We start from the raw sequence: 57,671 nt of genomic DNA on the forward strand, positions 1-57,671 counted from the left end.
GTCACCAGTTCGGCGTCGCTCAGGATGGGCTGGATACCGATCTGGGGGCGTTCGGGGGCGAGGTCCGGGAAAGCGATCAGTTGATCGTCGATCTTCACGTACAGTGCGGTGGCGAGGGTGTTCAGTTCTGTCGTCACACACGGATCTTGGACACCCTCGCTGCATGTTCGCAGCCAGACTCGGAATCCTCAGCCCTTGGAATCAATCATCTAGTAGGCGGCCAGGACGTCGACGACGAACACCAGCGTGTCGGCGCCGGTGATGCCGAACTGGGGATGCCCCGTCGCGCCGTAGCCCGAGGACGGCGGGACGATCATCAGCACCCTGCTGCCGGTCGGCACCCCCACCAGCGCCCGGTCCCACCCCTTGATGACCCGGCCCTCGCCGATCGTGAACGCCTTCGGCTGGCCCGACTTCCAGGTGGAGTCGAAGACCTTGCCACCGGCCCACACCGCGCCCTCGTGCTGCGTCACCAGCAGCTGGCCGGCCCGCGTCTTCGGCCCGTCACCGCGCTCGAGCACCCTGGCCGCGAACGCGCGCGGCGGCGCGACACCGGACGGGATCGACAGCCGCGGCCGCTCACCCCCGCTCACCCTGACCCCGGCCAGCGTGCCCGCGCCCGAGGCGTGGGCGTTCCTGGCGTGCGCGCCGAGAATGTCGACCACGTAGAACAGGTCGTCGTCGGGGCCGATGCCCTGCGGCGGGTTGGCGCCGAACCCCTCGGCCGGCGGGATGGAGGCGATCACCCTGCTGCCGACGGCACGCCCCTGCAGCGCCTTGTCCAGGCCGGGCAGCAGCCGGCCCACCGGGAAGGCGGCGGGCGTGCCGCGGTTGAAGCTGGAGTCGACCAGGCGGTTCTCCCTGCCGTCCCAGACGTGCGCCGTGTACTGCACGATCGCCACGTCGTCCTTGGCCAGCTTCGCGCCCTTGCCCGCGCTCAGCTCGTCGATCTGCAACTCGGCCGACGGCTTGCCCGCGGGGAAGACGATCGTCGGCTTGCGGCCGAACTCGCCGCCCACCTTGAGATCCAGATCGTCACCGGAGGACACGCCCGTGCAGGCGGTCAGCAGCGCCAGCGGGACCAGCAGCAGGAGCAGGCGCACGGACGTCCTCCCTGATGAACCAGCGGCCTTCGGGGGCAGGCCACTGGTTTATCAGATTTCGCGTCAGTAAGCGCCCAGAACGTCGACGACGAACACCAGCGTGCTGCCCGCCGGGATCTCACCGGAGGGCGTGTCGCCGTAGCCCAGGTTCGGCGGGATCACCAGCAGCAGGCGGCTGCCGACCTTGGCGCCCTCCAGCGACTGGTCCCAGCCCTTGATGACCTGGCCGCTGCCGACCCCCTGCACGGTGAACGGCTCCCGGCTCCAACTGGAGTCGAACTGCTTGTCGGTGCCCCACAGCTTGCCGGTGTAGTGGACCACGACCGACTGGCCCTTCTTCACCGCGGGCCCGGTGCCCTCGATCACCGTCTCCTTGACCAGCTTGGCCGGCGGCTTGGCCGCGGTCTTGGTCGTCAGCGTGGGAGCCTTGTCACCGCCGGGGCTCTCCACCGTCACACCCTTGACGCCCGGGTCGGTGGCCGTGCCGTTGGCCGCCTTCGGCAGCGTGGAGATCAGGTCGAAGACGAACACCCGCGGCTTGGAGGTGTCCATGCCGTTCTGCTTGGCCTGCGCCAGCTCCTGCTGGGTGTAACTGTCGTTGGCCACGACCGTCATGAACCGGCCGCCCAGCTTCGTCTTGCCGAAGCCGTCGATCATCACCTTCGGCATCTGGGCGTTGACGGTGATCGGCTCGGTCTTCTTGGTGTCGTAGGTCGAGCCCTCGAGCGTGTTCTGCTTGCCGTCCCAGCTCCAGACCGACAGGTTCACGAACACCGTGTCGCCCATCGCCACGCCGGCGCCGGAGCCCGGGCTGAGCACCTCCAGCGACGACTTGCTGGCCGGATTCCCCTCAGGGAAGGTCACCGTGGGTTTGGCGCCCACGGTCCCGGTGACCTTCGGCCCCGCGGCGGCTTCACCGCCGGTCTGCTGCGAGCCGCACGCGGCGGCGAAGATCAAAGGCACTGCTGCTAGTACGGCCAGGCGGCGGCGCATCGAGTTCCCCAGGAGAGTCGGACAGGTCCGCGCCACCTTATCCGAAGAGCGCGTACGACCCCGATAAGGAAACGGCAAAAGCAGCGCTACATTCCGGCGATCAGCTTGTCCACCCTCTCGTCGACGCTGCGGAACGGATCCTTGCACAGCACCGTGCGCTGCGCCTGGTCGTTCAGCTTGAGATGCACCCAGTCGACGGTGAAGTCGCGCCGCTTCTCCTGCGCCTTGCGGATGAACTCACCCCGCAGGCGCGCCCTGGTCGTCTGCGGCGGCACCGACTTGGCCTCGAAGATCTTCAGATCGGAGGCCACCCGCTCGACCGCGCCGCGCTTCTGCAGCAGGTAGTACAGCCCGCGCCGCCGGTGCACGTCGTGGTAGGCCAGGTCGAGCTGGGCCACCCGCGGGCTGGACAGCGGCAGGTCGTACTTCTTCCGATAGCGCTCGATGAGCTGGTACTTCGTCACCCAGTCGATCTCCCGCGAGACCAGGTCGAGATTGCCCGTCTCGACCGCCTGCAGCGTGCGCTCCCACAGCTCCAGCACCCTGCGCGCGATGGGATCACCGCCGCGCCGGTCGACGAAGTCCTTCGCCTTGGTCAGATACTCCTGCTGGATCTCCAGGCTGGAGGCCTCCCTGCCGTTGGCCAGGCGGACCCTGCGCCGGCCCGTCATGTCGTGGGAGACCTCCCTGATCGCCCTGATCGGGTTCTCCAGCGACAGGTCGCGCATGACCGTGCCCGCCTCGATCATCCGCAGCACCAGATCGGTGGCGCCGACCTTCAGCAGCATCGTCGCCTCGCTCATGTTCGAGTCGCCGACGATGACGTGCAGCCTGCGGAAACGCTCGGCGTCGGCGTGCGGCTCGTCACGCGTGTTGATGATCGGCCTGGACCGGGTCGTGGCGCTGGAGACGCCCTCCCAGATGTGCTCGGCCCGCTGCGAGACGCAGTAGACCGCGCCGCGCGGCGTCTGCAGCACCTTGCCGGCGCCGCAGATGATCTGCCGGGTGACCAGGAACGGGATCAGCACGTCGGCCAGGCGGCCGAACTCGCCGTGCCGGCCGACCAGATAGTTCTCGTGGCAACCGTAGGAGTTGCCCGCCGAATCGGTGTTGTTCTTGAACAGGTAGATGTCACCGGCGATGCCCTCTTCACGCAGCCGCTTCTCGGCGTCGACCAGCAGCCCCTCGAGGATCCGCTCGCCCGCCTTGTCGTGGGTGACGAGCTCGATGACGTTGTCACACTCTGGTGTTGCGTATTCGGGGTGGCTGCCCACGTCGAGATACAGACGCGCGCCGTTGCGGAGGAAGACATTGCTCGATCGGCCCCAGGAGACGACCCGGCGGAACAGATAGCGGGCGACCTCGTCCGGCGACAGCCTGCGCTGCCCCCTGAACGTGCAGGTCACGCCGTACTCGTTCTCCAGCCCGAAGATGCGACGATCCATCACCTCACACTAGTTCCCCGAAATCGCCAGCGGGAGAGATCTTCGCGTGTTTCGATTTTCTTTCAACCGCGCGCCCGCCCCTCGAGCCCGCGCCGCGGCCCCGAATCCCCGGGTACGGCACGCGACCTCCCCGCACCCTGGGAACAGCGTGCGGGACCGCCCGGACAACCGGACGGCCCCGCGAACGAACACCAGAGCGCGGTGCGGGACCGCCGCCCCCGCGGACGGTCCCACCTCGCTCACGGCGTGTAGATCTCCTGCACCTTCACGATCTGCCCCTTGTAGACCGTGATCAGCGAGGGGGTCTGCTGCTTGGCCGACCGCTTCATGAGCACGGAACGCGAGCAGCTCTTGCTGCCCAGCCCCGTCCTGCGGTCGACCGTCATGGCCGACTGGCGCGAACTGCACCCGAAGGCGCTGAGGTAGACCACCTTCTTGGCGATCGGCGAGGCATAGGCCGTCACATCGCCCTCCGGCGGGCCGACGAAGTACCCCTCGGTGTACTTGTCCCTCTTCCACTTGATCGGCGCGTACTCGGCGGTGCCGTCCTTGCGCACGTGGGTGATCCAGCCCCGGAGGATCCCGTCACGCCTGGGGTGGAGGCCCTTGGTGAAGTCGTGGCCCGGATCGGCCTGGAAGCTCGTACCGAAGGTCTCCGGCTGCTCGAACTTCGGGACGGCGCCGGTCGCCGCCTGCGCCGCCCCCGACGTCAGGGCCAGCGAACAGGCGGCCGCGACCACACCGGCCGCGAGGAATGTCATCTTCACATCGGCTTTGATCCAGAACGCGGGGTCACGGTTCTCGAAAGATCGTGTGATCCCCATCACATCGACGCCCGGCAGGTTTACCGGATGGACGGGCGACGTCACCGCGCCCGGCCGAAGTCCCGCCACAGTGGCGTGAAAAGACCGACGGCCACCGGTGACCCCGGTGGCCGTGGTGCGGCTTGCCGTACAGAACTGTCACGAACGGGCGCCACGCGCCCGCCGGCGGCTACTCGGTGCCGTCGTCGGCACCGGCCTCCGGCGCCGTCGGCGGAGCCTCGGCCGGCGGCGCGGCCGCGGGCGCCTCCTGCAGCAACCGCTCCAGCCGCCGCCCCGTCAGCCGCAGGAACTTGCGGTGCTCCCGGTTACGGTCGAGCACCGCCACCTCCAGCTGACCCGCCGGCGGCCGCTCACCGCCCGGCTCCGTCAGCGCCGCCAGCGCCACCTCCAGCGCCTCGGCCAGCGGCATGCCCTCCTTGTAACGCTCCTTCAGCCGGGTCGCCACCGCCTCCGCCTGACCGCCCATCGCGGCGAAACCGTGCTCGTCGAACACCGAACCGTCGAAGGTCAACCGGTAGATCGCATCACCGTCGGGCGTGTCGCCCACCTCGGCCACCACCACCTCCACCTCGAGCGACTTGATCGACTCGGTGAAGATCCGGCCCAGGTTGGAGGCGTACAGGTTGGCCAGCCCACGACCCGTCACATCGGAACGGTCATAGGTGTAGCCGTTGATGTCGGCATAACGGATGCCGCCCAGCCGCAACTCCTCGAACTCGTTGTAGCGGCCGACCGCGGCGAACCCGATCCGGTCATAGATCTCGCTCACCTTGTGCAGCGCACGCGAAGGATTCGGCGCCACGAACAGGATGCCGTCGACATACTGCAGCACCACCACGCTGCGGCCACGCGCGATGCCCTTACGCGCGTAGTCCGCCTTGTCGCGCATGATCTGCTCGGGCGACGCATATCCAAAAGGCATGGACATGTCGGGAGGTCCTTTCTAGGACAGCGGGGCGATGGGACCGTCAGGGGAGATCATCCGCTCCGCGAGCATCCGCTCGACCACGGCGGCGACCTCGTCGTCACTCAGGCGACGGAAACCGTCGGCGTCGACGACCGCGACCACGGGCCAGATCTTCCTGGTCACATCCGGCCCACCGGTGGCCGAGTCGTCGTCCGCGGCGTCGTACAACGCCTGGATCGTCGCCATCACGATGTCGTCGGCCGACGCGTTGTCCCGGTACAGCTTCTTCAACGCACCACGCGCGAAGATCGAACCCGAGCCGATCGCGTCGAACCTGTCCCGCTCGTACGGGCCGCCCGCCACGTCGTAGCCGAAGATCCGCCCCGCGTCCCGCTGCTCGTCGTAGGCGGCGAACAGCGGCACCACCACCAGGCCCTGCATCGCCATCGCCAGGTTGCCGCGGATCATCGTCGCCAGCCTGTTGGCCTTACCGGCCACCGACAGCGTGCGACCCTCCATCTTCTCGTAGTGCTCCAGCTCCACCCGGTACAGCCTGGCCATCTCGATGCCCGTGCTGGCCGTACCCGCGATCCCCATGCAGGAATAGTCGTCGGTCCTGAACACCTTCTGGATGTCGCGCTGCGAGATCACGTTTCCCGACGTGGCCCGGCGGTCACCGGCCATCACCACCCCGCCGGCGCAGGTCGCGGCGACGATCGTGGTCGCGTGCGGAACCTGGTCACCGATCGGCGTGGCCAGCGTCTGTGCGCGCGTCGGCAGCAGGTCAGGAGCATGCCTGCCGACGAACTCGGAGAACGAGGAACTTCCGTTGTTCACGAAGAGCTGGCTCATCAAGCCGGCGGGCAGATCCCTGTGCGGTGCCACGCGACTCCCTCCAAAAACCTCAGTGTCCTTAGGCCAGACCCTACTCATGTTGTGCTGTTGCATGCACTTCCCACGATCAGCTCAGCGCGAACCATCTGCCGCCCGCCACAACGACGACACCCCCGCCGGCACCGGCCCTCCCCACGACACCCGAGGCCCGCCCCACCGCCCCCGGTCATACTGGACCCCATGCGGGACTGGGTGCTCCACGTCGACCTCGACGCCTTCATGGCCGCCGTCGAGATCCTGCGCAACCCAGAACTCCACGGCCGCCCGGTCGTCATCGGCGGCAACGGCGACCCCACCACCCCCCGCACCGTCGTCGCCACCGCCTCCTACGAGGCCCGCCAGTACGGCGTGCACTCCGGCATCCCCATGCGCACCGCCCACAGACGCTGCCCCGACGCCGTCTACCTGCCCACCGACCCACCCGCCTACGAAGCCGCCAGCGCCGCCGTCATGGCCGTCCTGCGCACCTTCCCCGTCACCGTCGAAGTCTGGGGCCTCGACGAGGCCTTCCTCGGCGCCACCACCGACGACCCCGAAACGCTCGCCCGGGACATCCAGCACGCCGTCACCGACGCCACCGGACTCACCTGCTCCATCGGCATCGGCGACAACAAGCACCAGGCCAAACTCGCCGCCCAGGCCCACAAGCCGGCAGGCGTCTCACGGCTCACCACCGACACCTGGCACACCACCATGGGCGAGCGCCCCACCACCGCCCTCTGGGGAATCGGCCCCAAAACCGGCCGGAAACTCGCCGACCTCGGCCTCCACACCGTCGCCCAGCTCGCCGCCGCCGACCCCGCCCACCTGGCCGCCCACTTCGGGCCCACCAACGGCCCCTGGCTGCGCTACCTCGCCCTCGGCAAGGGCGAGACCACCGTCACCAGCACCCCCTGGGTCCCGCGCGGCCACAGCCACGAGACCACCTTCACCCGCGACCTCACCGACCCGGCCGCCATGCGCGACCACATCACCACCCTCGCCCGCCGCCTGGCCGGCGAGACCGACGGCCGCCCCATCATCCGCGTCACGGTGAAGGTCCGCTTCTCCCCCTTCACCACCCACACCAAGCAGGCCAAACTCCCCGAGCCCACCCTCGACGCGGACACCATCGAACAGACCGCCCACACGATCTTCGGCCGCTTCCCGCACGACCGCCCCGTCCGCCTCCTCGGCGTCTCCGTCGAATACGCCTAGAACCGAACCGAACCGGCCCGCGACCCCGCCGCTAGACCGGCACCGCCCGCGACAGGAACTCCGACCACCGCGCGTCCTCCAGGCGAGCCAACTCCTCCAGTTCCTCCTCGTCGAGCTCCCACTCCACGAAGGTCGCCTCCAGATACGCGACCGCCCGCCACACGACCGTCGCGTCATCCCTGAACTGGCCGATCCCCGTATTGCACGGCAGGCACAACGCGAACCGCACCGCACCCGAGCGATGACAGTGATCCACATGCTCCGGCGGGCGATCCCAGCAGACCGCGCACAACCCGTGCTGGTCGCCGATCATCCGCTCCACGTCCTCATGGCGCATCCCGTAGCGCCGCGACAGGTGATAGGTCCGCGTCGGCGCCACCGGCCCGCTCCCGCGCTCGGGCGGGATCACGAAATCCGGCCAGAGCACCACCCCGTCGAGATAGTGCGCCGCCACCTCCATGAGCACGACGTCGTCCTGGAAGTGACCCAGCGCGTTGTTGCAGTTGAAGCACAGCACGCCGCGCACCAGGCCGCTCGCGTGGCAGTGGTCGACGTGCGTGCCCGGCACCACCTGACAGATGGCGCAGAGCCCGCCCTGCCGGGCGAGCATCCGCTCGTAGTCGTCCTCGGTGATGCCGTAGCGGCGCTTGAGGTGATAGTTCCTCTCGCTGCCGTAGTTCTTGATCTTGATCTCACGCATGGTCTGCGTGTGACACGGCTTGCAGTAGGCGGTCAGTCCCGACTTCTCCGATCGGTTCCGTCCGAACTCAGCCACTTCTTTGATCTGCTCACACCGCGGGCACCGTTTGTGCCCTTCGGGGACCTCGACCCGCTCGCGCACAGCCTTGCCCTGCGCAGCCTTGCGCTTGCGATAACTCTTGGCATATTTCGCCCGAAAGCAGGCTTTGCAGTACCGCGCGAGGCCGTCGGCCATGCGCTTGTTGAGCCCGAACTCGGAGACCGCCTTGGTCTCACCACAATCCGGGCACCGCTTACCCCCGTCGGGCACTTCCACCCCTCTCGGTGTCCGCTTTGCCCTACTCCCCGCCCTTTTGGACGTAGCTGCGCACGAATTCCTCTGCGTTCTCTTCGAGAACTTCGTCGATTTCGTCCAGAATCGCGTCGACGTCGTCGGTCAGCTTCTCCTGGCGCTCCTGCACATCGCCGGCCGCCGAGGCCTCGGTCTCCTCGACCTCGGTCTCGCGACGACCAGTCTGCTTCTGACCGCCGGTGTCCCTGTTCGCCATGATCTTCCTCCGCTTGGGGGACTGCCTCTACTGGCTATCTTCCCCGAACCGGGCGACATTTCGCGCGCCGAGTCCGGCGATCTTCGTGAACTGTTGACTGGGATGAATCTGGGCATCTCGCTACTGGAGCCGCAGGGGCGCCGTCCGCGGCCGATCCGGCCCGTACGGCTCCGCACGGGAGGGCGCCGACCGCCGTCGTGCGCCGCCGTGGTCCTCCGTGCGCTTCTCGGGGCGCGTGGTGGCGCGCCGCGACGGCGCCCGTTCGGCGATCACCGTGGACAGGGGCAACGCGCCTCCCCTCCCCACCTGCGCCGCCCACCCCGCGACGATCCGCCCGGGAACCGCCGGGCCTGGCCACACGCGACCGACGCGGCTTCGCCCGTGGCAACACCTCGACCCCCTGCTCTGGTTCGGCCCCTCGGCGCCTCTGGGACGCGGTGGGCGCGCACGTCCGGCCATCCACGCTGGCCGGCCTGACCGGCGTGGGTGGGACCTCCCTGGAGACCCCTCCAGGGACCACCAGGGCCGCCGGGGATGGGTGGAGATACAGCAAGCCTCCCGGGTGAGCCCCACCCTTCCAGGGACCACCAGGGGCCGCCGGAATGGGCGGAGATACGGCAGGCCTCCCAGGTGAACCTCCACCCTGCCGGGGACGGCCGGGGGCGGCGCTGGATCATTCGCTCCCGGTGAGGGCGGCGACGAGGTCGGCGGCGGTGCGGCAGCGGTCGAAGAGCTCGCCGACGTGGCTCTTGGTGCCGCGCAGCGGCTCGAGGGTGGGCACGCGCTGAAGGGATTCGCGGCCCGGGATGTCGAAGATGACGGAGTCCCAGGAGGCGGCGGCGACGGATTCGCTGTACTGGCGCAGGCAGCGGCCGCGGAAGTAGGCGCGGGTGTCGGTGGGCGGGTTCTCGACGGCGCGCTGGACCTGTTCCTCGGTGACGAGGCGCTGCATGCGTCCGCGGGCGACGAGGCGGTTGTAGAGGCCGCGGTCGGGCCTGATGTCGGAGTACTGGAGGTCGACGAGCTGGAGTCTGGGGTGGGACCAGGCGAGGCCGTCGCGGGTGCGGTAGCCCTCGAGGAGTTCGAGCTTGGCGACCCAGTCGAGTTCGCGGGCGAGCTGCATGGGGTCTTCGGCCAGGCGGGTGAGGACGGATTCCCAGCGGTCGAGGATGTCCTTGTTCATCTCCTCGGTGGCGGTGCCGCGTTCCTCGACGTACTTGCGGGCCTGTTCGAGGTATTCCATCTGCAGCTGGATGGCGGTGAGCTTGCGCCCGTCGCGCATGGGGATCTCGTAGCGGCAGGTGGGGTCGTGGGAGACGGCGCGCAGGGCCTGGACGGGGTTTTCGACGGCGAGGTCGCGGGTGAGGAAGTTGTCCTCGATCATGGCGAGGACGAGGGCCGTGGTCCCGAGCTTCAGATATGTCGAAATTTCCGACATGTTGGCGTCGCCGATGATGACGTGGAGCCTGCGGTACTTCTCCGGGTCGGCGTGCGGCTCGTCGCGGGTGTTGATGATGGGCCGCTTGAGCGTGGTCTCCAGCCCGACCTCGACCTCGAAGAAGTCGGCGCGCTGGCTGATCTGGAAGCCTTCGCCGCGGGAGTCCTGCCCGATGCCGACCTTGCCGGCGCCGACGACGACCTGCCGGGAGACGAAGAAGGGGGTCAGGTGGCGGACGATGTCGGCGAAGGGGGTGGCGCGCCGCATGAGGTAGTTCTCGTGGCAGCCGTAGGAGGCGCCCTTGGCGTCGGTGTTGTTCTTGTAGAGCTGGATGGGGGCGTTGGTGGGGATGGACGAGGCGCGCATGGTGGCGTCGTACATGACCCTTTCGCCCGCCTTGTCCCAGATGACGGCGGCACGCGGGTTGGTGACCTCGGGCGTGGAGTACTCGGGGTGGGCGTGGTCGACGTAGAGGCGGGCGCCGTTGGTGAGGATGACGTTGGCCAGGCCGAGGTCCTCGTCGGTCAGCTGGCTGGGGTCGGCGACCTCGCGGGCGAGGTCGAAGCCACGGGCGTCGCGGAGCGGGTTCTCCTCCTCGAAGTCCCAGCGCGCCCTGCGCGCCCTGGCGGCCGAGGCGGCCAGGTAGGCGTTCACGACCTGGGAGGAGGTCACCATCGCGTTGGCGCCCGGCTGGCCGGGTACGGAGATCCCGTACTCGGTCTCGATGCCCATCACCCGACGCACCGTCATGCGCACCTCTCGTGGTCCGGCCTACAGAGTCCGGTCTGTCTATCCGCCGTTTATATGCCCGAGCCTATGCCCTTCACAGTCCCTCAGGGCCACAGAGTTATGGCACCGACGCCTTTTCCACCCGTACGGCGGGCATTGGCGGGCTTTGCGGGGTGCGGCGTGGCCGCAGAAGCCGCTGAATAGGACGTTCGGCACAGGAATAGACAAGATACGACAAGAGGAGGGTGATGAAGGTGGCGAGCGCGCCCAGCGCCCATGCGGGCATGGTGCCGACGAGGGGCGGGATGAGGGCGACGGCCACGACGCTGTGGAAGAGGTAGAGCGGGTAGGTGGTGCCGCCGAGCGCGGTCAGGACGGGCGAGGACGGCATGCGGAAGTAGCCGAGCGCGACCATGGCCATGACGGCGAAGATCAGCGTGATGGTGAAGACCACGCCCGTCTCGGTGACGGGCATGGCCGCGAAGCCCGCCGCCTCGATGCGCCTGGCGACGCGGCCGATGGCCGAGTCGATGGCCAGGACCCATGACAGGCCGAACAGCAGCCAGGGCAGCCAGGCCGAGCCGTGCCGGTGGATGAGGTAGAGGGCCATGCCGGCGACGAAGTATCCGGCGTAGGCGGGCATGACGGTCTCGGCGAGGATCTCGTTGTCGAGCAGGGCCGTCTCGAGGCCGAACCAGCGGGGGACGACGAGCGCCAGGGCGGCGGCGAGCCAGACGCTCATGAAGACCAGGATCCGCCGGTAGGTGACGCCGACGATCACCACGACCGAGATGAGCAGGTAGAAGCGCAGCTCGGCCCACAGTGACCAGTAGACCCCCATGGCGTCGGTCACGTCGAACAGGCGCTGGAGCATGGTGGCGTTGACCAGGTAGCCGGAGACCGACAGCTTCGGGTCGAGGGGCTTGGCGGCGAGCACGCCGTACACCAGCGCGACGGCGGCCAGGCTGACCCAGTAGGCCGGGTACAGCCGGACGAACCTGGACCAGGCGAACGCGCCGAGCCCGCGCCCCCACACGGTCATGAGGATGACGAAGCCGCTGATGACGAAGAACAGTTCGACGCCGAGGATGCCGAGGCCGGCCACGGGAGCGATCCAGGGGAAGAGCGTCGAGGGCCGCTGTCCCCAGACGGAGGCGAAGGCGACGAAGAAGTGGAAGGCGAGGACGGCCATGGCGGCGATGAAGCGGAGGAGGTCGAGTTCCGCGAGCCTGCCGCCCGGATGAGCGGGCCTCGCGGCCATTGGTCGTCTGCGCACGCCCCTTTGACGCGATCTTGTGACGGTTGGGTTCCATGTGTCCCCTGAGACTTTGCTGCCAACAGGGTTTTACTTTGCGTGTTCAGTAGATAACTTTACGTGGCCACATCTCCGAGCGAACAGGTGAGGGAATGACCGACGACCAGCTCAGCCTCAGTACAGCGGCGGCACGCAACCTGGCGACGACGACCAAGTCGGTGCCGCAGATGCAGGAGATCACCTCGCGGCACCTGCTGCGGGCGCTGCCGTGGGTGCAGGCGATCGGCGGCGTCTACCGGGTCAACAGGCGGCTGACGTACGCGGTGGGAGACGGGCGGGTGACCTTCACCTCGACGGGGGCGAGCATCCGCGTCATCCCCGGCGAGCTGACCGAGCTGCCCGCGCTGCGCGGCTTCGACGACCACGACGCGCTGGCGGCGCTGGCGGGCCGCTTCACCCAGCGGGAGGTGGAGCCGGGCGAGACGATCGTGGAGGCGGGCCGTCCGCGCGACGCGGTCGTGCTGATCGCCCACGGCAAGGTCCGCAAGGTCGCGCCGGGCGCCTACGACCACGAGACGGTGCTGGGGGTGCTGGCCGACGGCGACTACCTGGGCGAGGAGGTCCTGGTCTCCCAGGAGGGCCAGTGGGACTACACGGCGACGGCGGTGACGGCGTGCACGGTGCTGACGCTGTCGGCCCAGGCGCTGGCCGAGGTCAGGGCGCTGTGGGAGCCGTTGCGCGAGCGGCTGGAGAGCGTGGCGAGCAGCGACGGGCACGAGCAGAACGCCCACGGTGAGGCGGCCATCGCGCTGGCGGCCGGCCATGTGGGCGAGCCGCGGCTGCCGGGCACGTTCGTCGACTACGAGCTGGCGCCCAGGCAGTACGAGCTGAGCGTGGCGCAGACGATCCTGCGGGTGCACACGCGGGTGGCCGATCTGTACAACGAGCCGATGAACCAGACCGAGCAGCAGCTGCGGCTGACCATCGAGGCGTTGCGGGAGCGGCAGGAGGACGAGCTGGTCAACAACAGGGAGTTCGGCCTGCTGCACAACGCCGACCTGAAGCAGCGCGTCCACACGCGCAGCGGCCCGCCGACGCCGGACGACATGGACGAGCTGCTGGCCAAGGTGTGGAAGGACCCGGCGGTCTTCCTGGCCCATCCGCGGGCGATCGCGGCCTTCGCCCGCGAGTGCAACGCCCGTGGCCTGTACCCGGCCAACACCGAGTACGGGGGGCAGAGCGTGCCGGCCTGGCGGGGCATTCCGGTGCTGCCCTGTAACAAGATCCCGGTGAGCGACAGGGGCGTCACCTCGATCATGGCGATGCGGCTGGGCGAGGCGAACCAGGGCGTGATCGGCCTGCACCGGACGGGTCTGCCGGACGAGTACCAGCCGGGCCTGTCGGTGCGGTTCATGGGCATCAACGACCAGGCGGTCATCTCCTACCTGGTGACGACGTACTACTCGGCGGCGGTGCTGGTGCCCGACGCGCTGGGCATCCTGGAAAGCGTCGAAGTCGGCTGATGGGGCCCTTCGAGCTGCCCGACTTCTACTGCCCGTATCCGGCCAGGCTGAATCCGCATGTCGAGTCGGCCCGCGTCCACACCAAGGAGTGGGCGCGGGAGATGGGCATGCTGGACGATCCGGAGATCTGGGAGGAGCGCAGGTTCGACGGCATGGACTACGGCCTGCTGTGCGCCTACACCCATCCGGAGTGCGACGCCGAAGAGCTGGACCTGGTCACCGACTGGTACGTGTGGGTGTTCTTCTTCGACGACCACTTCCTGGAGATCTTCAAGCGGACGAGGGACGTGGCGGGCGCCCAGGCGTATCTGGATCGGCTCGATCTGTTCATGACCGACGATCCGCCGGAGCCGTCCAACCCGGCGGAGAAGGGGTTGCGGGATCTGTGGGCGCGTACCGTGCCCGGCATGTCGGACCGGTGGCGGGAGCGCTTCACCAGGGCCAACCACGAGCTGATGCAGGAGTCGATGTGGGAGCTGTTCCACATCGAGGACGGCCAGGTCTCCAACCCGATCGAGTACATCGAGGAGCGCCGCAAGGTGGGCGGCGCTCCGTGGTCGGCGTGCCTGGTCGAGCACGCGGTGGGCGCGGAGGTGCCGGAGCGGGTGGCGGGCAGCCGTCCGGTCAGGGTGCTGACGGAGACGTTCGCCGACGCGGTGCACCTGCGCAACGACCTGTTCTCCTACCAGCGCGAGGTGGAGGAGGAGGGCGAGCTGTCCAACTGCGTGCTGGTGGTGGAGCGCTTCCTCGGCTGTGACACGCAGAAGGCGGCGGAGATCACCAATGATCTGCTGACCTCTCGCCTGCACGTGTTCGAGCACACGACGTTCACCGAGCTGCCGGTGCTGTTCGCCGAGCAGGCGCTGCTGCCGCACGAGCAGGAGGCGGTGCTGCGTTACGCGCGGGGGCTGCAGGACTGGCAGTCGGGCGGCCACGAGTGGCACATGCGCTCCAACCGGTACATGAACGGCGGTGGCCGGACGGGGTTGCGCGTCTCGCCGCGCCATGTCATGGGGCCGGGCGGGCTGCGCAACCACGTGCACGTGCCGTACCAGCGGGTGGGTCCGCTGCCGCTGCCGGAGATCCCCATGCCGTTCGCGGTGCGGGACAACCCGCACCTGGAGGCGGCGCGCCGGGCGACGCTCGACTTCGCCGAGGCGATGGGCTTCTACACGCTGGTGTGGGACCGGGCCGGTCACGACGGCTACGACCTGGCGTTGTGCGCGGCGGGCATCGATCCGGACGCGGGCCTGGAGGCGCTGGTGCTGGCGACCGACTGGCTGAGCTGGGGCACCTACGGCGACGACTACCTGCCGGCGGTGTTCGGCCGGTCGAAGGACTTCGTGGGGGCCAAGGCGTTCAACCGGCGCCTGTCGGCGTTCATGCCGCTGGATCTGGTGGTGACGGCGGTGGCGGCCAATCCGGTGGAGCGTGGCCTGGCCGATCTGTGGCTCCGTACGGCCGAGCCGATGGCGCCGGACCAGCGGGCGGAGTTCAGGTCGGCGGTCGAGCGGATGACCGACAGCTGGGTGTGGGAGCTGGCCAACCACATCCAGAACCGGGTGCCCGATCCGGTCGACTACCTGGAGATGCGGCGCAGGACGTTCGGTTCGGACATGACGATGGCGCTGGCGCGGCTGGAGCCTGGGCGCTCGATCCCCGCGCGGGTGTGGGGGTCGCGGCCGATGACGGCGCTGGTCGACGCGGCGCAGGACTACGCCTGCCTGCTCAACGACCTGTTCTCCTACCAGAAGGAGATCGAGTTCGAGGGCGAGCTGCACAACATGGTGCTGGTGATGCAGACGTTCTTCGACTGCGACGCGCCCAGGGCTGCCGAACTGGTGGGCTCGCTGATGGCGGCCAGGATGCGGCAGTTCCAGAAGGCGGCCGAGGTGGATCTGCCGGCGCTGCTCGTCGGCGTCGACGCCGATGCGGACGTGCGGGCGTCGGTGGCCGCGTACGTGGTCGAGCTGCAGGACTGGATGGCGGCCATCCTGCGCTGGCACCGGGAGTGCAGGCGCTATGACGAGCCGACGTTGAGGGGCACCCGGTGGGTGGCCGGCCCGACCGGGCTGGGCACGGCCGGCACCAGGATCGGGACGCTGCTGGGGAGGGTCGCCTCGTGACCACGTTGAGCCTGAGCACGGCGGCGGCCAGGAATCTGGCGACGACCACCAAGTCCGTGCCGTTCATGCAGGAGATCACCCCGCGGCATCTGCTGCGGGTGCTGCCGTGGATCGAGGTGACGGGTGGCGCCTTCCGGGTCAACCGTCGCCTGTCCTACCGGGTCGGTGACGGCCGGGTGAGTTTCGTCTCGACCGGCGCCGACGTGCGGGTGGTGCCCGGCGAGCTGTGCGAGCTGCCCGCGTTGCGGGGGTTCGCCGACGCCGAGGTGCTGGCGGAGCTGGCGGCGTTGTTCGAGCAGCGGGAGTACGAGCCAGGGCAGGTGATCGCCGAGGAGGGCGCGCCGGTCGAGGAGCTGCTGCTGGTGGCGCACGGCAAGCTGGCCACGTCGGTGCAGGGCGCCTACGACGGCCGGGCCGAGCTGGGCCGGCTGGCCGACGGCGACCATCTGGGCGACGCGCTGCTGGCGGGCGGCTCGCCCGGCTGGCCGTACACGGTGCGGACGGTCACGGCGGCCACGGTGCTGGCGCTGCCCGGCCCGGCGTGGCGGGCGCTGCTGGACCGCTCCCCCAGCCTGGCCGCGCATCTGGCGCCTTCGGGTACGGCCAGGCCGCAGAACAGGCACGGCGAGGCGGAGGTGGCGCTGTCGGCCGGGCACGTGGGCGAGGCGCTGCTGCCGGGCACGTTCGTCGACTACGACCTGGCGCCCCGGGTGTACGAGCTGAGTGTGGCGCAGACGGTCCTGCGGATCCACACCAGGGTGGCCGACCTGTACAGCGATCCGATGGATCAGGTGGAGCAGCAGGTGCGGTTGACGGTGGCGGCGCTGCGGGAGCGGCAGGAGCACGAACTGGTCAACAACCGGGAGTTCGGGCTGTTGCACAACGCCGATCTGCGGCAGCGGCTGCACACCAGGTCCGGTCCTCCGACGCCGGACGATCTGGACGATCTGCTGGCCCGGCGCCGCAAGACGCACTGTTTCCTGGCGCATCCGCGGGCGATCGCGGCCTTCGGCAGGCAGTGCAACGCGCGCGGGGTGTACCCGTCGACGGCGGAGGTGCCGGGCGGGACGGTGATCGCCTGGCGGGGTGTGCCGGTGCTGCCGTGCGACAAGATCCCGATCTCGGATCGGGGGCTGACCTCGATCATGGCGATGCGCCTGGGTCAGGACGACCAGGGCGTGGTGGGGCTGCGCCGTACGGGCCTGCCGGACGAGTGGGAGCCAGGGGTGTCGGTGCGGCTGGCCGGCATCAGCGACCGGGCGGTGATGTCGTACCTGGTGTCGGCCTACCACTCGGCCGCGGTGCTGGTGCCGGACGCGCTCGGCGTGCTGGAGAGCGTCGAGGTCGGCTGACGGGGTAGGACGCGGGTGGCGGGTCGCCGTGACGGCGGCCCGCCACACGTGTTCCCGCGGCCCTGTCATCCGGCCCCGGGAAACGCGGAGGGCCGCTCCCGGTGCGGGAGCGGCCCTTCGGCGGTGGGACCGTTTACAGGTACTGGCCGGTGTTGGCGACCGTGTCGATCGACCGGCCGGCCTCGGTGCCCTGCTTGCCGGAGACCAGCGTGCGGATGTAGACGATCCGCTCGCCCTTCTTGCCGGAGATGCGGGCCCAGTCGTCGGGGTTGGTGGTGTTGGGCAGGTCCTCGTTCTCGGAGAACTCGTCCACGCAGGCCGCCAGCAGGTGCTGCACCCGCAGGCCCTTCTGCCCGGACTCGAGGAACTGCTTGATGGCCATCTTCTTGCCCCGGTCGACGATGTTCTGGATCATCGCGCCGGAGTTGAAGTCCTTGAAGTAGAGGACTTCCTTGTCGCCGTTGGCGTAGGTCACCTCGAGGAAGCGGTTCTCTTCGCTCTCGGAGTACATGCGCTCCACGACGCTCTGGATCATTCCCGCGATCGTCGACTCGCGGGAGTCGGAGTGCTCTGCCAGGTCGTCCGGGTGCAGCGGGAGGTCGGCGATGAGGTACTTGGAGAAGATGTCCTTGGCCGCCTCGGCGTCCGGCCGCTCGATCTTGATCTTGACGTCCAGGCGGCCTGGCCGCAGGATCGCCGGGTCGATCATGTCTTCGCGGTTGGAGGCGCCGATGACGATGACGTTCTCCAGTCCCTCGACGCCGTCGATCTCCGACAGCAGCTGCGGGACGATGGTGTTCTCGACGTCGGAGGAGACGCCCGAGCCTCGGGTGCGGAAGATCGAGTCCATCTCGTCGAAGAACACGATCACCGGGGTGCCCTCGGAGGCCTTCTCCCGTGCGCGCTGGAAGACCAGGCGGATGTGCCGCTCGGTCTCGCCGACGTACTTGTTGAGGAGCTCCGGGCCCTTGATGTTGAGGAAGAAGCTCTTGCCGGACTGGCCGGTCTTCTCCGCGACCTGCTTGGCCAGGGAGTTGGCGACGGCCTTGGCGATGAGCGTCTTGCCGCATCCGGGCGGGCCGTACAGCAGCACGCCCTTGGGCGGGCGGAGCTTGTGCTCGCGGAACAGGTCGGCGTGCAGGTAGGGCAGCTCGATGGCGTCCCTGATCTGCTCGATCTGCCGCATGAGGCCGCCGATCTCCTCGTAGGAGATGTCGGGGACCTCTTCGAGGACCAGCTCTTCCACTTCGGACTTGGGTATGCGCTCGTAGACGTAGCCGGAGCGGGGCTCCAGCAGCAGGGAGTCGCCGGCGCGCACCGGCTGGCCGAGCAGCGATTCGGCCAGGCGTACGACGCGCTCCTCGTCGGCGTGGGAGATGACCAGGGCGCGCTCGCCGTCTTCGAGCAGCTCCTTGAGCATCACGATCTCGCCGACCTCTTCGTAGCCGAGCGCCTCGACCACGTTGAGCGCCTCGTTGAGCATGACCTCCTGGCCACGCCTGAGCATGTCGACATCGACCGCGGGACTGACGTTGACCCGCAGCTTGCGGCCGCCGGTGAAGACCTCCACCGTGCCGTCTTCTCTGGCCTCGAGGAAGACGCCGAAGCCGGATGGCGGCTGGGCCAGCCGGTCGACCTCCTCCTTCAGAGCCACGATCTGGTCCCTGGCCTCCTTGAGTGTGGCGACCAGCCGTTCGTTCTGGCTGGTCACCGCGGCAAGGTTGGCCTGCGCCTCGTGGAGACGCTCCTCGAGGACCCTGGCCTGACGGGGTGACTCGGCCAGCTTCCTCCGCAGCGCGGTGATCTCCTCCTGCAGGAAGGAGACCTGTGTTGAAAGATCAGCGACCTCCCGTTCGCGCTGCGCGGCTCGAGCCTCTGCATCATCGCGAGCTGCCACGCCCCGTCACCTCCTTCCCAGTCGAGAGCGACTACTAAGGACCTTACCCATCTCCCGGCTTTCCGCTACCTTGCCGGAAAGTGTTCGTAGAGTGACATTCGGTATTCGGTGAATAAATCCCGCGGGCGTGTTTAGTAGTTCCAGCATATGAACACGGTCATCTGTTCCCGTGTCACGCACCAAGGCACCGCCGTGGCCAAATCGTCATAGTTCTTCGGTGGTCCCCTTCGGTCGTCTGCGCCTTGGCGGGGGCGTGACGCCGTCCGCCATGCGGCGGGCGGTGACGAGGAAGCCGGTGTGCCCGATCATGCGGTGATCTGGGCGGACGGCGAGTCCCTCGACATGCCAGTCGCGAACCAGGGTCTCCCACGCGTGGGGCTCGGTGAAACTCCCGTGCTCCCGCAGGGTTTCCACCGTCTTCGACATCTGGGTGGTCGTGGCGACGTAGACGCAGATCACGCCACCGGGGGTGAGGGCCTTGGCGACCGCGTCGACGCACTCCCACGGGGCGAGCATGTCGAGGATGACCCGGTCGACGTCGCTCTCGTCGATGGAGTCGTTGAGGTCGCCGACGACCAGGCGCCAGCTGTCCATCTCGCCGCCGAAGAACTTCTCGACGTTCTTGCGGGCGACGTCGGCGAACTCCTGGCGCCGCTCGTAGGAGGTGACCTTGCCCTCGGCGCCGACGGCGCGCAGCAGGAAGCAGGTCAGCGCGCCCGAGCCGACACCGGCCTCGATGACGCGCGCCCCGGGGAAGATGTCGGCCATGCCGACGATCTGGGCGGCGTCCTTGGGGTAGATGACGGCTGCGCCGCGCGGCATGGACAGCGTGTAGTCCTGCAGCAGGTGGCGGAAGGCCAGATACTGGGTGCCGCCCGAGGAGCGCACCACCGAGCCTTCGGGCTGGCCGATCAGGTCGCTGTGCGGGATCGCCCCCTTGTGCGTGTGGAAGACCCCGTCCTGCTTGAGCGTGATCGTGTGGCGCTTGTTCTTGGGGTCGGTGAGCTGCACCTGATCCCCTACCTGGAACGGCCCGTGCCTGCGAAAACCCATGGGCATGAGGATAGGGCGAATCGGGGGGTCGCTAGGCCTGTCGCAACCCCCTGTATCTGGGCCCTTCTTGACCGTAACATCCCTCACGTGGCAACGCGGTGGCCCTTCGCCGGCCGGGTCGAGGAGACCGACCGGTTGCTGACGCTCATGAACGATCCCGCGACCTGCGGCGTGGCGATCGTCGGGGCGGCGGGCGTGGGCAAGAGCAGGCTGGCGATGGAGGTGGTGACCTCGCTGCGCTCGCGCGGCCGTACGGCGGTGCACGCCATCGCCTCGATGGCGGCGCGCGGGCTTCCCTTCGGGGCGCTGGCCCACCTGCTGCCCGCCGCGCTCCCCCAGGGCGCCAACCCGCTGAAGTGGATCTCCGACACGCTGGTGGGGACCGAGCGGCGGCCGTTGGTTCTGGTCGACGACGCCCACCTGCTGGATTCCGGGTCGGCGGCGGTCCTGCACCACCTGGCGCAGGACTCGGCCGCGCAGCTGCTGCTGACGCTGCGCGGCGGCGAGCCGGCGCCGGAGGCGGTGGTGACGCTGTGGAAGGACCTGGGGCTGGTCAGGATGGAGCTGGCGCCGCTGAGCCGGCACGAGGTGGCCCGCATCCTGGCGGGCGTGCTGGGCGATCCGGTGGACTCGCAGAGCGCGGCCAGGCTGCACCGGCTGACCGGCGGCAACGCGCTGTTCCTGCGGGAGCTGGTGGCGGGCGCGCTGGACGCGGGGGCGCTGGTGCGGGTGCAGGGGCTGTGGCGGCTGCAGTCGGCGCCGCCGGTCGCTCCCCCGCTGGCCGAGCTGGTGGCCGCCCGCATCGGCAGGCTGGAGGCGGCCGAGGAGGAGGCGATGGAGTACGTCGCGCTGGGCGAGCCGCTGGGCGCGCGGTTGCTGGCCGGCCTGGTGTCGGCGGCGGCGGTGGAGGCGCTGGAGGCCAAGGACCTCATCAGGGTGCTGGTGGACGGCAGGCGGACGCTGGTGCGCCTGGCCCACCCCCTGTACGGCGAGGCGGCCAGGGCGCGCAGCCCGCTGCTGCGTACCCGCCGCCGCTACCGCCGGCTGGCCGAGGCGCTGGAGGCCACCGGCGGTAGCGGCGGCAGCGGCGGCAGGCGGCGCGACGACGTGGTGCGGACGGCGATGTGGCGGCTGGAGAGCGGCACCGCGAAGGATCCGGCGCAGCTGCTGTCGGGCTGCGAGATCGCGTGGGCGGCGCACGACGCCTCCCTGGCCGCGCGGCTGGGCTGGGCGGCGCTGAACGCGGGCGGCGGCGCGGAGGCGGCGGCCACGCTGGCGGACGTGCTGTCGTTCTCGGAGCGGTTCGCCGATTCGGAGGCGGCGCTGACCTCGGTGTGGGACGAGCCGTGCGCTCCGCAGGTGCGGGCGCGGCTGGCGATGCGGCGTGCCTGGAACCTGAACGTCGGGCTGCGCAGGCCGGGCGAGGCGGACGAGGTGCTCGACGCCGCCGAGGCGACGCTGGAGCAGCCGTCGCTGCGGATGATGGTGCAGGCCATGCGGCTGAACCTGCGGATCCTGCGCGGCGAGGTGCACGAGTGCGCGGCGGCGGCCGACCTGATGCTGGCCGGGGGGCCGCACGAGGGGACGGGCGCGGTGGTGGGCAGGGCGATGGCACTGGGCATCACCACCTACGGCCTGGCGTACATGGGGCGGTGCGCGGCGGCCAGGCGGATGTCCGAGCGGGGCATGGCGGAGGAGGAGACGTGGCGTGACGTGGCTCCGTCCGAGGTGCTCACGATGGTGGCCGGCCGCTATCTGGCCGAGCTGTCCGCCGGCGACCTGGACGCGGCCGAGCAGGCGGTCGTCCACGGCGAGCAGCTGCTGGGCGAGGACAGCACGGTGCGGCTGTTCCGGCGCCTGTTCCTGCAGTGGCACGGCGAGACCGCCAGGATGCGCGGCAGGGTGGCCGACGCGGCCACGATCGTCAGGGAGGCGGCCACGCCGGCGGGCGCGGGCCACTTCACCGCGCCGGCGGTGGCCGAGCTGGCGCACTGCACGGCGTTGCTCGGCGACCAGCGCACCGCCACGACGCTGCTGGAACGGGCCCAGAAGGACCGCGCGGACGTGGTGTACCTGCTGCAGACCTCCATCGACGCGGCGCAGCGCTGGGTGGCGGCGGCGGGCGGGCGGCTGACGCACGCGGTGGAGCTGGCGCTGTCGCACGCGGCCCGCGCCCGCGCCCAGGACTTGTACGGGATCGAGCTGGTCGCGCTGCACGACGCGGTGCGTTTCGGCGCGGCGGCGAAGGTGGCCGCGCGCCTGGGCGAGGTGGCCGCGCGGCACGATGGAAGGCTCGCGGCGATCTGCGCCGGCCACGCGGCGGCGGCCGCCGCGGGCGACGCGGAGGGCCTGGAGCGGGTGGCTGCCGGGTTCACCGACCTCGGCATGGTGCTGCACGCCGGCGACGTCCACGCGCAGGCCGCGGCCGCCTTCCTGGCCAGGGGCCGGCCGCGCCAGGCCAGGGCCGCCACGGCCAGGGCGGCGGCGTACGCGGGGGCGTGCCAGGGCGCGCGCACGCCGATGCTGGCGCGCCTGAGGGCCCGGCGCTGACGCCGCGCGAAAGGGAGATCGCCCGCCTGGCGGCCTCCGGCCTGGCCGGCAAGGACATCGCGGCGATGCTGGTGGTGTCGATCAGGACGGTGGACAACCACCTGCGGTCGGTCTACGGCAAGCTCGGAGTGAACAGCAGGACGGATCTGGCGGCGCTGCTCGGCCCGGACTCGCCGACGTGGCAGGGGGATTGATAGCAATGGACCATGTTGCCGCGTGAAGTGATCTCGACGGGCGCGCTGATCCTGCGTCCCCCCTCCCGTGAGGATCTGCCCGCGATCGTGCGGGCCTCGTCCGACGACGAGACGGCCCGTTTCCTCTACCGGTTGCCGATCCCGTACACGATGGACGACGCCGCGGGTTATCTGGCGATGGCGCAGCGGCGGTGGGCGGAGGGCGGCGCGGAGTTCACGATCGTCGACGCCGGCAGCGGGCAGTACCTGGGCGCGGTGGGGTTGCGGTCGCCCGACGAGCGCGGGGCGCTGTCGATCGGCTACCGGGTGGCGGAGTGGGCCAGGGGCAAGGGCGTGGCGACGGCGGCGACGCGCGCGGCCAGCGAATGGGCCTTCGACAAGGGGGCGCGGCGCATCGAGCTGCACGCCGAGGTGGAGAACATGCCCAGCCTGCGGGTCGCCTACGCGGCCGGGTACGTGCAGGAGGGCATCGCGAGAGAGCGGACCCGCACGCGTGACGGCAGGGCGGCCGACTTCGTGGCGTTCGCCAGGCTGGCGGCCGATTCGGGCGAGCCGGCCGAGCAGTACCTGCCGTTCCTCGACGGCGGGGAACTGTCGGACGGGGTGGTGCGGCTGGCGCAGCTGGCGCCGCGTGACGTCGGCGACTTCCTGGCCATGGTGGGCGAGGAGAGCGTCTCCCGCTGGATGATCGGTCCCGTCCCGACGGCCGACGTCGTCGAGCGCCGCTGCCGCTACGCCGGCTACTGGTGGCTGTCGGGGCAGCGGGCCGAGCTCGCGATCCGTGACGCGGCCACCGACGCGTTCGCGGGCCACATCCAGCTCGTGCAGGTGACGCCGTCGCTCGGGCAGGCGATGGTGGGCTACTCGCTGCGGCCGTCGTTCCGGGGCCGCGGGTTCATGACGCGGGCGGTGCGGCTGCTGGTCGACTGGGCGTTCGCGAACACGGCGCTGCACCGGATCGTGGCCGGCACCGACGTCGCCAACGACGCCTCCCAGCGGGTGCTGCAGCGGGTCGGCTTCACCAGGGAGAGCCTGCAGCGGGAGCTGTTCCCCCGGCCGGACGGCACGCGCGGCGACGACGTGGAGTGGCTGCTGCTACGGCCGCGCCTCAGCTGAAAATATCTATTACCTGTTGTGGGGGTGGCCAAGGGCGGTTTCGACGGTAATACTCCGAGTCGCCGCCCGTTAACACTCCGCCGTTCTCGGCGAGCCTTGCATCAGGGGATGAGGCATGAGCAGCGACTGCGTGAAGGAGCTCATCGAGTCGTTCTCCCATGTGGAGCCGGACGCGCTGCTGGACCAGGTGGTGCGATGCGCGTCGGCGGTGGGCGGCACGCCGTACGCGGGGTTCGTGGACGTCGATCCGCTGCAGGAGCTCGCCTACCCGTCCCATGTCCTCCTCGCACCGGGCGACCCGCTGGGAGTGGCCGGCTGGCTGCTGGAGTCGGGGGTGCTGAAGGAACTGGCGAACGCCTCCGACCCGGTGCTGCTGCTGCAGGACTGGTCAGTACGCGGGCCCGGGTTCCTGGCGGTGCCGGTGCCGCTGGCCACGCGCGACCAGGCGTACCTGTGGGTGGCGGGCAGGCGGTTCACCGAACGCGAGGAGCACCTGCTCGGCCGCCTGGCGGCCGCCGCGGGCCGCGCGATCGAGGCCTCCCGCGGCCTGCAGGTGGCCGCCCGCATGCTGCGCTCCGTCCACGCCTTCACCGCCTGATCCTTCTGCCGCGTCCGTCCTCGGCGCCGCGTTCGGGCGCGCGTGGCCGGCGTCCGCTACGGCATGACCACCCGTCAGGCTGCGACCGCGGCCCACAGGCAGCGGATCACCCGCACCGCGATAGCCGTACTGGCCCAGCGCGACGGCGAAGGTGGCGTCGGCGATCTCGACCGCGACCGTCCGCGCCGCCTCGGCGCTCAGGTGGCGGCGGCGCCCTCCTCCCGGCCGGTCTGCGTGAGGCGCCGAGGGGTGAGCCTGCGGCGCGGCCGGTCCGGTGAGGATGGCGGGGATCCGGGTCATTCGGCGGCGGTGTCGAGGGCGTCGCGCAGGAGGGCGGTCACCTGGGCGACGAGGGTCTCGGTGTCCAGCTTGGCCAGCAGGTCGAGGTCCACCGTGATCTCCGAGCCGACGCGCAGCCTGAGCGCCACCTGCCTGCCGCGCGTGCGCAGCCAGAACTCCACCGTTCTGGCCAGCGTCGTGGCCTGCCCCTGGGAGGCGACGTCCACGACGAGGTCGGGCGGTTCGCCGCCCATCCGCCCGGCGGCCGGGCGTCCGGGGCGCAGGCGGGTGCGCCCGCGCAGGCCGCCGGCGTCCCGGAGCCAGTCTTCCAGGGAGGCCAGCTCGTCGAAGGAGCCCTCGAACACGACACGGGTCACGCGGTCACCTCACGATCGGGGCGGTCCTGGCCCGGGTGAGGCGGACCAGGTCGGCCGGGTCGAGTTCGAGTTCGAGGCCGTGGCGGCCGCTGGAGACGTAGACGGAGGCCGCGGCGGTGGCGCTTTCCTCCAGCACCGACGGCAGGTACGGCAGGGCCAGCGGGCTGAGGATGTCGGCGGCGATGGTCTCGCCGATGCGCAGGACGTCGGCCAGTCGCGCCACCCTGGCGTCGGTGGCACCGAAGGCGCGGGCCAGCGCGCGCTCGTCGATGACGCCGGCGCTGGGGGCGATGGCGACGACGGCGTGCTCGCCGAGGTAGAGGATGACGGCTTTGAGCAGCCGCTCGGGTGGGATGCCGAGCTCGTCGGCGACCGCGGTCCTGGATTTCACTCTGGCCGGATCGTGGGGATAGGGATGGGCCCTGAAGTCCACCTGTGATTTACGAAGAATCCGCATCACTGGGGTGTCTCGCAGGACATTTCGGCTATTACGGGTTTTCGAGCTGCCGCGTCGTCGGCGAAAAGACTGGTAGGTGCGGGAGAAACGGTAAAGGTAGTCGACGAAGGCCTCGGCCAGCTCCACCGCCTCCTCCGCCTCCGGCCTGGCGAGCGGGTGCGCGCCGACGTGGGCGGCCTCGTTGCCGAGCTCGCGCAGTTCCTCTGCCCAGGCCAGCAGCCAGCCGTCGATCAGGCCGCCGTCGCGCAGCTCGCGAAGGGCGTGGAAGAGCGTGCGGCCCGTGACGCCGTGGTCGGCGCACACCGCCTCGAGCAGCCGTCGCACGTGCAGCACGGCCGAGGTGGGCGATCCCGAGCGCAGGCCGGCGCGCGCATGGGTGAGCTCCTGCCGTACGACGGGAGGCACCTCGGCACGGATCGGCGGCCCCGAGGGCGGCCACAGCACCTGCGCGGGGCGGGCGGGCAGGTCGTCGGGGTCGCGGTCGTCGACCTCGTCGCGATTCTCCAGCAGCAAAGCCTGCCCGCAACTCTGGCAGACGGCCAGCCAATAGGGCCGCAATGGCGTGGGTAGAAAAACCCTGTGTAATCCGTCGGCTTCGCGTGCGACAGTAGGTCGGGCACAACTCGGGCAATCGACATCGAATTTCGCACCCCATCGCGCCACAAAAGGACAATAAGGTATCGAGGGGGCCAACATGAAGCGCTGGCCGTTCGCGGGCCGCAGGCACGAACTCGACGACCTGGTCCGGCTCGCCCGCGACCCGACCGCGCAGGGCGTCGTCATCGCCGGTCCCGCCGGCGTCGGGAAGTCGCGCCTGGCCGGCGAGGTGCTGACGCGCTTCCACGCGGCCAAGGTGACCACCCTGCGGATCAGGGCGACCAAGGCGGCCAGCTCGATACCGAACGGCGCGCTGGCCGACCTCATCCCGCCCCAGCACCCCCCGCACCTGGTCAACACCGTGCGCTGGGCCGCCGACGAACTGCTCGCCCAGGCCAGGGGCAGGGTCGCGGTGCTGTCGGTCGACGACGCCCACCTGCTCGACAGCCACTCGGCCGAGGTGATCGCCTGCCTGGTCAGGGGTGGGCAGGCACGGCTGGTCGCCACGCTGCGCACGGGCGAGCCCGCCCCCGATCCGGTGACGCTGTTGTGGCGGGACGGCCACGTACGCCGCTACGACACCGGCCCGCTCAGCGACGACGACGTCACCGCCGTCCTGACGGCCGCGCTCGGCGGCCAGCCCGACGACGCCACCGTGCGCAGGCTGGCCGAGGTGACCGAGGGCAACGCGCTGTTCCTGTCGGAGGTGGTGGGGGCGGCCATCGCCGCCGGCTCGCTGTCGGAGATCCACGGGATGTGGAAGCTGACCGGCGCCCCGCCCCTCGCGCCCCGCCTGGTCGACCTGATCCACGAGCGGATCGGCGCGCTGTCGCCCGAGCTGAAGGACGTCCTGGAGTACACGGCGCTGGCCGAGCCGATCGGCGCCCGCACGCTCGGCGCCCTGACCGGCGAGCGCGCGGTGCTGGAGGCCGAGGAGCGCGGCCTGGTCAGGGTGCGCGTCGAAGGACGGCGGGAGATCGCCCGCCTCGGCCACCCCCTCTACGGCGAGGTCGCCCGTGAGCACCTGCCCGAGCTGCGCCGCCGCCGCAGGCACGCCGACCTGGCCGCGGCGCTGGAGGCGACCGGCCTGCGCCGCAGGGAGGACCCGCTGCGGGTGACGGTGTGGCGGCTGGCGGGCGGGCTGGGCGCGGCCCCTCGCCCGCTCCTGGACGCCTCCCGCCTGGCCTGGTCGGCGCACGACTACCCGCTGGCCATCCGGCTCGGCGAGGCCGCCCTCGACGCGGGCGGCGGCACCGCCGCGGCGATCCAGCTGGCCACGCTCCTCGACTACGCCCAGCAGCCGGACCGGGCCAGGTCCGTGCTCGACGCCACCCTCGAGCCCGGCGACGAGCCGTCGAAGGCCCGCCTGGTACTGGCCAGGGCGAGCAACCTGGCCTGGGGCATGGACCGGCTCGGCGACGCGCTCGACCTGCTCGCCGTCACCGAGAAGGAGTTGGCGGAGCCGTCGGGCCGCCGGCGGCTGGCCGTCCAGCGCCTCGGGCTGACCGCGTCGGCCGCCCGCACCGGCGACGCCCTGCGGCTCGCCACGGAACTGCTGGCCCAGGACCTCGAGCCGGCCCAGCGCGCCCAGGTGCTCAACTCCCGAGCCCTGGCCCTCTGCTACGCCGGGCGCACCGCCGAGGCGACCGCACTGGTCCGCGAGGCGCTCGGCGCGGCGGCGACCTGGCGCGACGAGCTGCCCGCCCTGGTCTCGCCGCTGCACTCAACCTGGTCCATGTGCGGATACTTCTCCGGCGACCTGGCCGTCATGGACGAGGCCATCGCCTCCATGCGGTCCGCCCTCGCCGGCCAGCGCGGCTGGTCGCGCGGCGAGGGGAGCCTCGCGCTGGCCAGGGGCAACGCCGCCACCCTGCGCGGCCAGCTGGGCACGGCGCTGCTCGTCCTGCACGCGCCCGCCAACCACGAGACGGCGCTCACCGTGGGCGGCTGCATGGCCGCCTACGCCGCCGCCCAGGCGCTGCGCGGCGAGGCGGACGCCGCCCGCGACACCCTCAGGGCGGCCGTGGAGCGCAATCGGGCCACCTGGACCGCGTTCATGCGCTGGGTGGCGCTCACCCGCGTGTGGATCGCCGCCGCAGCGGGCGAGAGCAGCCGCGCGGTCGAGCTGGCGCTGGCGGCAGCCGCCGACTGCAGGGAGAGCGGACTCGCCGCGTTCGAGGCGGTCGCCCTCCACGACGCGGTACGGCTCGGCGCGCCCGTCGCCGTCGCTGCCCGGCTGGCCGAGCTGGCCGCGGCCCACGACGGGCCCCGGGTGCGGCTGGCGGCCCGGCACGCCGCCGCGCTGGCGGAGTCGGACGCTGACGGACTGCTGGCGGTGGCGGAGGGGTTCGACGCGCTGGGGCTGCGCCTGCACGCGGCGGAGGCGGCCGCCCAGGCGGCGGGGCTGTTACGGCGCTCGCGCGGCGAGCGGGCGGCCCGGGCGGCGGCGACGGAGGCGTGGTCGCTGGCTGGAGCGTGCCAGGGGCCCGACACGCCCGCGTTACGGGAGCTGGCCGCGCCCGACCTGACCGAGCGGGAGTTGCAGGTGGCGCAGCTGACGGCCGCGGGACGGTCGCACCGGCAGATCGCCATGGAGCTCGGGATCGCGATGCGCACGGCCATGAACCACAGGAACCAGGCGTACTGGAAGCTGGGCGTCAACTCGCCGGCCGAGCTCGCCAAGGCCCTCAACCGCTTCCGCCGGCCGGCGGGCGGGACGGACGGCCCCCCGCCGATCAGCCCCCCGCCGAACGCCAGACCCGGGCAGGCCGCACCCGGGAGCAGGCGGCCGGGACCGGCGGCAGAACCTGGCGGTGACGGCCGGTAGCAGGCCGCCCGGAGGCGCAGGAGAGCCTGGCACGCCGCGCCCGGATCCGGGTGACTCGGGCGCCTGCGCGTATCGTGCGGGGCTTCCCACGCTCTCGATGATCCGTCGTGGTCGGCCGGTCGGCCTGAGTAGGGCGCTACTCAGGTCACCGGACGGCGGGGCGACGTCACGGCGGGCGGGCGGAGTCGGCTGGAGCGGCGTGACGGACGGGCGGTGACCGGTGACCACGGTGGCCTCCCGGCTTGCCGTACGGGAGGAACTGGAGGCCCGGCTTGCCGTACCGGAGGACGGGGGAACTGGACGCCCGGCTTGCCGTACGAGAAGCACGGGAGAACGGGAGGCCCGGCTTGCCGTACCGGAGGAACGGCAAGCCGGGGCGCGGGTCAGCCGCGGTGGGACTCGTAACGCATCGTGCGGGAGACGCCGATGCGGACGGTCGTTCCCGGCGCGATGGTGACGGGCTCGTTCGGCGGGATGTCGTAGAAGTTGGGGTCGCCGGGCGGCTGGATCTGGGTGCCGTTGACCGAGCCGAGGTCGACCAGGTTGACGTCCCAGCCGTCGAGCGCGACCCGCAGGTGGCGGCGGGAGACCGACCCGTCGGGGCTGGTGACCTTGGCGGGCCTGGCGGTGCCGCCGGCGACCTCGGGCGCCCGCTCGGGGTCGCGGCCGAGCAGGTAGTCGCCGTCGAGCGGCAGCGAGGTGCCGTCGTCGAGCAGCAGCACGCCGAGCTGCGGCCGCGGCCCCTTGTACGGCACCAGCGTCCGCTGCACCAGCTCGATGCCGCAGATCACGCAATACGGCGAGCGCGGGTCGTTGAAGTGGTCGTTCTTGCAGTCGACGCCGAACACCATCGGCCGGCCGTCGGCCGCCTCCTCGCCCGGCTGCTCCTGCGGAGGACCGTAGGGGGGCTCGTGCTGCTCGGGCGGAGGGCCGTAGGGGGGCTCGTGCTGCTCGGGCGCGACGGGGCCGCCTGCGTGGGGCACGTCCTCGAAGGGCATCGGTCCCGGACCCTGCGGCGGCGGGCCCGGCGGCATGGGCGGGCCGGGCGGCGGCATCGGGCCGGGGCCCGGCATGGGCGGGCCGGGCGGGGCGGGCTCGGAGTACGGTTCGGCGGCCGGCGGCGGGCCGTAGGGGCCCTGCGGTCCCGAGGGCCCGCCCATCGGGTAGGGGGCCATCGGCTGGGATGGCGGCTGGGGCGCCGGCTGGGCCTGCACCGGCTCCTCCTGCCGCGGCTCCGGCCTGGGCGGCGGGGGCAGCAGGTCGGGCTCGAAGTGGAGGCCGGTCGCCGGCAGCTCGCTGGTCTCCAGCGGCTTGACCTTCGCCTTGGCCGGCGCCTCCTCGACGTCGCCCACCTCGCCGCGCAGGCCGCCGCCGAGCACCACGCCGCTGTCGAGGCGGACGGCCGGGTGGGCGTCGCCGGCGCCCGGCAGGACCAGCTCGACCCGCTGCACGGGCCCCGGGATCAGCCGGTCGGTCCAGGTGAGGGAGTCACGCCCGGACAGCCTGGTCTCGCCGTCGTCTGTGCTGACCACGGCTGAGGCCGACCCGCTGACCAGCACGGCCATGCCACCACCCGCGGGCCCTGCCACCGCGCAGCTGACCGGGTCGCCCGACATGGTCCTGAACAACACCTGTGCGGCACGGCGGGCCAGCGCGAGACCGTCCGCCCCCGACGCCGCGCTCTCACGGAGTGCTTCGAGCAGCTCGCCGCTCGCTCCCTCCGCCGCGTCGCAGACGAGTAGCAGCCCACCCATGTGGGCGACCAGCCCGCTGCCCGGCAGTGGGCGCACCACCCCGAAGCCCTGCTCTGCCACCGAAATCTCCCTCCACGGAAAATCGCCGGTCAACCGCCAGCCATACGCATACCCAGACGAGGAGGAACAGTATCGGTCTGAGCTGCTCGCCTCGAATCCGCGATCGGTGATCGGGTTGTCTGAAACACTAGTCCTACCTGGCCGTTCAGACGAGTGGTCACACCCCGCTGAAGACCTTGTTGACGTCGGCGGTGGCCAGCACGCCGTAGACCTCGCCGCCGCGTTCGACCAGGAGGTACTCCCCCGCCGGGGCGTCGCGCATGGCGTCGATCAGCGACTCGCCCGACAGGTCGGCGGGCAGCACCATGGACGGCTCGATGGTGCGGGAGAGCGATCCGACGTTCACCCACGGCCTGCGGTGCTCGGGCGTGGCCTGGACGGCCGCCTCGTTGACGATGGCGGTCGGCTTGCCCTCGTGGTCGACGATCACCATGGCGCCGGCGCGGGCCTCCGTGGTCCTGCGCAGGGCCTCCGCCAGCGGGGTCTCGGCGGTCACCGGGATGGCGCGGCGGGCCAGGGCGCGGGCGTTGGCCTGCGGGAGCCGCGCGCGCACGCGGGCCACCCGCAGCGACTGGGTGGCGCCGAACCAGATGAAGCTGGCCAGCAGCACCGACCAGATGACGTAGGTGTCGAGCAGCGACTGGCCGCTCATCAGCGACATGGCGAACGCCGCGGCGACGATGGCGACGGCCAGCGCCCTGCCGACCCACGCGGCGGCCAGGGTGCCCGAAATGGCGCTGCGGGTCACCCTCCACACGCCCGCGCGCAGCATCCGGCCGCCGTCGAGCGGCAGCCCGGGCAGCAGGTTGAAGACGCCGACGATGAGGTTGGCCACCCACAGCTGCCAGGCCAGCGCGCCCGGCACGCCGCCCTGGGGGATGACGAACTCGTAGACGAGGTAGCCGCCGCCGGCCAGGCCGAGCGACAGCAGCGGCCCGGCGAAGGCGACCATGAACTCGCGGCCGGGTGTCTGGGGCTCCTTCTCGATCTCCGAGACGCCGCCGAGGAGGTAGAGGGTGATGCGGCGGACCGGCAGGCCGTACATCCTGGCCACGACGCAGTGGGCCAGCTCGTGCAGCAGCACCGACACGTACAGCAGCACGGCGAAGACGAAGGCCACGGCGTAGGCGGCCGGCTCGCTGACGCCGGGCATCATCCTGAGCATGACGCGGCCGAAGCTCCAGGTGATGAACGCCGCGACGATGAACCAGGTCCACGAGACGTAGACCGGGATGCCGAAGGGCCTGCCCATCCGGATGCCGGAGAACTCCTGGCGGGGACTCTCGGCGCTCACCTATCACTCCTTTGTCCAGTGGCTGCCTTGATGCTACTCGGCGCGCCCATACTGTCGGTGTCTTGACTTACAGTGCGGAGCATGACGTTGACCGAACCCGTGATCATCGGGGCCCTCTCCCCTTCGCGGGCGGGTGACTTCATGACCTGCCCCCTGCTGTACCGCTTCAGGGTGATCGACCAGCTTCCCGAGAAGCCCTCGGCGGCGGCGGTGCGCGGCACGGTGGTCCACGCGGTGCTGGAGCGGCTCTACGACCTCCCGGCGCCGCGGCGTTCGGTGGAGGCGGCGCTGGAGCTGCTGGAGCCGCAGTGGGCCAGGCTGCTCGGCGAGGACGCGGCCTATGCGGAGATGTTCGCCGACGAGGCCGAGCGGCTGGAGTGGCTGGGGCAGGCGCGCTCGATGCTGGAGCGCTACTTCACGCTGGAGGACCCGACGCGGCTGGAGCCGGCCGAGCGGGAGCTGTACGTGGAGGCGGTGCTCGACAGCGGCCTGATGCTGCGCGGCTACATCGACCGCCTCGACGTGGCGCCCGGCGGCGCGGTCAGGGTCGTCGACTACAAGACCGGCAACGCGCCGGGGCCCGACTTCGAGGCCAAGGCGCTGTTCCAGATGAAGTTCTACGCGCTGGTGCTGTGGCGGTTGCGCGGGGAGATCCCGCGGCTGCTGCAGCTGGTCTACCTGGGCGGCGCCGGCGAGGTGCTGCGCTACGCGCCCGACGCGGCCGACCTGCTGGCGACCGAGCGCAAGGTGCAGGCGTTGTGGGCGGCGATCGAGCGGGCGCTGGAGACGGGCGAGTGGCGGGCGCGGCCGTCCCGGCTGTGCGACTGGTGCGATCATCAGGCGCTGTGCCCCGAGTTCGGCGGCACTCCCCCGCCGGTGCCCGCCAGGCAGCCGGGTGACACGGTCAGAAGCAGCCGGCGGGCGGCGACCGACGAGCTCTGAAGTCCTCCCCAAGGAGGAGGATTCCCGCTTTCACCTGGTCTTACATTGAAGCGGTGCGCACCGACCGAGCCCTGTTCCGCGACTCGCTCCTCGCCGCGGCTCTGGCGGCGGCGTCGGTGGCGCTGTTCGTCGCCGGCGGCAACAGCGGCGTGGCCGAGGCGGTGCTGCTGGCTGTCGGCTACCTGCCCGTGGCGGTGCGCAGGCGCTGGCCGCTGGGGGCGTTGTGCGCCGCGCAGGTGCCGATCGTGGTGTTCGGCGCGCTCCACATGGATCCGGGGCTCGCCGGGCTGACCGGGCTGATCGTGCTCTACACGGTGGCCGCCCACCGGGGTCTGGCGGTCGCGCTGTCGGGGCTGGCCGTCTCGGCGGTCGGCTACGTCACGGCGCTGGCGCTGGCGCCGCCCACGATGACCTGGCCCGATCACGCGATGGCCGCGCTCATCGGGCTGGCGGTCTGGGGCACCGGCCGCAGCGTGCGGCTGCGGCGCGCCTACCTGGAGGAGCTGAAGGACCGCGCGGCCAGGCTGGAGCGAGCCAGGGACGCCGACACCAGGGCGGCGCGGGCGGAGGAGCGCTCGCGCATCGCCAGGGAGCTGCACGACGTGGTCGCCCACCACGTGAGCGTGATGACCGTGCAGGCCGCGGCCGCGAGGAAGGTGCTGACCGCCAGCCCTGAGCTGGCGGGCGAGGCGCTGTCGGCGATCGAGGAGACCGGCAGGCTCGCGATGAACGAGATGCGCAACATCGTCGGCGTGCTGCGCACCGACAGCCTGCCGGGCCCGCCGGAGCGGCGCCCTCAGCCGGGGCTGCGCGACCTGCCGGCGCTGGTGGAGCAGATGCGTGAGGCGGGCCTGCCGACCGAGCTGGAGGTCGAGGGCGGAGGTCCGGTTCCCGCGGGCGTCGACCTGGCCGTCTACCGGCTGGTCCAGGAGGGGCTGACCAACAGCCTGCGCCACGCCGGCCCCGGCGCCCATGCCAGGGTGTCGGTACGGCAGGCGCCGCGCGAGCTGAGCCTCGTCGTCGAGGACGACGGCAGGGGCCCGGGCGACTCTCCGCCAGGTGACAGGACCGGGCATGGATTGGTCGGGATTCGCGAGAGGGTGGCCCTCTATGGTGGAATCCTCAGGATCGGTCCGCGCACGGGGGGCGGTTTCGAGGTGCGGGCGACTTTCCCGCTGAAGGACGGATGATGACGATCAGAGTGCTGCTGGTGGACGACCAGCCACTGCTGCGCACGGGGTTCCGCCTGATCCTCGAGGCCGAGCCGGACATCGCGGTGGTCGGGCAGGCGGGCGACGGCAAGGACGCGCTCGAGCAGGCACGGGCGCTGCTGCCGGACGTGGTCCTGATGGACATCAGGATGCCGGGCGTCGACGGGATCGAGGCGACGCGGCGGATCGTGCGCGACGCGGCCGCGGGCGCGCACGTGCCGAAGGTGCTGGTGCTGACCACGTTCGACCTGGACGAGTACATCGTCGAGGCGCTGCGGTCCGGGGCGTCGGGCTTCCTGCTGAAGGACGTGCCGCCGGACGAGCTGGTGCAGGCGATCAGGGTGGTGGCGTCGGGCGACGCGATCGTGGCGCCGAGCGTCACCAGGCGGCTGCTCGACCGGTTCGCGGCGAAGCTGCCGTCGGCCTACCAGCAGGCGACCCCGGCGCGGCTCGACCGACTGACCGAGCGGGAGCTGGAGGTGCTCAGGCTGATCGCCAGGGGCATGTCCAACGCGGAGATCGCCGCCAAGCTGGTGGTGAGCGAGACGACGGTCAAGACGCACGTGGGCAACGTGCTGACGAAGCTGGGGCTGCGCGACCGCGTTCAGGCGGTCGTCCTGGCCTACGAGACCGGGCTGATCACGCCAGGCGCCCTGTCCTGACGGCGGTCGGCGCGCCGACCCTGGTCGTGACGGCGGTCCTCGCACCGGCCCTGCCCGGGTGAAGGGCCGGGAGGGTCCATGTGGGCGGGCCTGGGAGCGCGGGTATCGGGGCGGTGGCCTGTGGTGGCCTGCCGGTGGCCTGCTCGTGCCGCGTGTCGGCGGCCGGCCCCGCGCGCTGGAGGAGCGTCTCCCTGGAGGGACGCCCGCCCCGTGACCGGGGTGGGCGTGACCCGGCGTGCCGTACGGGGAGGAGACCACGCCGCCCCGCGGACACCGCATGCCGGGCCGGGAGGCGGCCACGCCGGCCCGCAGACGCCACGAGCAGGGCCGAAGGAGGACCTCGCCGCCCCGCAGACACCGCGAGCAGGGCCGGGAGGAGAGAGCACCGCCGCGCGGACACCGCATGCCGGGCCGGGAGGAGAGCGCGCCGCCGGGCAGACACCGTGCCGGGCCGGAGGGGGGTGACGGCCCAGGAGGCCGTGCCGGCCGGCAGGAGAGCGTGCCGGGCGGGGCGGTGGCGGAACGCGCGCCGGGGTCAGGCCTTGGCGGGTTCCGGGGTGGCGGCCGCGGGGGCGTTCTCCGGGAAGTGGCAGGCGACCTTGTGGCCGCTGGCCAGCTCGGTCAGGGGCGGCTCGACCTTCTTGCAGATCTCCTGCGCCTTCCAGCACCGGGTGTGGAAGCGGCACGCGGGCGGCGGGTTGATCGGGCTGGGGACGTCGCCCTGCAGGCGGATGCGCTCGCGTTCGGTGCCCGCCTTGGGGTCGGGGACCGGCACGGCCGACAGCAGCGCGTTGGTGTAGGGGTGCATCGGCGAGGTGTACAGCGACTTGCGGTCGGCGACCTCGACGATCTTGCCCAGGTACATCACCGCGACCCTGTCGCTGATGTGGCGCACCACCGACAGGTCGTGCGCGATCACCACGTAGGTGAGGTCGAGCTCGTTCTGCAGGTCCTCGAGGAGGTTGACGACCTGCGCCTGGATGGAGACGTCCAGGGCGGAGACGGGCTCGTCGGCGATGATGAGCTTCGGCTTCAGGGCGAGCGTGCGGGCGATGCCGATGCGCTGGCGCTGTCCGCCGGAGAACTCGTGCGGGTAGCGGTTGTAGTGCTCGGGGTTGAGGCCGACCAGTTCCAGGATGTCCTGGACCGCCTTCTTGATGCCCTGCTCGGTCTGGATCCCCTGGATGCGGAACGGCGCGCCGACGATGGCGCCGACCGTGTGGCGGGGGTTGAGCGAGGAGTAGGGGTCCTGGAAGATCATCTGCATGTCACGGCGGAGCGGGCGCAGCCGGCTCTGCGGCATGTGGGTGATGTCCTGGCCCTCGAAGGTGATCGTGCCGCCGGTGGGCTCGATGAGCCTGGTCACCAGCCGTCCCGTGGTGGACTTGCCGCAGCCGGACTCGCCCACCAGGCCGAGGGTCTCGCCCTTGCGCACCTCGAAGTCGATCCCGTCGACCGCCTTGACCGCGCCGACCTGTCGCTTCAGCAGCCCCTTGTGGATGGGGAAGTGCATGCGCAGGTCCTGCACGGACAGCAGCGTCTCGCTCATGTGGTCTCCAGCATCGGCTTGATCTCGCTCTCCCACAGCTGCTTGCGCTCCTCCGGCGCCATGTGGCACCGGACGAGGTGGCCGGGGCCCGACTTCAGCAGCTCGGGCACCTCGGTCTGCGAGCGGCCCTCGGTGCGGGCGGCGTGCGGGCAGCGCGGGTGGAAGGCGCAGCCCGGGGGGACGTTGATCAGGGAGGGGGGCGATCCCTTGATCGGCATGAGCCGCTCGGTGCGCTCCCTGTCGAGGCGGGGCATCGAGCCGAGCAGGCCCCAGGTGTAGGGGTGTTCGGGGTGGTAGAACACCGTTTCGGCGCTGCCGTACTCGACGCACTTGCCGCCGTACATCACCAGGATGTCGTCCGACAGCTCGGCCACGACGCCGAGGTCGTGGGTGATGATGATCAGCGCGGAGTTGAACTCGCGCTGCAGGTCGCGCATCAGGTCGAGGATCTGCGCCTGCACGGTGACGTCGAGCGCGGTGGTGGGCTCGTCGGCGATGAGCAGCTCGGGGTCGCACGACAGCGCCATGGCGATCATGGCGCGCTGGCGCATGCCGCCGGAGAACTGGTGGGGGTAGTCGTCGACGCGCCTGTCGGGCGTGGGGATGCCGACCCGGCCGAGCATGTCGATCGCGTGCTTGCGGGCGACCTTCTTGCTGACGTCGTTGTGGATCCGGTAGGCCTCGACGATCTGGTCGCCGACCGTGTAGTAGGGGTGCATGGCCGACAGCGGATCCTGGAAGATCATCGCCATCTTCTTGCCGCGCAGGCCGCGCACGTGATCGGCGGAGGCGCCGACGAGTTCCTCACCGTCGAGCCAGATCTCGCCGGAGAGCTTGGCCTTGCCGCCCTTGTGCAGGCCCAGGATGCCGAGGCTGGTCACGCTCTTGCCCGAGCCCGACTCGCCGACGATGCCGAGCGTCTTGCCGCGCTCGAGGGCGAAGGTCAGCCCGTCGACGGACCTGACCAGGCCGTCGTCCGTCGGGAAGTGGATGCGCAGGTCCTTGACGTCGAGGAACGCGGTCACGAAAGCCTCACTCTCGGGTCGACCACAGCGTAGAGGAGGTCCACGACCAGGTTGGCCACCACGACGAACAGTGCGGCCAGCAGCGTGACGCCCATGACCGCGGGCAGGTCGTTGTTCTTGATGGCGTCGACGGAGAACTTGCCGAGGCCGTTCAGCGAGAAGGTCGTCTCGGTCAGGACGGCGCCGCCGAGCAGCAGGCCGAAGTCCAGGCCGAACACGGTGACGATGGGGGTCAGCGCGGCGCGCAGGCCGTGCTTGACCACGACGCGGCGCTCGAGCAGGCCCTTGGCGCGCGCGGTGCGGATGTAGTCCTCGCCCATCGTCTCCAGCATGCCCGCTCGGGTGAGCCTGGCGTAGGTGGCGGCGAACAGCAGGGCCAGGGTGATCCACGGCAGCAGCAGGTTGTAGGCCCACTGCAGCGGGTCGATGGTGACGTCCACCCACGCGCCGCCGGGGGCGGTCCAGCCGAGGCCGTAGCTGAAGACGGACAGGGAGATCATGCCGGTGAAGAAGATCGGCAGCGACACGCCGGCCAGCGCGATGCCCATGGCCGCGCGGTCGAAGAAGCTGCCGCGCCGCAGCGCCGACAGCACACCGGTCGCCACGCCGCCGAGCAGCCACAGCACCGCGGCGCCGATGCCGAGCGACAGCGTCACACGCGAGCGGTCCATCAGGCTCGGCCAGACGGGCTGCTGGTTGATGAAGGAGTAGCCGAAGCAGGGCGCGGGGCAGTGCTCGACGCCCGCTCCCGTGTTGTACTCGGTTCCCAGCACGATCCCCTTGAGGAAGCGCCCGTACTGCACGATCACGGGATCGTAGAACCCGAGCCGCTCGGCGACCAGCTTGATGGTGTCCATGCTGGCCCCACGGCCGACGTACCGGGCGGCGAACGCCTCCGGTGTTGCGCCGGCCAGGCGCGGCACCAAGAAGAAGATCCCGAAGGTGACGATGCTCACGATGAGCAGCATCGCCAAAGCGCCGATCACGCGCCTGATGATGTATGTGACCACAGTGCCCGGCTCCGGTCCCCGGCCGGTTGTGCCGGCCGGGGACCTGCTGCCTTCACCCGCCTATCTAGGTGTGGTTCGTCTTACTGCTGGACGCCGAGACCGACGTAGTCGTACATCTGCTGGGAGTCGCTGATGAAGACGTTGGTCAGCCCCTTGCCGCGCATGTACAGGGCCTTGCCGTACACGCTCGGCATGACGACGGCCTGGTCGATGACCATGTGGTCGACCTGCGACCACAGCTCGGCGCGCTTGGCGGCGTCCGGCTCGGCCTTGATCTGGTCGATGATCTTGTCGATCTCGGGGAACTTGACGCTCAGGTTGTAGTTACCTGCCTCGCGGATGTCCCGGCTGTCCATGATGGCCTGCATGAAGCCGTAGGTGTCGGGGTAGTCCGAGCCCCAGCCGTTGATGGCCAGGCCGATCTTGTTCTCCTTGACGTAGGACGGCTTGCCGGCGTAGAGCGCGAAGTAGTCGTCCTGCGGGTACGGCTTGAGCGTGAGCTTGATGCCGACGCGGGCGAGCGACTGCTGCAGCGACTCGGCCGCGGCCTTCTCCTTGGTCCGCTCGGTGCGGTAGGAGATGTTGGTCTCGAAGCCGTTGGGCTGGCCGCACTTGGCGAGCGCCGCCTTGGCCTTCTCCACGTCACCCTTGTCGTCGGGCGACTTGTAGAGGTCGATCTCCTTGTGGCCGGCCAGGCTCGGCGGGATCATCGCGCTGGCCGTGATGCCGCCGGTCTCACCGCCGTAGGCGCGGAAGAGGCTGCTGCGGTCGGCGGCGAAGGCGATGGCCCTGCGGCACTCGACGTTGTCGAGCGGGGGGACGTCGGGAATGATCGAGGTGTACCAGGTGCGCTGCTGCACCGGGTTGTCGGTGCGGGCCTTGAGCGCCGGGTCGGGCAGGACCTTCGGCAGCGCGGCGTTGCCGATGCCGAGACCGTCGACGGCGATCTGGACGTCACCGGAGATCAGCCGGTTGTCGAGGTCGTCGGCGTTGACGCCGGTCTGCACCTCGATGCGGTCGGGCAGGGCCGGCCGGTTCGGGTCGGTGGCCGGGTCCCAGTTCTCGTTGCGGACCATCGTGAAGCCCTTGCCGATCTCGTTCTTCTCGAACTTGTAGGGCCCCGTCGAGATGATGTGTTCCTGGTACTTGGTGCCGGTGTCCTTGTCCTTGGGGACGGGCATGGTCATCGGCATCTGCACGATGTAGTCGAACAGACCGAACGGCTCCTTCAGGTGGAACACGATCGTCTGGTCGTCGGGCGTCTCGACGGCCGAGGAGATGTCGGCGTCCTTCGACTTGTAGGCGCCCTTGTAGCCCTTCGGCCAGTCGAGCAGCGCGTTGAGGTAGGACGGCCCGTTCGGGTGGACCTCCTTGTCGAACTGGCGCGCCACCGCGTACGCGACGTCCTTGGAGGTGACCGGGGTGCCGTCCTCGAACTTGATGCCCGAGCGCAGCTTGTAGGTCCAGGTCTTGGCGTCGTCGCTGGACTTGCCCAGGCTCTCGGCCAGGTCGGGCACGAGGGTGTTGCCGTCGGGGCCGGGCGCGGCCTTGAACATCAGCAGCGCGCGGCCGTACAGGCGGGCGAAGTTCAGGGCGTAGCCGTAGTAGGTGTTGCCGGGGTCGAGGCTGTCCCAGTCGGCCGTGTTGGCCATCTTGAGAGTGCCGCCCTTCTTGTCAGAAGGGTTGTAGATCTTGCCCACCGCGGCGTCTGCCACTTCCGCGGCGCCCGAGGCGCCGGAGCTCGCGGGGGCGCTCTGACCCTGGCCGGGGGTCTGGGTCGGCGTGCCCGCACAGGCCGCCAGTGCCATGGCGAGAGTGAGCCCGGCCGTGGCTGTCGTCAGCGCTTTTCTTCTCATCAAGGTGTCGCACCCCTTTGGGTTGGAAGCAGGGTTAAAGGGAGTCCGGGAGGGGTCAGCGGCTGCCACGCGGGTCGAGCGCGTCCCGCAGGCCGTCGCCGAACAGGTTGAACGCAAGCACGGTGATGAAGATCGCCAATCCGGGGAAGATCATGAAGTGCGGGATCGTGTAGAACCTGGCCGCGTCGGAGAGCATGCCGCCCCACGTGGGAGTCGGCGGTCGCACACCCACGCCGAGGAACGACAGCGCCGCCTCGAACAGAATGTTCGACGGGATCAGCAGCGTCGCGTAGATCAGGATCGGCGCGACCAGGTTGGGCAGCAGCTCGCGGAAGATGATGTACGGCCCGCGGGCGCCCAGGCTCCTGGCGGCGTCGACGAACTCGCGCTCGCGGAGTGACAGCGTCTGGCCCCGGATGATGCGGCCGAGGTAGGGCCAGTTGAAGAAGCCGATGATGAAGATCAGCAGCGTGACGCGGAGGGTGTCGCCGGACAGCCCGAACGCCTGGTCCGGCACCACACCGGCCAGCGCGAGCGCGAACACCAGCAGCGGGAAGGCGAGGAAGACGTCCATCGCCCTGCCGATGAAGCTGTCGATCCAGCCGCCGCAGTAGCCGGCGATGACGCCCAGCGCCGTGCCGATGACCACCGACACGAGGGTGGCGAGGAAGGCGATCAGCAGCGAGATGCGCGCGCCGTAGACGACCCTGCTGAAGATGTCGCGGCCGTTGACCGGCTCGACTCCGAACAGGAACTCGGAGCTGATCCCGCCGTAGGCTCCCTTCGGCGCGAGCGTGCCGCTGTCGACGAGATCCTCGTGGTACTGCAGCGGGTCATGCCCCAGCGCTCCCACGATCAGCGGCGCGAAGACGGCCACCAGCATGAGAAAGATGATCACGCTGGCGCCTGCCATCGCGACCTTGTCCCGCTTGAGCCGCCGCCAGGCGATCTGGCCGAGCGAACGGCCCTCGATGGCCTTGCCGCTGGTTGCTGCCACCACCGCTTCGGGAGCCGCCGAGCTGGCTGACTCCGGCACGTCGAGCGGTGCGGTCATGCGCCCTCCTCTGTCCTGACCTTCCAGGGGGCTGGCACGACCGGGGTTGTGCGCATACTGCTCGTGCCCCCTGGGTGAGACGGCGTCGTCCGTCACGGGCACCGGCCCGGTCTGGACTCACGCCCGTGCTTGCCAGGACCGTCCGTCACGGTCCCAGGAGGCAGAATGTATGGCCTGAGCTGCGCTGACTAGCCCCCAAGAGGTCGATGTGGCTCAACTGTGATTCCGGCGAAACTCATTCGTATCGATCTTGGACAGAATGTCTACAGCCCGTTCCGGTTGCATCTCGGAACTGTGACATTGCACTGGCGTGCGCGTTAGCTGATTCCGCGGCGCTTGAGAATGTCCTCGATATCGGAGAAATCGTCGTCGTTCGTCTTGGGCTGCCGCGGCGTGACCGCAGGCTTTGCCGTGGCGGCCTTCGCGGCCGGCGCAGGCTTCTCCCCCGAGGCGGCCGGGGCCTTGCCCTCCCCCGCCGACAGCTTCCTCGACCTGATCACGCCCGAGACCATGAACAGCACCACCGACAGACCGGCGAGCACCACCCCGGCCCAGGTCATCGGGTTGAACACCAGGCTGGTGACGAAGCCGACCGCCGTCGCGCCGATGGTCCACAGAGCGGCCAGCGCGCCGGTGAGGTAGGCGGCCATCGGCAGCAGCGACCAGGCCGTCATCCGCATCGCGGCATGGACTCCTCTACGGCGCAGCAGCAGGAAGCTGAACACCAGCCCCAGGCCGGTGGCGCCGGCACACAACGGCAACCACGCGATGGTATTGAATCCGCCCATATTGGCCACCCCTCATCTCGGCTGACGTCTCCATCCTGGCACGCGGTCCGGCCGTCGCCGCTCCTCCCTGAGGAGGGATCTTTCCCTTAGGGGGTGGTTTTTCGGTTCCGTTCGCCGGGAGTTCCCGCCACCGCCACCGTCGCCGTCGCCGCCACCATCGCCGCCACCATCGCCATCGCCGCCACCGTCGCCGGACCTCCCTTGCCCCTGCCCCTCTCGACCGGACGCTCAGCCCGGCGAGAGCGGGCGTGCGGGGAGGCGCATGCGCGTTGGCCGGGAGGTGCGCGATCGTTGGGAGACGCGTGCGCCGTCGTCGGGAGACGCGTGTCGCGTGCGCCGTCGTCGGGAGACGCGTGCATTCTCGTCGGGAGACGCGTGCGCGATGGTCGGGAGACGCGTGCGCGGTGGTTTCGGGTGCCGGTTGCTGTCCGCCCGCCCGGGTCCGGCGGGCCGCTCCTCGCCGCCGTCGCGCGGATCGTTTCACCCGGGCATCCCGCTCGTCCCGCGCCTGGCATCCCGCCATCCGCCGCCCGAGCGCCCTGCCCATCCCCAATCCGGGTGCTCTGGCCGATGCGCGCCCAGGCGCCCTGCCCGTCCCCAACTCAGACGCCCTGCCCGCCCCCACCCGGCCGCGCTGCCCATCCCCAACCCAGACGCCCTGCCCGTCCCCAGTCCGGGCGCTCTGGCCGCCTCGTGCCAGGGCGCCCACTCATCCCCCACCCGGACGCCCTGCCGGGCACCGCGCCTACCCCGGTCCCGGCCGCCCCGCTCGTCCCCGTCTGGTCGCCTTGCGTGCTCGCCTCCGCACCCCTGCGTGCCCCTACCCGTACGGCAAGCCGGGACGAGCCCACCGTGGTCACGTGGCCGGCGCCTGTCCTACCACGCCGCTCCAGCAGGACGTGGCGGGCGTCCGCAACGTCGCCCGTGTACATCTGCCACCGTGTAGCGGCGGTTCGCTGTCCCGGGGGCCGCCCAGGCCGATGGAGCAGCCGCGACCGCCGGCCCGGGCGAGGACCACCGTCCCAGAGGCCAAGCCCAGGAGCCGAGGCCGTCAGACAAGGGCGGGACGACGCGCCGGGGTCGGGAGCCACGAGCCGAAGAGCCATCATGACGTCGCTACGAGCCCGGGCTATGAGCCAAAGCCCCATCGTTAAGACCCAGGGCTATGAGGCGAAGTCCGTACAGGCACTAGCGCCTCGCCAGCCTGCCCCGAAGCAGGGCGGAAGCGCCTCGGCAGCGGGTCGCACGACGGCAGTGCCTCGGGAGCGAGGCGGCCTCGGAGGCAGGGCGAGCGGTAGCGCCAACGCAACAGGCCACAAGAGCAGGGCGGTAGGTAGCACCTCAGGAGCGAGGTGGTTGGGGGGAGGCTGGGATCAGAGGTTGAGAGGGGGCACGAGGGCGCGCAGGTGGTCGGGCGTGATCTCCATGAGGGACGACACCACCAACCGGCCGGGTGCGGGCTCGATCGGCAGCAGACTGGGGACCGCCACCACAGCGCATCCGGCGGCCGTTCCCGCCGCCACACCGTTGGGTGAGTCCTCCAGCACGACGCATCGCACCGGCTCTACGTCCAGCAGGCGGGCCGCGGTCAAATACGGCTCGGGGTCGGGCTTGGTGTGGGTCACGTCGTCGGCCGTCACGATGACGTCGAACCGGTCGCGGCCCACCGAGGCCAGCACCGCCTCGGCGATCTCCTTGAGGGACGAGGTGACCAGCCCGACGGGCACGCCCTCGGCGCGCAGGCTCTCCAGGAGTTCGATCGCGCCCGGCATGGTCTGCACGCCTCCGGCCAGCGCGGTGACCATCCCGTCGATCATCCACTCGCGCAGGGTCTCCGGCGCGACGGACGAGCCCGACACGGCGAGCATGTAGTCGACGGTGCGTTCCATGGAACCGCCGACGAGGTGGGTCTGGTGCTCGGGAGTCCAGATGCCGCCGAGGCGGGACATCACCTCGATCTCGATCTTCAGCCACACCTTCTCGGTGTCGACCAGCAAGCCGTCCATGTCGAAGAATGCGGCGTCCACGTTTCCCCCGATGCACTCGATACGGACTTCTACGGTAGGGCGTCCTCGTGACTTGGTATTGTTCGGGTCCGCTTCTGAGGTGGTTGGTAGCGCCGTGACGGCGGCCAGCCACGTGGGCTCGGTGAGCGTATCCCTGGACGGAGGCCCGCCCCGCGCCCCGGGTGGCGCTTGCGCCCGCTTGCCGTACGGGGAGGGCCGCGGCCTGCCCACCACGAACGCCAGGGGACCGGACTCCGCCGCGTCCAGCCCGAACGACGCCGACGGGCCCGACCCCGCCGCATGCTCCACGAACGCCAAGGGATTGCACCCTACCCCGCCAAGGACCCCGGTGCGCGGGGCGACACTCCCCACGGCGGCCGGCGACGGGACGGCGCCCGTCTGGATAGGCCGGACGACGCCCGCGCCCTCGGAAGGCCGGCGGCGGAACGGTGCCCGCCTGCCGCGACGAGCGGCCGGAGAGCGTCTTCCCGCCACAGCTGATCGGCCGGAATATCCCCCACCGCAGCCGAACGACCGCCACGTGTCCGACCGCCGCAACCGAACGACCCGGAGCGTCCGGCCACCGAGCGACCTGGCAGGCGCCTGCCCGACGCGGTCGGGCGACCGCGCCCCAGCAGTCACGACCGCGCAGACCCGCCGCATCCGATGAGTGCGGCGTCCGTGGCGCGGGCGACGCGATCGATGGTGCGGGCTCGCCGGGCCGCCTGTTCTGTGGGCGTGGCGGCCGGCCGGCGCGTGGCAGGGGTGCCCTTGGGCTGCCTCTGCCACCGCGGCGCGCAGTTAAACGTTGAAGTACTTGGCTTCCGGGTGGTGGGCGACCAGGGCCGAGGTGGCCTGCTCGGGGTGGAGCTGGAACTCCTCCGACAGCGTGACGCCGATCCGGCCCGGGTCGAGCAGCTCGAAGAGCTGCACCTGGTCCTCCAGGTTGGGGCAGGCGGGGTAGCCGAAGGAGTAGCGGCAGCCCTGGATGTTGACCTTCAGCATGTCGTCGAGGGATTCCTGGCCGCCGATGCTGAGCTCCGAGCGGACCCTGGCGTGCCAGTACTCGGCCAGCGCCTCGGTGAGCTGCACCGACAGGCCGTGGAGCTCGAGGTAGTCGCGGTAGGCGTCCTTGGCGAACAGCTCGGCCGTGGCCTCGGAGATCTTGCCGCCCATGGTGGCGATCTGGAAGCCGACGACGTCGACCTCTCCGGAGTCCTTCGACCGGAAGAAGTCGGACAGGCACAGGTGCCGGTCGCGCCGCTGGCGCGGGAAGGTGAAGCGGGTGCGCTCGTTGCCCGCGTCGTCGAGGATGATGAGCGCGTCGCCGTCGCTGACGCACGGGAAGTAGCCGTAGACGACGGCCGCCTCCAGCAGTCCCTCGGTCTGGATGCGGTCGAGCCACATCCGCAGCCTGGGCCTGCCCTCGGTCTCGACGAGCTCGTCGTAGCCGGGTCCGTCGCCGCCCCTGGTGGGCTTGAGGCCCCACTGGCCGAGGAACAGCGCCCGCTCGTCGAGGAAGGCGGCGTACTCCTGGAGCGAGATGCCCTTGACGATGCGGTCGCCGTGGAACGGCGCGACGGGGACGGGGTTGTCGGCGGCCACGTCGGAGCGGGCCGGGAGCTCCTCGACGGGCGTGCGGACGAGGGTGGCGCCGGACTTGACGCGGCGCTCGCGCAGCGCGGGCAGCGGGGAGCCCTCGCGCTTGTGCGCCATGAAGGCGTCCATCAGCCGCAGGCCCTCGAAGGCGTCGCGGGCGTAGCGGACCTCGCCATCGAACAGCTCGGCCAGGTCCTGCTCGACGTAGGCGCGGGTGAGGGCGGCGCCGCCGAGCAGCACGGGGTAGCGCTGGGAGATGCCCCGGGAGTTCATCTCCTCGAGGTTCTCCTTCATCACGACCGTCGACTTCACCAGCAGCCCGGACATGCCGATGACGTCGGCGTTCTTCTGGTCGGCGGTCTCCAGGATGGTGCTGACCGGCTGCTTGATGCCGAGGTTGACGACCTCGTAGCCGTTGTTGGACAGGATGATGTCGACCAGGTTCTTGCCGATGTCGTGGACGTCGCCCTTGACGGTGGCCAGCACGATGCGGCCCTTGGACTCGCCCTCGACCCTGTCCATGTGGGGTTCGAGGTAGGCGACGGCGTTCTTCATGACCTCGGCCGACTGCAGCACGAACGGCAGCTGCATCTGGCCGGAGCCGAACAGCTCGCCGACCGTCTTCATGCCGTCGAGCAGGACGTCGTTGATGATCTCCAGCGCGGGGCGCTGCGCGAGCGCCTCGTCGAGGTCGGCCTCGAGGCCCTTGCGCTCGCCGTCGATGATGCGCCGCTTGAGCCGCTCCCACAGCGGCAGCGCGGCCAGTTCCTCGGCCTTGCCCGCGCGCAGCGCCGCGGCGTCGACGCCCTCGAACATCGCGATGAACTTCTGCAGCGGGTCGTAGCCGTCGCGGCGGCGGTCGTAGATCATGTCGAGCGCGACCTGGCGCTGCTCGTCGGGGATGCGCGACATCGGCAGGATCTTGGAGGCGTGGACGATCGCCGAGTCGAGGCCGGCGTTGACGCACTCGTTGAGGAACACCGAGTTGAGCACCATGCGGGCGGCCGGGTTGATGCCGAAGGAGATGTTGGACAGGCCGAGCGTCGTCTGCACCTCGGGGTAGCGGCGCTTGAGCTCGCGGATGCCCTCGACGGTCTCCAGGCCGTCCTTGCGCGACTCCTCCATGCCGGTGGCGATGGTGAAGGTCAGGCAGTCGACGATGATGTCGGAGACCTTCATGCCCCAGTTGGCGACCAGGTCGTCGATCGTCTCCGAGGCGATGCGGGCCTTCTCGGCGGCGGTGCGCGCCTGGCCGTTCTCGTCGATGCACATGACCACGACGGCCGCGCCGTGCTCGCGCACCGCGGTCATGGTCTTGTGGAAGCGGGACTCGGGCCCGCGCCCGTCCTCGTAGTTGACGGAGTTGACGACCGCTCGGCCGCCGAGCATCTCCAGACCGGCCTTGAGCACCTCGGACTCGGTGGAGTCGAGCATGATCGGCAGGGTGGAGGCGGTGGCGAAGCGGAAGGCCAGCTCCTTCATGTCGGCGACGCCGTCGCGGCCGACGTAGTCGACGCACAGGTCGAGCATGTGGGCGCCGTCGCGGGCCTGCTCGCGGGCCATCTCGACGCAGTCGTCCCAGCGGCCTTCGAGCATGGCCTCGCGGAAGGCCTTGGAGCCGTTGGTGTTGCAGCGCTCGCCGATGGCCAGGTAGGAGGTGTCCTGGCGGAACGGGACGGTCTGGTAGAGCGAGGAGGCGCCCGGCTCGGGGTGCGGCCTGCGCGTCGCCGGCTGCTGGCCGCGGACGCGCTCGACGACCTGGCGCAGGTGCTCGGGCGTGGTGCCGCAGCAGCCGCCGACGAGCGACAGGCCGTAGTCGCGGGCGAAGGTCTCGTGGGCGTCGGCCAGCTCGCCAGGGCTCAGCGGGTAGTAGGCGCCGTCGGAGGTGAGGACGGGCAGGCCCGCGTTGGGCATGCAGGAAAGGCGCAGCCGCGAGTGGCGGGCGAGGTAGCGCAGGTGCTCGCTCATCTCGGCGGGGCCGGTGGCGCAGTTGAGGCCGACGAGGTCGACGCCGAGCGGCTCGATCGCGGTGAGGGCGGCGCCGATCTCGGAGCCGAGCAGCATGGCGCCGTTGGTCTCGATGGTGACCTGGGCGATGATCGGCACGTCGCGGCCCGCGGCCTCGATCGCCCGCTTGGCGCCGACGACGGCGGCCTTGACCTGGAGCAGGTCCTGACAGGTCTCGATGATCAGCGCGTCGGCGCCGCCGGCGATCAGGCCCGCCGCGTTGTCGCGGTAGGCGTCGCGCAGCGTGGCGAACGGCAGGTGGCCGAGCGTGGGCAGCTTGGTGCCAGGACCCATCGAGCCGAGCACGAACCGCGGGTGCTCGGGCGTGGACCAGTGGTCGGCGCGCTCCCGGGCCAGGCGGGCGCCCGCCTCCGAGTACTCGTAGACCCTGTCGGCGATGTCGTACTCGCCCAGCGCCGCCATGTTGGCGCCGAAGGTGTTGGTCTCGACGCAGTCGACGCCGACCGCGAAGTAGGCGTCGTGAACACCGCTGACGATGTCGGGCCTGGTGACGTTCAGCACCTCGTTGCAGCCCTCGTAGCCCTCGAAGTCGTCGAGGGTCGGGTCATATGACTGCAGCATCGTCCCCATCGCACCGTCGGCGACCATCACGCGCTGGGAGAGGACTTCGCGGAAAGACGGGGAGGCGTTCATGCGGTCAAGCTTAACGGGCGCTACCCTGTCGACAATTGACACTGAGTCCAATTGGGGTCCTCCATGGCCTACCGCACCGTACTTGTCGGCACCGACGGCTCCGCCTCCTCCTTCCGCGCCGTGACCGCCGCCGCCGCGCTGGCCGCCGCCACCCGCGCCACTCTCGTGCTGGCCTGCGCCTACATCCCCATGCGCGAGAGCTCCCGCGCGGCCGCCGCCGACGTGCTCGGCGACCTGGCCTACAAGGTCAGCGGATCCACGCCCGCCGACGACGCCCTGCGCGCGGCCCGCGAACACGCGGTCGCGGCGGGCGCCGACGACATCCTGCTGGCGGCGGAGGAGGGCGACGCGGTCGACGTGCTCGTCAAACTGGCCGACCGGCACCACGCCGACCTGCTCGTGGTCGGCAACCGCGGGCTCAACAGCCTGGCGGGACGCCTGCTGGGCTCGGTCCCCTCCAACGTCACCCACCGCGCCTCGTGCGACGTCCTGATCGTCCACACCACCTCGGGCCACTGACCACACCGGCGCTTCACCAGGGCCCGCGATCCGTCCCACGAGTCCTGTGCAGGATCCGTCCAGCCCTGCGGGTTTCCGGCCCGTTCTGCGATGTCCTCTCCGCGGGGACCGTCCGATGCGGCGCCCTTCGCGAAGGGACCGTCCGGTGCGACGGTCTTCCCGCGCCCCATCCGGTGCGACGGTCTTTGCGCGGGGACCGTCCGATGCGACGGTCTTCCCGCGCCCCATCCGGTACGGCAAGCCGGGTCAAGGCCACCCTCGTCACCGGTGACCGCCCGTCCTTCACGCATACTCCAGCAGGACTTCGGCCGGGCCGGTAAACGTCGCCCGGCGAAGTCACTCGCGGAACGCACTCCCCCTGCGTCCCGGCACTCGGGACCGGCGCTCGGACCGGCCCTCGGGACCGGCAGGGGTGCGGCCCCGCAGCCGGACGAAGAGGTGCCGCACCACGGAACCAGCCCCTTCTACGCCGCCTGTACCGCCGTTGACCTGCCGTTCTCGACCGAGGACCGGGCGTGCGGGGCCCGGTGGGATTACGCCCGTGGAGATCAGTGACGTAAAGCGCTGTCCACCGCATAGGCTTAGGCGTTGAGACCAGCGAGAGGAGGCGGCGCGTGATCGAGCTCGAAGGGCTCCCCGAGCTCGTCGATCCGGTGCTCATCGCCGCGTTCGAAGGGTGGAACGACGCAGGTGAGGCCTCCAGCGGCGTCATCGCGCACCTGGAGAGCCAGTGGAAGGCCGAGCCGCTGATCGCGCTGGACCCGGAAGACTATTACGACTTCCAGGTCACGCGCCCCATCGTGGAGATGGGTGACGGGCTGACCCGCTCGATCGTCTGGCCGACGACCAGGTTGTCGCTGGCCCGCCCGCCCGGCGTCGAGCGCGACGTGGTGCTGCTGCGCGGCATCGAGCCCAACATGCGCTGGCGCGGCTTCTGCGAGGAGATCATCGGGATCTGCCGCGAGCTGGGCATCGAGATGGCGATCATGCTGGGCGCGCTGCTCAACGACTCGCCGCACACCCGTCCCGTGCCGATCGTGGGGTCGGCTACCGAGGAGGGGCTCGCCCGCTCGATCAACCTGGAGCTGAGCCGCTACGAGGGGCCGACGGGCATCGTCGGGGTGCTGCAGCACGCGTTCGGCGTGGCCGGGCTGCGGGCCGTCTCGCTGTGGGCGTCGGTGCCCCACTACGTCGCCCAGCCGCCCAACCCGAAGGCGACGCTCGCGCTGCTGCGCAGGGTGGAGGACGTGCTGGAGATCCCGGTGCCGCTGGGCGACCTCGCCGAGGAGGCCCGCGCGTGGGAGACCGGCGTCGACGAACTGGCCTCGCAGGACAGCGAGGTGGCCGAGTACGTCAAGGAGCTGGAGGAGCGCAAGGACGCGGCCGAGCTGCCCGAGGCGTCGGGTGACGCGATCGCGGCGGAGTTCGAGCGCTACCTGCGCCGCAGGGATCGCGACCCGGGCGACCAGTAGTCCCGAGCGAGCCCGCGACCGCCTGACCGGCACCCCCGGCTTCGTGGCGCCCAAACACCCCCGCCATCCTCGCGAACCGCCCAGTCAGGGCCGGCCCGAGCACCCCCCATGCGGCCACCCTCAGGACGGCACGCATACCGCCCCAAACAGCCACGCACAGCAGCCCGCACGCCACCTGACAGCAGCACCCTGCCGAGCGCCCCTCGCGCTGCGCGCAGGACGGCACACGCACCACCCCGAATGACCCCGTTGAGCCGCGGCGCGCACGCCACCGGACACCACCCACCCCCTGCCGAGCACCCCACCCCGCTCAGGACGACACGCTCGCCCCAAATGACCCCGCCGAGCGCGGCCCGCACGCCACCCGACCCCCGCCCGAGCACCCCAACGGCCCCGCCGAGCGCAGCCCGCACGCCACTCGATACTGCGCCCGCTCCCTGCCCGAGGATCCCGACGGCGCCGCTGAGGACGGCAGGCGTCTCACTTCTTGCGCAGACACAGGGCGGCCCCCGGATCTCGTGTGTTTCCGGGCCAAGCGGCTCGCGTATCACCCAGGCGAGCGCCACAAAGGGGCCGAAACCATGAAAGCGGCGTCCGGAAATGCCCACTTTGGTGGGTCCTTTACATCCACTCGTGAAAGTTCTTTCGGGTTTCGGCCCGGCGGCACCGGACCGCACCGCCTCGACCAGACAGCCCCTGAGCTCGCCCTCCACACGCACCAGGCCGTCTCCTCCCCGCCCCGGCCGCCCGGCATGTCCAAAGGTGGGCGACATGTCGTGACAACTGTCAGGGAAGTTTCAGGATTCAATCACCGGATTTCCCAACGGTTTCAGGCAATAATCAGTGCCCCGCGCGTTTCGACCGGAATGCGCCAGGCTGGCACGCCAGCTCGCAACGATCCGATAACCAGGAGAAACACGTCTTAGCAACATCAGTGAATTCCGGCACGGCCACGTTGAACCTACCCCTGTGACTGCGCACGTTAGGGCAACCATGGCTACTTCCCATGTCGACCCGCACCAGAGAAGCCAGGACACCAGGCGCCGCGTGCTGGAGATGGCGCTGTCCCTGCGGGAGGAGCGCGGCGGAGGACCTGTCGACCTGTTCCTCGCCCTGCTCCAGGACCGGCTCCCGCTCTGGCTCCGGATCCTGCACGACCTGTCCCACCTCGTGGGGAAGGGACGGGTGAGCGACAACCTGCTCCCCATCGCGAGGGCGGGCATCGACTACTACCTCGAGGTCCAGTCGGCGGCGCTGCCCGCCTTCACCTCTCCTTCGGTGACGGTCCGCTTCCGCGCGGCCGTACGCGACAACGGTCTGGGCCCGATGGCCGAGATCGTTCCGCTGGCCGACTACCTGGCGGCCGAGCAGCGGCTCGGCAGGGTGGCGCCGTCGGTCGATCCGGTGGCCAGCGCCAGGCTGTTGCTGGCCGGCTGCTTCCAGCACGCCTACTACGAGATGTTCGTCGGCGCGGACGCGGGCCCCTCGCGGGACGCCGGCGCGGAGGAGATCGTCAAGGAGTTGCGGCTGGAGCCCGACGCCTGATCGTGGCGTGCCCATACCAGGGCGGCCAGGTCAGGGTCGGCGCCGATCGGGTCGGTGACCGCGGCGGCACCGCAGGCGGCCAGCCTGTCGTGGAAGAAGCCGGGCGCCAGCAGGTAGGAGGCGAGGACGACGCGAGGCGCTGGACCGTGCCGCATGCGCTCCAGCGCCTCGCGCACGGTGGGGGTGCCGCCTGCCGCGAAGGCGGCGGTGACCGGGCGCGAGAGCCGTACGGCGAGCAGGCGCGCGGCGGCTCTGACGGCAGCTTGGGCCGCGGGGTCGGAGGAGCCGGCCGCGCCCAGGACGACCGCGTCGGTGGCGCGCAGTCCCGCCCCGGCGAGCCGGCGGACCAGCGCGGAGGTGAGCAGCGGGTGCGGGCCGAGCGGCGGGGCCACGGTGGCGTCGGGACGGGTAGCGGCGATGACGCCCGGCAGGTCCACGTGGACGTGGTAGCCGCCGGCCAGCAGCAGCGGGACGACGGTGACCGGCCCCGGCAGCCCCGGCAGCACGTCCGCGAGCAGCGGCTCGCTGATCTCCAGGTAGGCGAGCTCGACGCGGTGCCCCTCGCGTAGGTTGCGGACGGCGGCGGCGAGCCGGGAGAGCGTGCGCAGGCCCGCCGCGCTGCGCGTGCCGTGCGCGGCGATCACCAGCGTGCCGTGCCCGTTCCCGTACGGCAGCGCGAAGTTCACCGGTCGTCCCGGTGGGTGGCCAGGCGGTAGCCGCGCTTGACCACGGTCTCGACGATGCCGCCGGGGCCGAGGGCCCTGCGCAGCCGGGTGACCGCCATCTCGACCGCGTGCTCGGCCGACTCGCGCGCCGCGCCGCCCGGCAGGGCCGTGCGCAGCTCCGAGCGCGGCACCACGTGGCCGGGTTTGTCGGCCAGGCGCTTGAGCACCGCCATGGGCGCGGGTGGCAGGGGTTTGAGCTCGCCGTCCACGGCGACGGCGTGGCCGCGGATCTCCAGTGCGTGCCCGCCGGCCACCAGCCGCGTGACGCCGTGCTCGGGCAGGTGCCTGGCGAGCGTCCTGGCGAGGGCGCCGAGCCTGGAGCGGTCCGGCTGGATCACTGGCACGCCCTTGGACTGCAGCGGCTGGGCGGTCACCGGGCCGACACACGCGGCCACGACGCGTCCGGCGAACGCCGACAGCAGCGCCTCCTCCAGGCCGTCGGCGCGCGCGGAGTTGAGCATCGCCAGCACGGCGGGGGCGCTGGTGAAGGCAACCGCGTCGACGCCGCCCGTGATGGCCTGGCTGACCAGGCGGCGCAGCGGTGAGATGTCGCGGTAGGGCAGCCACCGGTAGACGGGCACCTCGATGACCTCGGCGCCTGCCGCGCGGAGTTCGGCGACGAATCCCGTCAGCGGCTCCCCGTGCAGCTGGACGGCGATGCGGCGGCCGCGCAGGTCCTGGGCGAGCAGGTGCTGCTTGACCTCCTCGCACGACTCGGTGGCCGGTGTCCAGTGGTCGTTGAGGCCGGCGGCGCGGACCGCTCCCCTGGCCTTGGGGCCCCGCGTGAGCAGCCTGGCGCGGGTGAGGTGGTGCGACAGCTCGGCCGACAGCCCCCAGCCTTCGGCGGCGGCCATCCAGCCGCGGAACCCGACGCCGGTGGTGACGACGACGTCGTCGACGGGGGCTTCCAGGCTGCGGCGGGTGGCGGCGAGCAGGTCGCTGTCCTCGGCCAGCGGGACGAGCCTGATGGCCGGGGCGCTCACCACGCGGGCGCCGCGCCGTTCCAGCAGCGCGCGGAACTCCTCGCGCCGCCTGGTCGCGGTGACGCCGATGGTGAATCCGGCCAGCGCGTCGGGCGCCGTCTCCGGCGATCTCGGCTCTTCCACGGTCAGGGCGGTCAAAGCCCCACCTCCACTCTGCCGTCGTTCACTCGGGTCGGATAGGTCGGCACGGCGACCGTCGGGTCGTCCAGGCACTGGCCGGTGACCAGGGAGAAGACCTGCTTGTGCATGGGCGAGGCGACGGTGGGCTCCTCGCCCCTGGAGCCGACGATGCCGCGGGACAGGACGTGGGCGCCGGAGAAGGGGTCGCGGTTGCCGACGGCGTGGACCCGGCCGTCGAAGGTGCGGAACAGCGCCACCTGCCGCCCGTCGACGAGGGCGCACGCTCCCCGCTCCGGCAGCAGGGCGGTGTAGGCGCAGACGGGGACCCAGGTGCGGGTGGGGAGCTCGGCGACGGTCATCTCTGGTGCTCCTTTCTGGTCGGGCGGGGGCGGCGGGGGGCTCAGGTGGCGGCGGAGGTGAGCCGGTCCACGGGGATGAGGACGGGCTTGATCTGGTCGCGTTCGGTCTCGAAGACGATCGACGGGTCGGGGGTGCCGGGGGCGTTGACGAAGCTGACGAACCTGCTGAGCTTGTCGGGATCCTCGATGGTGGCCCGCCATTCGTCGACGTAGGTGGCCACGTGCCGGTCCATCTGCGCGTCGAGGGCGTCGCAGATGCCCAGCGCGTCGTCCACGATCACCGACCGCAGGTGGTCGAGCCCGCCCTCGAGGGACTCCAGCCAGGCGGACGTGCGCTGCAGGCGGTCGGCGGTGCGGATGTAGAACATCAGGAACCGGTCGACGATCGTGATCAGCTGCTCGGTGGACACGTCGGAGACCAGCAGGTCGGCGTGGCGGGGCTGGAAGCCGCCGTTGCCGCCGACGTACAGGTTCCAGCCCTTCTCGGTGGCGATGATCCCGAAGTCCTTCGACCTGGCCTCGGCGCACTCCCTGGCGCAGCCCGAGACCGCGGACTTCAGCTTGTGCGGGGAGCGCAGGCCCCGGTAGCGCAGTTCGAGGGCGATGGCGAGGCCGACCGAGTCCTGCACGCCGTACCTGCACCAGGTGGAGCCGACGCAGGACTTCACCGTGCGCAGCGCCTTGCCGTAGGCGTGGCCGGATTCGAAGCCGGCGTCGACCAGGCGCTTCCAGATCTGGGGCAGCTGCTCGACGCGGGCGCCGAACAGGTCGATCCGCTGGCCGCCGGTGATCTTGGTGTAGAGGCCGAAGTCGCGGGCGACCTCGCCGACGACGATGAGCTTGTCCGGGGTGATCTCGCCGCCGGGGACGCGGGGCACGACCGAGTAGGTGCCGTTCTTCTGGATGTTGGCCAGGAAGTGGTCGTTGGTGTCCTGCAGGGCCGCCCGCTCGCCGTCGAGGACGTGCCCGTTGTGCAGGGAGGCGAGGATGGAGGCGACGGCGGGCTTGCAGATGTCGCAGCCGCGGCCCCTGCCGTACAGGCCGATCAGCTCGGAGAAGGTGGTGATCCCGCGCACCCGGACGATGTCGAACAGCTCGGCCCTGCTGTGGTCGAAGTGCTCGCACAGCGCCTTGGACAGCTCGACGCCCGACCTCTCCAGCAGCCGCTTCAGCATCGGCACGCACGATCCGCAAGTGGTGCCCGCCCTGGTGCACGCCTTCAGTCCCGGCACGTCGCTCGCCCCGTCGCCGATGGCGCCGCGCAGGTCGCCGGCCGTGACGTTGTTGCACGAGCAGACCTGGGCGTCGTCGGGCAGGTCGAGGTTCACCGCCGACCCGGTGAACAGCAGGTCGGCGGGGGCGGCGGGCAGCGGCTTGCCGACGAACGGCTTCAGCGTCGTGTACGGCGCGGCGTCGCCCACGCAGATGCCGCCGAGCAGCGTCCGGGCGTCGTCGGAGACGAACAGCTTCTTGTACACGCCGCCCACGGGGTCCATGTAGGTGACGTCGAGCGCCCCCTCCATCGCGCCGAACTGGGCGACCTCGACGCCGAGGAGCTTCAGCCTGGTCGACAGGTCGGCCCCGTCGAAGGTGGAGCCGCCGCCGAGCACGCGGTCGGCGGCGACCTCGGCCTGGGTGAAGCACGGTCCGACCAGGCCGTAGACCTTGCCGCCGGCCAGCGCGCACTCGCCGACGGCGTAGACGGCCGGGTCGGCGGTCCGCATGCCGGCGTCGACGACGATGCCGCCGCGCTCGCCCACCTCCAGGCCGCAGTCGCGGGCCAGCTCGTCGCGAGGCTTGATGCCGACGGAGAAGACGACCACGTCGGCCTCGATCGTCCGGCCGTCGCCGAGCACGACCTTGCCCGGCTCGATCGCGGCCGGCGACAGGCCCGCGTGCACCGACAGGCCGAGCCTGGAGATGTGGTCCTTGAGCACGGCGCCGCCGCCCTCGTCGACCTGCCGGGGCATCAGCCAGGGGCTCAGCTCCACGATGTGGGTGTCGAGGCCGAGCCCGCGCAGCGCGTCGGCGGCCTCCAGGCCGAGCAGCCCGCCGCCGACGACCACGCCGCGGGTGGCGTGGGAGGCGGCCTTCCTGATCAGCTCCAGGTCGTCGATGGTGCGGTAGACGAAGGCGCGGGAGGCGCCGGGCACCGGCGGCACGAACGGCGCCGATCCCGTGGCCAGCACCAGCGTGTCGTACGGCTCGGCGTGCCCGTCGGCGGTCGTGACGACCTTGGCGGCCCGGTCGATCCGGGTGACGCGCGCCGACAGCCGGGTCAGCGCGCCTGGCAGGTCGGGCAGCTTGAGGTCGGCGAAGCCGGTGCCGGTCAGGTAGGAGGTGAGCGCCACCCGGTCGTAGGCGGGGCGGGGCTCCTCGCCGAAGACCGTGATGCGCCCGTCGAAGCCCCTGGCCAGCAGCGTCTCGACGAACCTGTGCGCGGCGGGACCGTAGCCGACCACGACGACCCTGTTCACGCGGAAACCCCTTCCTGCTCGCACAGCCAGCCGACGATGCCCTCGACGGCGTCGCGGCAGGTGCCGCAGCCGGTCGTGGCCCTCGTCGCGGCCGCCACCGCTGTCACGTCACGCGCGCCGGACTCCCAGCACGCTCTGATCTGGCCCTTGGTCACGTTGTTGCACTGGCAGACCTTGGCCGAGTCGGGCATCCTGACGGGGCTGTCGGCCACCGCCGCTCCGCTCAGGCCGGGGAACAGCAGCCCGGCCCGGTCGCCCGGCAGTGGCGCTCCCCTGTCGTAGAGCTGGGTGAGGGTGCCGACCGCCGCGCTCTCGCCCAGCAGGATCGCGCCGACCAGGCGCCCGTCGCGGATGACGAGCTTGCGGTAGGTGCCTGTGGCCCGGTGGCTGAAGCGCACGACCTCGGCGTGCTCCTCGGTCAGGTGCGTCTCCCCCATCGCGGCCAGCTCGACGCTCTTGGCCTTCAGCCTGGTCACCTGGCGGGAGCCGCGGTAGCGGGCGTCCTTGGCGGCGCCGGTGATCACGTCGGCCGCGACGGCGGCCTGCTCCCATGCGGGGGCCACCAGGCCGTAGACGACGCCGTCGTGCTCGGCGCACTCCCCGATCGCGAAGACGGCCGGGTCGTCGGTGCGCAGCTCGTCGTCGACGACGACGCCGCGCCGTACCTCCAGGCCGGCCTGGACGGCCAGCTCGGTCTCCGGCCGGACGCCGCAGGCCAGCACGACCAGGTCGCCCTCGACGAGGCTCCCGTCGGCCAGCCGTACGCCCTCGGTCAGGATCTCGGCGGCGCTGACGCCGGTGCGGATGTCCACGCCGAGGCCCGCGAGGGTCTCGCCGAGCACGAGGCCGGCTTCGGCGTCGAGCTGGCGTTCCATCAGGTGGCCGGCCAGGTGCAGCAGCGTGACCGGCAGGCCGCGGCCGGCCAGTCCGCGCGCGGCCTCGATGCCGAGCAGCCCGCCGCCGATGACGACCGCCCTGGCGCTGCCGCGGCTGTCGGCCAGTATCGCCCGGCAGTCGTCGAG

The 57,671-nt window shown here is 71.0% G+C and carries 44 protein-coding genes and 1 pseudogene (1 of these 45 running past the window's edge); 15 read left to right on the forward strand and 30 right to left on the reverse strand.

Going from position 1 to position 57,671, the window contains the following annotated elements:
* The 7 genes and pseudogenes from ACWEVS_RS14805 to prcB all read right to left on the reverse strand — a co-directional run.
* Nucleotides 1-137 (reverse strand): annotated as a pseudogene (locus ACWEVS_RS14805) (IS982 family transposase); the annotation flags it as partial.
* A 72-nt stretch (nt 138-209) separates the two neighbouring features.
* Nucleotides 210-1,103 (reverse strand): FKBP-type peptidyl-prolyl cis-trans isomerase, encoded by an 894-nt coding sequence (locus tag ACWEVS_RS14810; protein WP_449925381.1) that lies wholly within the window; start codon nt 1,101-1,103, stop codon nt 210-212.
* A 63-nt stretch (nt 1,104-1,166) separates the two neighbouring features.
* Nucleotides 1,167-2,066 carry an FKBP-type peptidyl-prolyl cis-trans isomerase gene (locus ACWEVS_RS14815; protein WP_449925384.1) on the reverse strand — a complete coding sequence of 300 codons (900 nt, stop codon included), beginning with the start codon at nt 2,064-2,066 and terminating at the stop codon, nt 1,167-1,169.
* A gap of 116 nt (nt 2,067-2,182) precedes the next feature.
* On the reverse strand, nt 2,183-3,541 hold the full coding sequence (gene pafA / locus ACWEVS_RS14820) for a Pup--protein ligase (protein WP_449925387.1): 1,359 nt from the start codon (nt 3,539-3,541) through the stop codon (nt 2,183-2,185).
* A 239-nt stretch (nt 3,542-3,780) separates the two neighbouring features.
* Nucleotides 3,781-4,302 carry a hypothetical protein gene (locus ACWEVS_RS14825; RefSeq protein WP_452551886.1) on the reverse strand — a complete coding sequence of 174 codons (522 nt, stop codon included), beginning with the start codon at nt 4,300-4,302 and terminating at the stop codon, nt 3,781-3,783.
* Between the two features lie 232 nt (nt 4,303-4,534).
* Entirely contained in the window at nt 4,535-5,287 is a 753-nt protein-coding gene (gene prcA / locus ACWEVS_RS14830) for a proteasome subunit alpha (protein WP_449925811.1), read from the reverse strand.
* A 21-nt stretch (nt 5,288-5,308) separates the two neighbouring features.
* Nucleotides 5,309-6,124 carry a proteasome subunit beta gene (gene prcB, locus ACWEVS_RS14835; RefSeq protein ID WP_354907171.1) on the reverse strand — a complete coding sequence of 272 codons (816 nt, stop codon included), beginning with the start codon at nt 6,122-6,124 and terminating at the stop codon, nt 5,309-5,311.
* A 222-nt stretch (nt 6,125-6,346) separates the two neighbouring features.
* Here prcB and ACWEVS_RS14840 point away from each other — a divergent pair, with 222 nt between their 5' ends.
* Nucleotides 6,347-7,363, forward strand: coding sequence for a DNA polymerase IV (locus ACWEVS_RS14840; RefSeq protein ID WP_452551888.1), 1,017 nt, complete (start codon nt 6,347-6,349; stop codon nt 7,361-7,363).
* A gap of 31 nt (nt 7,364-7,394) precedes the next feature.
* Here the strand turns inward: ACWEVS_RS14840 and ACWEVS_RS14845 are convergent, their stop codons facing one another.
* The 4 genes from ACWEVS_RS14845 to ACWEVS_RS14860 form a co-directional block, all read right to left on the reverse strand.
* The gene (locus ACWEVS_RS14845; protein WP_449925395.1) at nt 7,395-8,378 is read right to left on the reverse strand and encodes an endonuclease domain-containing protein; all 984 of its coding nucleotides are present in this window, start codon (nt 8,376-8,378) and stop codon (nt 7,395-7,397) included.
* Nucleotides 8,379-8,400: 22 nt separating this feature from the next.
* Nucleotides 8,401-8,610: a ubiquitin-like protein Pup gene (locus ACWEVS_RS14850; protein WP_354906981.1), complete on the reverse strand. Its 210-nt coding sequence runs from the start codon at nt 8,608-8,610 to the stop codon at nt 8,401-8,403.
* A gap of 673 nt (nt 8,611-9,283) precedes the next feature.
* Nucleotides 9,284-10,798: a depupylase/deamidase Dop gene (gene dop / locus ACWEVS_RS14855; RefSeq protein ID WP_449925399.1), complete on the reverse strand. Its 1,515-nt coding sequence runs from the start codon at nt 10,796-10,798 to the stop codon at nt 9,284-9,286.
* A gap of 97 nt (nt 10,799-10,895) precedes the next feature.
* A complete protein-coding gene (locus ACWEVS_RS14860; RefSeq protein ID WP_452551890.1) occupies nt 10,896-12,053 on the reverse strand; it encodes an acyltransferase family protein in 1,158 nt (385 codons plus the stop codon).
* A gap of 131 nt (nt 12,054-12,184) precedes the next feature.
* Between ACWEVS_RS14860 and ACWEVS_RS14865 the strand changes: the two genes are divergently transcribed.
* The 3 genes from ACWEVS_RS14865 to ACWEVS_RS14875 are packed head-to-tail and all read left to right on the forward strand — an operon-like array spanning nt 12,185 to nt 17,033.
* Complete coding sequence (locus ACWEVS_RS14865) at nt 12,185-13,555, forward strand: family 2B encapsulin nanocompartment shell protein (protein WP_449925405.1); 1,371 nt, start codon at nt 12,185-12,187, stop codon at nt 13,553-13,555.
* Nucleotides 13,555-15,681 (forward strand): terpene synthase family protein, encoded by a 2,127-nt coding sequence (locus ACWEVS_RS14870; RefSeq protein WP_452551892.1) that lies wholly within the window; start codon nt 13,555-13,557, stop codon nt 15,679-15,681. Before ACWEVS_RS14865 ends, ACWEVS_RS14870 begins: the two co-directional genes overlap by 1 nt.
* Complete coding sequence (locus tag ACWEVS_RS14875) at nt 15,678-17,033, forward strand: family 2B encapsulin nanocompartment shell protein (protein WP_452551894.1); 1,356 nt, start codon at nt 15,678-15,680, stop codon at nt 17,031-17,033. Before ACWEVS_RS14870 ends, ACWEVS_RS14875 begins: the two co-directional genes overlap by 4 nt.
* A 133-nt stretch (nt 17,034-17,166) precedes the next feature.
* Here ACWEVS_RS14875 and arc read toward each other — a convergent pair whose 3' ends face one another.
* Entirely contained in the window at nt 17,167-18,930 is a 1,764-nt protein-coding gene (arc, locus tag ACWEVS_RS14880; RefSeq protein WP_354906987.1) for a proteasome ATPase, read from the reverse strand.
* A gap of 204 nt (nt 18,931-19,134) precedes the next feature.
* Complete coding sequence (locus tag ACWEVS_RS14885) at nt 19,135-19,983, reverse strand: tRNA (adenine-N1)-methyltransferase (protein WP_354906988.1); 849 nt, start codon at nt 19,981-19,983, stop codon at nt 19,135-19,137.
* 87 nt (nt 19,984-20,070) lie between these two features.
* Between ACWEVS_RS14885 and ACWEVS_RS14890 the strand changes: the two genes are divergently transcribed.
* From ACWEVS_RS14890 to ACWEVS_RS14905, 4 genes are all read left to right on the forward strand, one after another.
* A complete protein-coding gene (locus ACWEVS_RS14890) occupies nt 20,071-22,533 on the forward strand; it encodes a hypothetical protein (RefSeq protein WP_452551896.1) in 2,463 nt (820 codons plus the stop codon).
* Entirely contained in the window at nt 22,482-22,727 is a 246-nt protein-coding gene (locus tag ACWEVS_RS14895; protein WP_452551898.1) for a helix-turn-helix domain-containing protein, read from the forward strand. Before ACWEVS_RS14890 ends, ACWEVS_RS14895 begins: the two co-directional genes overlap by 52 nt.
* A 12-nt stretch (nt 22,728-22,739) precedes the next feature.
* A complete protein-coding gene (locus ACWEVS_RS14900) occupies nt 22,740-23,843 on the forward strand; it encodes a GNAT family N-acetyltransferase (RefSeq protein WP_452551900.1) in 1,104 nt (367 codons plus the stop codon).
* Between the two features lie 115 nt (nt 23,844-23,958).
* Complete coding sequence (locus ACWEVS_RS14905) at nt 23,959-24,441, forward strand: hypothetical protein (RefSeq protein ID WP_449925424.1); 483 nt, start codon at nt 23,959-23,961, stop codon at nt 24,439-24,441.
* Nucleotides 24,442-24,737: 296 nt separating this feature from the next.
* Here the strand turns inward: ACWEVS_RS14905 and ACWEVS_RS14910 are convergent, their stop codons facing one another.
* Entirely contained in the window at nt 24,738-25,097 is a 360-nt protein-coding gene (locus tag ACWEVS_RS14910; protein WP_449925427.1) for an effector-associated constant component EACC1, read from the reverse strand.
* 4 nt (nt 25,098-25,101) lie between these two features.
* On the reverse strand, nt 25,102-26,067 hold the full coding sequence (locus ACWEVS_RS14915; RefSeq protein WP_452551902.1) for a DUF4145 domain-containing protein: 966 nt from the start codon (nt 26,065-26,067) through the stop codon (nt 25,102-25,104).
* 181 nt (nt 26,068-26,248) lie between these two features.
* Here ACWEVS_RS14915 and ACWEVS_RS14920 point away from each other — a divergent pair, with 181 nt between their 5' ends.
* Entirely contained in the window at nt 26,249-28,978 is a 2,730-nt protein-coding gene (locus ACWEVS_RS14920; protein ID WP_452551903.1) for a LuxR C-terminal-related transcriptional regulator, read from the forward strand.
* Between the two features lie 383 nt (nt 28,979-29,361).
* Here the strand turns inward: ACWEVS_RS14920 and ACWEVS_RS14925 are convergent, their stop codons facing one another.
* Both ACWEVS_RS14925 and ACWEVS_RS14930 read right to left on the reverse strand, forming a co-directional pair.
* Nucleotides 29,362-30,792 (reverse strand): FHA domain-containing protein, encoded by a 1,431-nt coding sequence (locus tag ACWEVS_RS14925; protein ID WP_452417932.1) that lies wholly within the window; start codon nt 30,790-30,792, stop codon nt 29,362-29,364.
* A gap of 157 nt (nt 30,793-30,949) precedes the next feature.
* The gene (locus tag ACWEVS_RS14930) at nt 30,950-32,086 is read right to left on the reverse strand and encodes a site-2 protease family protein (RefSeq protein WP_354906997.1); all 1,137 of its coding nucleotides are present in this window, start codon (nt 32,084-32,086) and stop codon (nt 30,950-30,952) included.
* An 81-nt stretch (nt 32,087-32,167) separates the two neighbouring features.
* On the opposite strand from ACWEVS_RS14930, the gene ACWEVS_RS14935 reads away from it, so the two are divergent.
* From ACWEVS_RS14935 to ACWEVS_RS14945, 3 genes are read left to right on the forward strand one after another with little or no spacing between them, the layout of a single operon-like run.
* Nucleotides 32,168-33,028, forward strand: coding sequence for a RecB family exonuclease (locus ACWEVS_RS14935; RefSeq protein WP_354906998.1), 861 nt, complete (start codon nt 32,168-32,170; stop codon nt 33,026-33,028).
* 53 nt (nt 33,029-33,081) lie between these two features.
* Nucleotides 33,082-34,218, forward strand: coding sequence for a histidine kinase (locus ACWEVS_RS14940; protein WP_452551905.1), 1,137 nt, complete (start codon nt 33,082-33,084; stop codon nt 34,216-34,218).
* On the forward strand, nt 34,218-34,901 hold the full coding sequence (locus tag ACWEVS_RS14945) for a response regulator transcription factor (protein WP_354907172.1): 684 nt from the start codon (nt 34,218-34,220) through the stop codon (nt 34,899-34,901). Before ACWEVS_RS14940 ends, ACWEVS_RS14945 begins: the two co-directional genes overlap by 1 nt.
* A 535-nt stretch (nt 34,902-35,436) precedes the next feature.
* Here ACWEVS_RS14945 and ACWEVS_RS14950 read toward each other — a convergent pair.
* The 8 genes from ACWEVS_RS14950 to metH all read right to left on the reverse strand — a co-directional run bounded on the left by ACWEVS_RS14950 (nt 35,437) and on the right by metH (nt 48,449).
* Nucleotides 35,437-36,450, reverse strand: a complete 1,014-nt coding sequence (locus ACWEVS_RS14950) for an ABC transporter ATP-binding protein (RefSeq protein WP_449925439.1) — start codon at nt 36,448-36,450, stop codon at nt 35,437-35,439.
* Nucleotides 36,447-37,475: an ABC transporter ATP-binding protein gene (locus tag ACWEVS_RS14955; RefSeq protein WP_449925442.1), complete on the reverse strand. Its 1,029-nt coding sequence runs from the start codon at nt 37,473-37,475 to the stop codon at nt 36,447-36,449. Before ACWEVS_RS14955 ends, ACWEVS_RS14950 begins: the two co-directional genes overlap by 4 nt.
* Complete coding sequence (locus tag ACWEVS_RS14960; protein WP_354907002.1) at nt 37,472-38,485, reverse strand: ABC transporter permease; 1,014 nt, start codon at nt 38,483-38,485, stop codon at nt 37,472-37,474. The genes ACWEVS_RS14955 and ACWEVS_RS14960 overlap by 4 nt, the downstream gene beginning before the upstream one ends.
* An 80-nt stretch (nt 38,486-38,565) precedes the next feature.
* A complete protein-coding gene (locus ACWEVS_RS14965) occupies nt 38,566-40,341 on the reverse strand; it encodes an ABC transporter substrate-binding protein (protein ID WP_449925445.1) in 1,776 nt (591 codons plus the stop codon).
* Nucleotides 40,342-40,396: 55 nt separating this feature from the next.
* Nucleotides 40,397-41,395: an ABC transporter permease gene (locus tag ACWEVS_RS14970; protein ID WP_354907004.1), complete on the reverse strand. Its 999-nt coding sequence runs from the start codon at nt 41,393-41,395 to the stop codon at nt 40,397-40,399.
* A gap of 317 nt (nt 41,396-41,712) precedes the next feature.
* A complete protein-coding gene (locus ACWEVS_RS14975; protein ID WP_452552024.1) occupies nt 41,713-42,183 on the reverse strand; it encodes a cellulose synthase in 471 nt (156 codons plus the stop codon).
* A gap of 1,373 nt (nt 42,184-43,556) precedes the next feature.
* Nucleotides 43,557-44,210 (reverse strand): HAD family hydrolase, encoded by a 654-nt coding sequence (locus tag ACWEVS_RS14980; RefSeq protein WP_354907005.1) that lies wholly within the window; start codon nt 44,208-44,210, stop codon nt 43,557-43,559.
* Nucleotides 44,211-44,990: 780 nt separating this feature from the next.
* Entirely contained in the window at nt 44,991-48,449 is a 3,459-nt protein-coding gene (gene metH, locus ACWEVS_RS14985) for a methionine synthase (RefSeq protein ID WP_452551907.1), read from the reverse strand.
* Between the two features lie 63 nt (nt 48,450-48,512).
* Here metH and ACWEVS_RS14990 point away from each other — a divergent pair, with 63 nt between their 5' ends.
* The 3 genes from ACWEVS_RS14990 to ACWEVS_RS15000 all read left to right on the forward strand — a co-directional run bounded on the left by ACWEVS_RS14990 (nt 48,513) and on the right by ACWEVS_RS15000 (nt 51,985).
* Nucleotides 48,513-48,968 (forward strand): universal stress protein, encoded by a 456-nt coding sequence (locus ACWEVS_RS14990; protein WP_449925452.1) that lies wholly within the window; start codon nt 48,513-48,515, stop codon nt 48,966-48,968.
* 614 nt (nt 48,969-49,582) lie between these two features.
* The gene (locus tag ACWEVS_RS14995; protein WP_354907008.1) at nt 49,583-50,440 is read left to right on the forward strand and encodes a PAC2 family protein; all 858 of its coding nucleotides are present in this window, start codon (nt 49,583-49,585) and stop codon (nt 50,438-50,440) included.
* A 993-nt stretch (nt 50,441-51,433) separates the two neighbouring features.
* The gene (locus ACWEVS_RS15000) at nt 51,434-51,985 is read left to right on the forward strand and encodes a hypothetical protein (RefSeq protein WP_449925456.1); all 552 of its coding nucleotides are present in this window, start codon (nt 51,434-51,436) and stop codon (nt 51,983-51,985) included.
* Here the strand turns inward: ACWEVS_RS15000 and ACWEVS_RS15005 are convergent.
* The 5 genes in view from ACWEVS_RS15005 to ACWEVS_RS15025 are tightly spaced (at most 41 nt apart) and all read right to left on the reverse strand, a layout consistent with a single transcriptional unit that may run on beyond the window.
* Nucleotides 51,892-52,671 (reverse strand): sirohydrochlorin chelatase, encoded by a 780-nt coding sequence (locus ACWEVS_RS15005; protein WP_452551909.1) that lies wholly within the window; start codon nt 52,669-52,671, stop codon nt 51,892-51,894. The genes ACWEVS_RS15000 and ACWEVS_RS15005 overlap by 94 nt on opposite strands.
* A complete protein-coding gene (locus ACWEVS_RS15010; RefSeq protein ID WP_354907011.1) occupies nt 52,668-53,831 on the reverse strand; it encodes a uroporphyrinogen-III synthase in 1,164 nt (387 codons plus the stop codon). Before ACWEVS_RS15010 ends, ACWEVS_RS15005 begins: the two co-directional genes overlap by 4 nt.
* Nucleotides 53,828-54,172, reverse strand: coding sequence for a nitrite reductase small subunit NirD (gene nirD / locus ACWEVS_RS15015; RefSeq protein WP_354907012.1), 345 nt, complete (start codon nt 54,170-54,172; stop codon nt 53,828-53,830). Before nirD ends, ACWEVS_RS15010 begins: the two co-directional genes overlap by 4 nt.
* Nucleotides 54,173-54,213: 41 nt before the next feature.
* Entirely contained in the window at nt 54,214-56,649 is a 2,436-nt protein-coding gene (gene nirB, locus ACWEVS_RS15020) for a nitrite reductase large subunit NirB (protein ID WP_452551911.1), read from the reverse strand.
* Nucleotides 56,646-57,671, reverse strand: partial view of an FAD-dependent oxidoreductase gene (locus tag ACWEVS_RS15025; protein ID WP_452551913.1) — the 3' portion only. Its footprint extends 375 nt past the window's final position; only the last 1,026 of its 1,401 coding nucleotides appear in the window; its start codon lies beyond the right edge, outside the window — the gene reads right to left on this strand; it ends in the stop codon at nt 56,646-56,648. The genes nirB and ACWEVS_RS15025 overlap by 4 nt, the downstream gene beginning before the upstream one ends.

The organism is Nonomuraea sp. NPDC003754 (genome assembly GCF_053605785.1).

Coding starts and splice junctions, on each gene's coding strand:
- ACWEVS_RS15000 (WP_449925456.1), top strand. CDS start 51,434: ATGGCTACTTCCCATGTCGACCCGCACCAGAGAAGCCAGGACACCAGG.
- metH (WP_452551907.1), bottom strand. CDS start 48,449: ATGAACGCCTCCCCGTCTTTCCGCGAAGTCCTCTCCCAGCGCGTGATG.
- ACWEVS_RS14870 (WP_452551892.1), top strand. CDS start 13,555: ATGGGGCCCTTCGAGCTGCCCGACTTCTACTGCCCGTATCCGGCCAGG.
- ACWEVS_RS14900 (WP_452551900.1), top strand. CDS start 22,740: ATGTTGCCGCGTGAAGTGATCTCGACGGGCGCGCTGATCCTGCGTCCC.
- ACWEVS_RS14975 (WP_452552024.1), bottom strand. CDS start 42,183: ATGGGCGGATTCAATACCATCGCGTGGTTGCCGTTGTGTGCCGGCGCC.
- ACWEVS_RS14885 (WP_354906988.1), bottom strand. CDS start 19,983: ATGGGTTTTCGCAGGCACGGGCCGTTCCAGGTAGGGGATCAGGTGCAG.
- ACWEVS_RS14965 (WP_449925445.1), bottom strand. CDS start 40,341: ATGAGAAGAAAAGCGCTGACGACAGCCACGGCCGGGCTCACTCTCGCC.
- ACWEVS_RS14950 (WP_449925439.1), bottom strand. CDS start 36,450: ATGAGCGAGACGCTGCTGTCCGTGCAGGACCTGCGCATGCACTTCCCC.
- pafA (WP_449925387.1), bottom strand. CDS start 3,541: ATGGATCGTCGCATCTTCGGGCTGGAGAACGAGTACGGCGTGACCTGC.
- ACWEVS_RS14920 (WP_452551903.1), top strand. CDS start 26,249: ATGAAGCGCTGGCCGTTCGCGGGCCGCAGGCACGAACTCGACGACCTG.
- ACWEVS_RS14945 (WP_354907172.1), top strand. CDS start 34,218: ATGACGATCAGAGTGCTGCTGGTGGACGACCAGCCACTGCTGCGCACG.
- prcA (WP_449925811.1), bottom strand. CDS start 5,287: ATGCCTTTTGGATATGCGTCGCCCGAGCAGATCATGCGCGACAAGGCG.
- ACWEVS_RS14850 (WP_354906981.1), bottom strand. CDS start 8,610: ATGGCGAACAGGGACACCGGCGGTCAGAAGCAGACTGGTCGTCGCGAG.
- ACWEVS_RS14990 (WP_449925452.1), top strand. CDS start 48,513: ATGGCCTACCGCACCGTACTTGTCGGCACCGACGGCTCCGCCTCCTCC.
- ACWEVS_RS14935 (WP_354906998.1), top strand. CDS start 32,168: ATGACGTTGACCGAACCCGTGATCATCGGGGCCCTCTCCCCTTCGCGG.
- ACWEVS_RS14840 (WP_452551888.1), top strand. CDS start 6,347: ATGCGGGACTGGGTGCTCCACGTCGACCTCGACGCCTTCATGGCCGCC.
- prcB (WP_354907171.1), bottom strand. CDS start 6,124: ATGAGCCAGCTCTTCGTGAACAACGGAAGTTCCTCGTTCTCCGAGTTC.
- dop (WP_449925399.1), bottom strand. CDS start 10,798: ATGACGGTGCGTCGGGTGATGGGCATCGAGACCGAGTACGGGATCTCC.
- ACWEVS_RS14970 (WP_354907004.1), bottom strand. CDS start 41,395: ATGACCGCACCGCTCGACGTGCCGGAGTCAGCCAGCTCGGCGGCTCCC.
- ACWEVS_RS14825 (WP_452551886.1), bottom strand. CDS start 4,302: ATGACATTCCTCGCGGCCGGTGTGGTCGCGGCCGCCTGTTCGCTGGCC.
- nirD (WP_354907012.1), bottom strand. CDS start 54,172: ATGACCGTCGCCGAGCTCCCCACCCGCACCTGGGTCCCCGTCTGCGCC.
- ACWEVS_RS14905 (WP_449925424.1), top strand. CDS start 23,959: ATGAGCAGCGACTGCGTGAAGGAGCTCATCGAGTCGTTCTCCCATGTG.
- ACWEVS_RS14865 (WP_449925405.1), top strand. CDS start 12,185: ATGACCGACGACCAGCTCAGCCTCAGTACAGCGGCGGCACGCAACCTG.